The organism is Kineococcus anabasis (assembly GCF_054590795.1).
In genome coordinates this window covers 230686-287202 of record NZ_BAAIHU010000001.1, presented here as the reverse complement: position 1 = coordinate 287202, position 56517 = coordinate 230686, and the positions used below count along the sequence as shown (strand labels likewise).

Genomic DNA, 56517 nt, shown 5'->3' with positions numbered 1-56517 from the left:
CTCGGGAGGCGGGTCGTGACGCTGCTGCTGGACACCTCGGCCGTGCCGCCGCGCGAGCGCGCGCCGCTGTTCGAGGCGGCCCTGGACACCGCCACGCTGCCCGCCCGGGTCCGCGCGGAGCCCGGTGTGCAGGCCCGGGTGGAGTTCTGGCGGCTCGCCCCCGGCACGGACCTCAACCGGCACACCACCAGCGGCTACCGGCTCACCCGCACCGGCGGGCACCTGCGCGCCGCCGCGCCCGAGCGGGTCTCCGTGGCGGTGACGCTGGCCGGGGAGCACCGCCTCGCGCAGGGGGAGCTGCGCTGGCAGGGGCGCCCCGGGGCGCTGCGGCTGCTGGACCTGACCTGCCCGTACGACCTGGACGCGAGCGGGCCGTGCACGGCGCAGTCCTTCCAGGTCGACCACGCCCGCCTCGCGCTGCCCGTGGACGCCGTGCGCCGCGCCGTGCCGCACGTGGCGGCCAGCCCCCTGTACGACCTCCTCCGCCGGCACGTCCTGGACCTGCCGCGGGCCGTGGTCGCGCTGCCCTCCCCGGACGGGCGGGCGATGCTGGCGGCGGCGACGACCGAGCTGGTGCGCGCCCTGGTCACCTCCGTCGGCACGGACGAGCGGGCGCACCGGGAGGCGATGGGCGAGTCCCTGTTCGCCCGCGTCACCGCCTGGGCGCAGGAGCACCTGGCCGAGCCGGGGCTCGGCCCGGCGGACATGGCCGCCGCGCACGACGTCTCGGTGCGCCACCTGCACGCCGTCTTCGCCGCGCGGGGGCTGCGGCCGGCGGGGTGGGTGGTGCGCCAGCGCCTGGAGGGGGCGCGGGCCGAACTCGCCCACACCGCCGCGGCCCGCCCGCAGATCGCCGTCGTGGCGCGGCGGTGGGGTTTCCCCGACGCCGGGCACTTCGCCCGCCGCTTCCGCGGCGCCTACGGCCTGACGCCGCGGGACTGGGTGGCGCAGAACGCCCCCGCGGGCGCGGCACGGCGGGGCTAGCGGGGCGCCTGAGCGGCGGGGCGCTCCGCATCGGACCGCGGAACGCCCCGCCGGGAGGGGCGGGAACCGGTCAGAGGTACTGGCCGGTGTTGGCGACGGTGTGGATGGAGCGGCCCGCCTCGGTGCCCTTCTTGCCCTGGATGAGCGTGCGGATGAAGACGATCCGCTCGCCCTTCTTCCCGGAGATCCGGGCCCAGTCGTCGGGGTTGGTGGTGTTGGGCAGGTCCTCGTTCTCCTTGAACTCGTCGACGCACGCGGCGAGGAGGTGCTCCACCCGGATGCCCCGCTGCCCGGTGGTCAGCAGGTCCTTGATGGCCATCTTCTTGGCGCGGTCGACGATGTTCTGGATCATCGCGCCGGAGTTGAAGTCCTTGAAGTACAGGACCTCCTTGTCCCCGCCGGCGTAGGTGACCTCGAGGAACTCGTTCTCCGGGCTCTCGGTGTACATCCGCTCCACCGTCGCCTGGATCATCGCGGCCACGGCCGCGGCGGCGTCCCCGCCGTGCTCGGCGAGGTCGGCCGGGTGGATCGGCAGGTTCGGCGTGAGGTACTTGGCGAAGACGTCGCGGGCGCCCTCGGCGTCCGGGCGCTCGATCTTGATCTTCACGTCGAGGCGGCCGGGCCGCAGGATCGCCGGGTCGATCATGTCCTCGCGGTTGGAGGCGCCGATGACGATGACGTTCTCCAGCCGCTCCACGCCGTCGATCTCGCTGAGCAGCTGCGGCACGATCGTCGTCTCCACGTCGGAGGAGACCCCGGAGCCGCGGGTGCGGAACAGCGACTCCATCTCGTCGAAGAACACCACCACGGGGGTGCCCTGGGAGGCCTTCTCCCGGGCACGGGCGAAGATGAGGCGGATGTGCCGCTCGGTCTCCCCGACGTACTTGTTCAGCAGCTCCGGGCCCTTGATGTTCAGGAAGTAGCTCTTGGACTCGGTGTTGCCGCGCAGCGCCGCGACCTTCTTGGCCAGGGAGTTGGCCACGGCCTTGGCGATGAGCGTCTTGCCGCAGCCGGGCGGGCCGTACAGCAGGACGCCCTTGGGCGCCTTCAGGCCGTGCTCGTGGAAGAGGTCCTCGTGCAGGAAGGGCAGCTCGACCGCGTCGCGGATCTGCTCGATCTGCCCCGCCAGGCCCCCGATGTCGGAGTAGTCGATGTCGGGCACCTCCTCCAGCACGAGCTCCTCGACCTCGGCCTTGGGGATGCGCTCGAAGGCGAAGCCGGAGCGGGTGTCGACCGTGAGGGAGTCCCCCACGCGCAGCGGGCCGTCGAGCAGCGGCGCGGCCAGGCGCACCACCCGCTCTTCGTCGGCGCGCGCCAGCACCAGGGCGCGGTCGCCGTCGAGGAGCTCCTTGACGGCGACGAGCTCGCCGACCTGCTCGAAGCCGCACGCGGCGACCACGTTGAGGGCCTCGTTGAGCATGACCTCCTGGCCGGGGCGCAGCGCGGAGGCCTCCACGGCGGGGCTGAGGGCCACGCGCATCTTGCGCCCGGAGGTCATCACGTCGGCGGTGCCGTCGGCGTGGGTCTGCAGGAACGTGCCGTACCCGGCGGGGGGCTGGCCGAGGCGGTCCACCTCGGCGCGCAGGGAGACGATCTGGTCGCGCGCCTCGCGCAGGGTCGCGGCGAGGCGCTCGTTCTGGGTGCTGGTCTGCGCGAGACGCGCGCGGGTGGCCTCGAGCTGCTGCTCGAGGAGGAGGGGGCTGCGCTGGCCCCGCTCGTGGGCGGGTCCGTGCGGCTGGCCGTGCCCGAACTGCTGACCGTGGGGATCCGTCATGGCGCACCTCTCCCGTCGTCCAGCCCCGGGCCGCCAGGCCCGGGGACGGTGGTGCGCTCGACACTAACCCGGAGATCGGCGTCAGTGCCTGTCCGCGATCTCCTCGTGACCTGCGCCACCGCCGGCGGCTCCGGCCGGGCCGGCGTCGCGGGTGGCCTCCCGGGCGGCGCGGCGGACCTTCTTGGCCGAGACGGGGCGCTCGCCGAGGTCCTCGGCGCTCCAGTCCCCGCCCTCGCCGGGGGGCAGGTCGGGCGTGTCCTCCCCCGCGTCGACGGGGTAGGCGCCGGGGGCGGGGCGGCGCTTGCGCAGCGGCGGGCGGACGCCGTCGCCGAGGCGGCGGGTGGTGAGCAGGAACCCGGTGTGGCCGACCATCCGGTGCTGCGGGCGCACCGCCAGGCCCTCCAGGTGCCAGCCGCGCACCATCGACTCCCACGCCTCCGGCTCCGTCCAGCGGCCGCCGTCGCGCACCGCCTCGGCGAGGCGGGAGAGCTGGGTGGCGGTGGCGACGTAGCAGATGAGGACCCCACCGGGCACGAGCGCGTCGGCGACGGCGTCCAGGCACTCCCAGGGGGCCAGCATGTCCAGGACGGCGCGGTCCACGGCGCCGTCCTCGCCCGAGCGCAGCCCCGCGGCGGGCAGCGCCTCCACGAGGTCCCCGACCTGCAGGCGCCAGGCCGGGTGCTCACCGCCGAAGAACGTCTCCACGTTGCCGCGGGCGATGGCGGCGAAGTCCTCGCGCCGCTCGAAGGAGAAGACCCGCCCGTCATCGCCCACGGCGCGCAGCAGCGACATGGTCAGGGCGCCGGAGCCGACGCCGGCCTCCAGGACGCGGGCGCCGGGGAAGACGTCGGCCATCTGCACGATCTGCCCGGCGTCCTTGGGGTAGACGACGGCCGCCCCGCGCGGCATGGACAGCACGAAGTCGGCCAGCAGGGGCCGCAGCGCCAGGTACTCCACGCCCGCGGTGTTGCGCACCACGGCGCCGTCGGGGCGGCCGATGAGGTCGTCGTGGGCGAACCTGCCGCGGTGGGTGTGGAATTCCTTGCCGGCCGCCAGCGTGATCGTGTGCATGCGCCCGCGGGGGTCGGTGAGCTGGACGCGCTCCCCCTCGCGCAGGGGCCCGCGGCGCCCCGCCGCACCGGTGGGCCTCGCCTCGCCGCCGGTGGGGGCGTCCTCGTGGGGCTCGGGCGGGGTGCTCATGGGTCCTCCGGTCGGGTCCTGCGGTGGGGGGGTGCTGCGGTGGGGTGGTGGGTGCCGCGGGAGACCCGCGGGATCGCGTGCCAGGGGGTCAGCGGGCGCCCAGCGCGGTGAGGACGTCCTCCCCGCGCAGCAGCCCGATGACGGCGCCGGAGGCGTCGACGACGACGTGCTCGCCGAGGCCGAAGTGGGTGACGGCCTCCAGCAGCGCCTGCCCGGAGGTCTCCGCGCGCAGCACGGGCCGCGGCCCCAGGGCGCGGGCGGTGGCCCCCACGCGCAGCCCGCGGCGGCGTTCCACCGGTACCCGCTGCAGCGCCGCGCCGTCCACGACCGCCACGGGCACGCCGTCGTCGGTGACGAGCACGATCTCCGGTGGGCGGCCCGCGGCGGGGGCGCGGTCCACGACGTCGGCGACGGTGGCGCCCACGGGCACGGCGATCGCGGGGCGCAGCAGCTGCCCGGCGCTCACGGGCGGGCGGCGGCGGGCGCGGGCCGAGCGCAGCGCCTCCCCCGCCCAGTGCCACAGCAGCGCGGAGAAGATGCCCGCCCACACCACGCTGAACAGCTCCGGGCGCCCCCCGGCGGCCAGGGGCAGCGCGACGGCCGCCACGAGGATGCCCGCGGCGACCACCCGCCCGCCCCAGGCGGCCACCGTGGTGCCGGTGAGCCGGTCGCCGCTCACCCGCCACACGAGGGCCTCCAGCAGGTGCCCGCCGTCCAGGGGCAGGCCGGGCAGGAGGTTGAAGGCCGCTACGAGCACGTTCGCCACGAGCAGCGCCCGCACGAGCAGCGCCGTGACGGTGAAGGGCTCCAGGGTCCCGAGCAGCGCCCAGGCGGCCACGGCGAGCAGGGCGTTGGCCACCGGCCCGGCCACGGCGACGAGGAAGCTGCGCCCGGGCCCCGGGGTCTCGTCGGCGAAGGAGGTGTGCCCGCCCCACACGTTCAGGGTGATGCCGGTGACGCGCATGCCGGCGGCGCGCGCCACGACGGCGTGCCCCACCTCGTGGGCCAGCACGGACAGCAGCAGCAGCACGGCGTAGCCGAACGCGACGGCGTAGGTGGCGGCCGGGGACACCAGGGACCCGACGCGGGGCGCGAACGCCACGGTGATGACGAGGGCGAAGAGGAACCAGGAGCCCGACAGCTGCACCGGCACGCCGCGGACGCGTCCCAGCAGCAGACCGCCGTGCGGGGCGGGGCCTCCCTCGGCGCCGGCGCCGGCTGCTTCGGGGGAACGGGGTGGCACCGCACGATCCTAGGTCCCCGCCGGCGCGCCCCCGCCCCCCGGTCCCCGGGCGCCCCCGGGGAGCGGCCCGGTGGGCGTGTGCGCGAAGCGCCCCGGGGTGTCGCAGGCCCCGCCTATGGTGGAGCGCATGCGAACGGCCACCGAACCGGGTGCCGGCGCCCCCGGCGCCCCCTCCCCGTCCGGCTCCCCGTCCGGCTCCTCCCCCGGCTCCGCGGCGCCGCGCAAGCCGTCGCTCTCGCCCTCGCGCGCGGCGGACTTCATGCAGTGCCCGCTGCTGTACCGCTTCCGCGTGCTGGATCGGCTGCCCGAGGCGCCCAGCGCCGCCGCGGTGCGCGGCACCGTCGTGCACTCGGTGCTGGAGCGGCTGTTCGACCTGCCGGCGGCCGAGCGCACACCTGAGGCGGCCCGCTCGATGGTCGAGGGGCAGTGGCACGAGCTGCTGGAGCGCGAGCCGGAGGTGGCGGCGCTGTTCCCCGCCGAGGCCGCGGACACCGAGGCCGAGCTGCGCGCGTGGCTGCACAGCGCCGAGCTGCTGCTGCAGCGCTACTTCGAGATGGAGGACCCGCGCCGGCTGGAGCCCGCCGAGCGGGAGGTGCGGGTGGAGACGCTGCTCGACGGGGGCCTGGTGCTGCGCGGCATCGTCGACCGGCTGGACGTGGCCCCCTCGGGGGACCTGCGGGTCGTGGACTACAAGACGGGCAAGGCGCCCTCGGAGCTGTTCGAGGCCAAGGCGCTGTTCCAGATGCGCTTCTACGCGCTGGTGCTGTGGCGGCTGAAGGGGATCGTCCCGCGCCAGCTGCAGCTGATGTACCTCGGCTCCGGTGACGTGCTGCGCTACACCCCCGACGAGGCGGAGCTGCTGGCCACCGAGCGCAAGGTGAAGGCGCTGTGGGCGGCGATCGAGCGGGCCGGCTCCAGCGGTGACTGGCGCCCCTCGCCGGGGAAGCTGTGCAGGTGGTGCGACCACCAGGTGCGCTGCCCGGCGTTCGGGGGCACCCCGCCGCCCCTGCCGGCCGGTGCGGTGCCGCTGCCGCTGGCGGTCACCGCCCCCGCGGGGGCGACCGCCGCGGGCGCGTCCTCCACGGGTACGGCTCCCGCCGGGGGCTGAGCGGCCACCCACCGCCGCCGGCCCGGCACCGCCCCCCGGCTGCCTGCCGGCGTGCCGCGGGCTCAGCCCAGCAGGTCGAGGACCTCCCCGCCGCGCAGGCGCGCCAGCACCGCCAGGTCCACGACCTCCAGGGACGGCACCCGGCTGCGGCCGGGCGCGGCCTCGATGGGCACCATGTGCGGCACGGCGACCGTCGCGCACCCGGCCGCCTCCGCCGAGCGCACCCCGGTCGGGGAGTCCTCCAGCGCCACGCACGCCTCCGCGGGCACCCCGAGCAGCTCCGCGGCACGCAGGTAGGGGTCCGGGTGCGGCTTGCCGCGGGCGACCTCGTCCCCGGCGACGACGACGTCGAAACCGCCGGGCACGAGGGCGGCGACCACGTCGGCCAGGGAGCGGTACGACATGGTGACCAGCGCCAGGCGCACCCCCGCCCCGCGCGCCGCGGTGAGCAGCTCCAGCGCGCCGGGGCGCCAGGGCACGGCCACGCGCACCCTCGCCACGACCCCGGCGAGCAGGTCGGTGACGATCCGCTCCGGCTCCAGGCGGGGGCCGCCCTCGGCGAGGACGTGGTCGCGGATGACGGCGGCGGCGTCGGGCAGGGCGCTGCCGACGAGCTGCAGGGCGTGCTCGTGGCTCCAGCGCACGCCCAGGCCGGCGAGCAGCTCCTGCTCGCAGGCGATCCAGTACGGCTCGGTGTCCACGAGGGTGCCGTCCATGTCCCACAGCAGGGCCTCGGGCAGGGCCGGGTCGCGCGGCGGGGCGGGAACCGGGGCCGGGACGGCCGCGGGGGTGGGGACGGCTGCGGGGGTGGTCGCGGGGGCGGTGGGTGAGCTCATCGCCGCGAGAGTCTAGGCGCCCCCGGCCGCCCGGCGGCGGCTCCGCCGGTGCCGTGCCGGGCGCCCCCGCGCCGACGCCCTAGTCTTGGGGCACCGGCACGGGGCCGGTACGGAGGTGCGTGCGTGTCTGAGTTGCCCGGTCCCCCGCCGCCTGCGGGCAGGCCGCCGGTCCAGCTGCGGGACCCGGTGGTCCTCGCGGCCTTCGAGGGCTGGAACGACGCCGGTGAGTCGGCGAGCCAGGCCATCGCGCACCTGCACCGGGTGTGGGACGCGCAGGAGCTGGCGGAGTTCGACCCGGAGGAGTACCACGACTTCCAGGTCAACCGCCCCACCGTGCACCTCGACGAGGACGGCCGCCGCGAGCTGGTGTGGCCGACGACGAGGGTGTCCTGGGCGCGCCCGCCGGACTCCGCCCGCGACGTGCTGCTCGTGCAGGGCATCGAGCCGTCGATGCGGTGGAAGACGTACGCGCGGGAGTTCGTCTCCCACGTGCAGGCCCACGGGGCCTCCCTGGTCGTGACGCTGGGGGCGCTGCTGGCGGACGTGCCGCACACCCGGCCGCTGCCGGTGACCAGCACCAGCGAGGACGAGGACCTGCTTGAGCGCCTGGCCATCGAGCGCTCCCGCTACGAGGGGCCCACGGGCATCGTCGGGGTGGTGCAGGAGTTCGTCGCCGCGGCGGGCGTCCCGGCGCTGTCGCTGTGGGCGGCGATCCCCCACTACGTCGGGCAGCCGCCCTCCCCCAAGGGCACCCTGGCGCTGCTGCACCGGGTGGAGGAGCTGCTGGAGATCGCGATCCCGCTGGAGGACCTGCCCGAGGACGCCCGCGCCTGGGAGCACGGGGTGGACGAGCTGGCGGAGGAGGACTCCGAGATCGCCGAGTACGTCCAGCAGCTGGAGGAGGCCAAGGACACCGCCGAGCTGCCCGAGGCGAGCGGCGAGGCCATCGCCCGGGAGTTCGAGCGCTACCTGCGCCGCCGGGACGACCCGCCCCGGCGGGGCTGAGGTCCACGCCCGGCCCGGCCAGACCAGTTCCGGCCCACGGGCCGCTCAGGTGCCGGGCAGCACCACCTGGCGCACGGCGGAACCGGCGGCGAGGGCGTCCACCGCCGCCGCCACCCCGTCGAGGCCGAGCACGCCGCTGCGCAGCCGGTCCACCGGCAGCCGCCCGGCGCGGAAGAGCCCCACGTAGCGGGGCACGTCCCGCGCCGGGACCGCCGAGCCCATGTAGCTGCCCAGCACGCGGCGCTCCTCCGCGACCAGGGTCACGGCGGGCAGCCGCAGCGCCGCGTCGGCACCGGCCAGCCCCACCGCCACGGTCGCACCGCCCCGCCGGGTGGCCGCCCACGCCTGCTCGAACACCGCGGGCGCCCCGACGACCTCGAAGGCGTGGTCGGCGCCGCCGCCCGTGAGGTCGCGGATCTGCGCGACGACGTCCGCCGGGTCGCGCCCGGCGGCGTCCACGCCGTGGGTGGCACCCACCTCCAGCGCCAGGGCCACCTTCGCCGCGACCCGGTCGACGGCCACGACGGGGTGGCAGCCGGCCAGGTGCGCGCCCATCACCGCGGCCAGGCCCACCCCGCCGAGGCCGAACACGGCCACGGAGTCCCCCGGTGCGGCGGCGGCGGTGTGCAGCACCGCGCCGACGCCGGTGAGGGTGGCGCAGCCGAACAGGGTGGCGTCGCGCGGGTCGAGGTCGTCGGGGACGGGCACGAGGGAGGAGGCGTGCACGACGGTGTGCCCGGCGAACACCGACGCCCCGAGGTGGGAGTGCACCGGCCGCCCCGCGCGGGAGAACGGGCGCGTGCCGCCCAGCAGGGTCCCGGCGCGCGCGGCGGTGTCCGCGGCCTCGCACAGCGCCGGGCGCCCGGCGGTGCACGGCCGGCACGTCCCGCAGCTGGGCACGAAGGAGACCACCACCGACTGCCCGGGGCGCACGTTGCGCACCCCGGGGCCGGTCTCCTCCACGACCCCGCACCCCTCGTGCCCCAGCAGCAGCGGCAGCGGCCGGGGCCGCTCGCCGGTGACGACGGAGAGGTCGGAGTGGCAGACGCCGGCGGCGGTGACCCGCAGCAGCGCCTCCCCGGGCCCGGGCGCGGCGAGGTCCACCTCCACCACGCCGAGGGGCCGGCTGCCGGCGTAGGGGGCGGGGGCGCCGGCCCGCTCCAGCACGACGCCCCGGGTGGTGCGGGTGCCGCCGCTCACCGGGTGCCGCTGCTCACCGGGCGGCGCCCGCGGCGGCGGTCTCCTCGGCGTCGATCTGCTCGAACGGCACCCCCGTGCGGTCGCGCGCCGTCAGGGCCGCGACGACGGTGACGGCGCAGCTCGCGGCCATGTAGACGGAGATCGGCAGCGACGAGCCGGTCTCCCGCAGCAGCGCCACCGCGATGATCGGTGCGAGGGAACCGGCCACGATCGAGGTGAGCTGGTAGGCGATCGAGGAGCCGGTGTAGCGCAGCCGGGTGGGGAAGCACTCGGAGATGAACGCCGCCTGCGGGCCGTACATCGCCCCGTGCAGGACGAGGCCGACGACGACCGCCGCGATGACCGGCCCGGTGGCGCCGGTGTCCAGCAGGCGGAAGAACGCGAACGCCCACAGCACCATCCCGGCCGCGCCGACCGCGGTGACGATCCGGCGCCCGACCCGGTCGGCGAGCGCGCCGAACAGCGGGATGGCGCACACCTCCACGGCGGCGCCGACGAGCACGGCGTTGAGGGCCACGGTGCGCGAGACGGTCCCGACCTCCACGGCGTAGGTGAGGGAGAACGCGGTGATGATGTAGAAGGCGATGTTCTCCCCGAAGCGCAGCCCGGCGCCGGTGAGCAGCCCGCGCGGGTAGCCGCGCACGACCTCCACGGCCGGCAGCTTCGGCGGCGCGCCGCGCTCGGCGCTGCGCTGCTGCGCCTGGCGGAAGACGGGGCTGTCCTCCACGGACTGGCGCACCCAGTACCCGACGATGACGAGGACGGCGGAGAGCAGGAACGCCACCCGCCAGCCCCAGGCGAAGAACGCCTCGTCCGACAGGGTGGCCGACAGGATCGCCAGGACGGCGGCGGCCACGAGGTTGCCCGCGGGCACGCCCGCCTGTGGCCAGCTCGCCCAGAAGGCGCGCCGCTTCGGGGTGCCGTACTCGGCGACGAGCAGCACCGCCCCGCCCCACTCCCCGCCGACGGCGAAGCCCTGCACGAGGCGCAGGAACACCAGCAGGATCGGGGCGAGGACGCCGACCTGCCCGTAGGTGGGCAGCAGGCCGATGAGGAACGTCGCCACGCCCATGAGGACGAGGCTGAACATGAGCAGCTTCTTGCGCCCGAGGCGGTCCCCGTAGTGCCCGAACACCAGGCCGCCGACCGGCCGGGCGACGAACCCGAGGGCGTAGGTGCCGAAGGACAGCAGCGTCCCCACGAGCGGGTCGCTCTCGGGGAAGAACAACCGTGGGAAGACCAGCGCGGCGGCCGTGCCGTAGAGGAAGAAGTCGTACCACTCCACGACGGTGCCCACGACGCTGGCGCCCACGACGCGGGGCAGGCTGCTGCGGGCCGCGTCGGTCTCGGTGACGGAGCCGGGCTGGGAACTGGTGCCGGTCATGAGGAGGTGCCTTTCCGCCGCACGCCTGGGTGCCCGTGACCGGGACACTGTGCCCGCGCCCGGCGCGGCCCGGCAACCAGCGATCCGGCACGGCGTTGTGCGAGCATGCACAGCCGTGGAGCTGTCCGCGGACGACCTCCGCGTCTTCCTGGCCCTGGCCCGGCACGGGCGGCTCGTGCAGGCCGCGGCCTCCCTCGGCGTCGACCACACCACCGTCGGCCGGCGCGTCATGGCGATGGAGCGCTCCACCGGGCACCGGCTGTTCGACCGCGGCCCGGCGGGCTGGGTGCCCACCGCCGCCGGGCGCGGCCTGCTGGAGCCGGCCGCGACGGTGGAGGCCGCGCTGCAGGACGCCACCCGCAGGCTGGGCCGGCGCGGCCCGGAGCGCCCGGGCGGGGAGCTGTCCGGCACGGTGCGGGTCCTGGCGCCCGACGGTTTCGGCTCCTGCGTCCTGGCCCCCGGTCTCGGGCCGCTGGTGCGGGCGCACCCGGACCTGACGGTCGAGCTGGTCACGGCCACCGCGCACGTGCCCTCGACGAACCGCGGTTTCGACGTGCTGGTGACGCTGGAGGCGCCGTCCTCGGCGCGGCTGGCGCGCCGGCACCTCACCGACTACGTGCTGCGGCTCTACGCCAGCGCGGAGTACCTGGACCGGGCCCCGCCGCTGCGGCGGGTGGAGGACCTGGCCGGGCACACCGTGGTGCACTACGTCGACGCCCTGCTGGACGTGGCGCCGCTGCGGGTCCTGCAGGACGTGCTGCCGCGGCCGGCGGCGGTGCAGTCCACGAACTTCGTCGCCCAGTGGCAGGCCGCCGCGGCGGGGGTGGGCATCGCCCCGCTGCCGCAGTACGTGGGGCGCCACGACCCCCGCCTGGTGCCGGTGCTGCCGCACCTGGAGTTCCGGCGCCGCTACTGGGTGGCCGTGCCCCGCGAGCACGCCGGCCTGGCCCGGGTGGAGGCCGTCACGGACCTGCTCGACGACCTCGTGCGCGAGCGCGCCGACGACCTGCACGGGCCGCTGCCGGCCGCCGGGGGCTGAGGAGCGCCGGGGGCGGGGAACCGGGGGCGGGAGGCGCCCGTTCCCCGCTCCGGGAGCGGCTGGCATGATCGGAGCCGCCGCGGCCGGGGCCGACCCGACCGCGGGCTCTCGTCCGCGACGGGGAGGACGCGCGTGAACTGGCGCTTGCAGGGCTCGAAGGTCCTGGTGGTGGACCTGAACGGGGAGACGGTGCGGGCCGCGTCGGGCTCCATGGTCGCCTACGAGGGCGACGTGCAGTTCAAGGCCGCCGGCATGGGCGGCGGTGGCGGCCTGCGGGCGGCGCTGACGCAGCGCGTGACGGGTGAGTCCCTCAAGCTGATGGAGGTCCGCGGCAAGGGCACCGTCCACTTCGCGGTCTCCGCGATGGACGTGGTGCTCGTGGACCTCGCGGGTGACGAGCTGCGGGTGGAGTCCGAGCAGCTCCTGGCGCTGTCGGAGGGGCTGCGCACCGACGTGGTGTTCGCGGGCCTGCAGGGCGCCAGCAGCGGGCAGGGCCTCTTCACCACGAAGGTCACCGGCTCCGGGCCCGTGGCGCTGCTCTCCGCCGGCGGCCCGCCCATCCCGCTGCGCGTGAGCCCGCAGTTCCCCCTGGTGGTGGACCCGCAGGCGTTCATCGCCAGCCGCGGCCGCGTCAGCCAGTCGTTCGTCACGGACGTGTCGTGGCGCAACCTCACCGGGGAGAGCTCCGGGGAGGCGTTCAGCCTGAAGTTCGAGGGCGACGGGGTCGTCTACGTGCAGCCGGAGGAGCGGGGCTGATGGCGTTCGAGAAGGTCACCAGCAAGGTCGTGCGCGCCGACGTCCGGCCCGGCGCGGAGGTCCTCGCCCGCCGCGGCGCGATGATCGCCTACAGCGGGCAGGTGCGGTTCTCCCCCGTCTCCGCCGGCCCCGGCCAGGGCGGCTACGGCGGCGGGGGCATCGCCAGCGCCCTGGGCCGCGCGATGGCCGGTGAGGCGGTGGCGATGATGGTCGCCGAGGGCACCGGCTCGGTCCACTACGGCCACCACGGGCACCACGTCACGGTCGTGGAGCTCGACGGCTCCTCGACGATGTCGGTGGAGGCCGACCGGCTCCTCGCCCACGACGCGCACCTGTCCTCCTCCGTGGTGTTCCTCGGCCAGCAGGGCGGGCTGATGGGCGCGGTGCGCGGGGCGGTGAGCGGGCAGGGGATGTTCACCACCCAGCTCACCGGCCGCGGCTCGGTGGCGCTGCTCTCCCACGGCGGCACCTTCCCCCTGCAGGTCGGCGGGGGCCGGCAGATCGTGGTGGACCCCCAGGCGTTCGTCGCCTCCGTGGGGAACCTGCGCATCGACGTCGGCGCGAGCGTCAGCTGGCGCGACGCGGTCGGGCGCGGCTCCGGGGAAGCCGTGCAGCTGAAGGTCTCCGGTCAGGGGACGGTCTACGTGCAGGCATCGGAGGAGAAGCTGTGAGCATGCAGCCGCTGGACCCCACCACGCTGCCCGACCACGACAACGTCCCGGGCAACGCCTACGCCTACTGCGTGCGCCTCACCCAGCCGCTGTTCATGCAGACCGGCCGGATGATCGCCTACTACCCGGCGCCGGGCGGGCAGGGCATCCGCTTCGAGCCGCTGATGGCGACGTCCCTGACGGGGATGGTCGCCACGCGGTTCTCCTCCCCGCTGTACTCGCGGGACTGGGTGGTGGCCAACGGCTCGGGTCACGTCGTGCTCGGCGACCGGGGCTACGACATCAACTCCTACGACCTCGACGACGGCAACCTCACGGTGCGGGCGGCGAACCTGCTCGCGTTCGACGCGTCGCTGGAGCTGAAGGAGTCGATCATCCCGGGGTTCCTCACCCTGCTGGGCACGGGGAAGTTCCTGGCCTCCTCCTCCGGGCCGGTCATCTTCGTCGAGCCGCCGGTGCGGGTGGACCCCGAGGCCCTCGTCGGGTGGGCGGACTGCCCCGCGCCGTCCCTGCACTTCGACGCCGGCTGGATGGGCCACTTCCTGGGCGCGGCGCGCGGCGCGCTGTTCGGGGTGCGCAGCGGCGAGGAGCGCCAGTACGACTTCACCGGCGCCGGCACCGTCCTGCTGCAGTCCAGCGAGCGCATGATCGACGACCCGCACGCGCTGCGGCGGCTGGAGGGCGAGGTGCAGTCCCTGGCCCCCGCGCAGCTGCAGCACCTGGGCCAGGTCATCCAGCGCAGGCTCATGGAGCAGCAGCAGGGCTGAGGCCGGCGCGGCCGATGTGATGAGGGGACCGGCGCGCTGCGCCGGTCCCCTCCTCACGCGGTGCGGCAGGTCAGCCGCGTCGCCACAGCTGGGCGGCTGCGCTGCCGCACGTGTACAGCGAGAGGCGCGCCCCGTTGGCGGTGTCGAAGCCGTAGTTGTCCAGGCAGGTGCGCCCGGCCACGTTGTACAGCTGGAACCAGCCGTTGCCGCGGTCGCGCATCCCCCACTGCTGGGCGGTGGAGCCGTTGCACGGGTACAGGCCGACGTCGGCGTTGAGCGCGGTGCTGCCGTTGGCGTTGTCCAGGCAGGTGCCCGTGTTGCGGTTCAGGATGCGGTAGTAGCGGTTGCCCAGGTAGTCGAACTCGAACTGCTGGGCGGCGTTGCCGCTGCAGTCGTACAGCCGCACCAGCGCTCCGGGGGTCCTGTCGAACCCGTAGTTGTCCACGCACTTGTCGCTGTGCCGGCCGCGGATCCCCAGGGGGGTCCGGCCGGGCTGCGGCTGGCCGAAGACCGGGTAGCCGTTGTCACCCCAGAAGAACTGCTGCATCCGCGTGTGCCGGTTGGGGTCGCGCAGCGCGTCCGGGCTCGGCGGGTCGTAGTCACGGGCGTGGTACACGAGGATGTCGGTCCGGCCGTCCTCGGCGACGGTGAAACTGCCGTGGCCCGGGCCGTAGACGCCGTTGGCGGTGGAGAAGACGGGCGTGGCGGACTTGGTCCAGGACGCGGGGTCGGTGAGGTTCGAGGACGTCGAGGCGGACACCAGGCCCAGCTTGTAGCGGGCGTCGGTGGCGGCGGCGGAGTAGGCGATGAACACCCGCCCGTTCCTGATGACGGCCTGCGGGCCTTCGGCGACCGGGTAGCCCTCCCGCTCCCAGGCGAGGGTCGGCCGGGCGATCGTCGTCACCGTCTCGCGGCGGATGGTGGTGGGGGTCGCCATCTCGGCGACGAACACGTGGCTGTTGTCGCCGCTGGCCGGGTCCTTCTGCGCCCAGGAGAAGTAGCGCCGCCCGCCGGTCTCGAAGGTGTGCGGGTCGAGCTGGAAGGACTCGGTGTGGGTGTACATCCGCTGCGGAGCGGACCAGGTGCCCGTCATCGGGTTGGCCGAGGTGTTCCGCACGTAGTAGAGCCGGTGGTCGAACGTGGCGCTGGAGGGGGAGGCTGAGAAGTACATGTACCAGGCGCCGTCGTGGAAGCGGACGTCAGGCGCCCAGATCCAGCCGCTCAGCGGGCCGGTGGACGGGGCGGTGAACACCGTGCTGGTGGCGGCCGAGCCCAGGCCCTGCAGCGTGGTGGAGCGGCGCAGTTCCAGGCGCTTGTAGTCCGGCACCGAGGCCGTCATGTAGTAGTAGCCGTCGCTGTGCCGGATCACGGCCGGGTCGGCGCGCTGCTGGACCACCGAGTTGGAGATGTCGACGTACTGCGCGGACGCCGGGGCCGGCACGGCGGTGGTGAGCGCCGCGGCGGCCAGGGCCGCGGGCAGGGTCCTGCGCAGGAACCTCGACCAGCGGGACGCGGCTGCCCGCTGGGGGGTGCGGCGGTGGTGCACGACCATGTGCTTCCTCCCGTGCGCGACGGCCCGCGGCCGTGCGCCGATCCGTTCCGGAGGGCTGCGCCGTGCGCGGCGGTGCGCGGGGCACCGGCGGACCGGCGCTGGCCCGCGGTTGTGAACGTTAACAACCGATGACGGAAGGTACCCGGCAGGTGTGACCACGGCAAGACGATCCGAACTGACTACGCCGATCGGAGGAGGCGGGCGTGCGGGGACGCCTCTGCGACAGGGTCTCCGGCCGCCAGACGAACCTCCGGGCCGGTAACCGCGGCCGCCGGCGCGGCGGGTCGCCGCGTGCGGCGCCGCGCCGGCCGAGGACTTGACGGAACGCCGCCCCGGCGTGGATGTTAGCGCTCACACCTTCCGCCCGGGTCCGCCCGGTCCGCCCCTCGTCACCCCCTGACGATGCGATCGCGTCGACGACGACGCGAGAACGGACACCTCATGCCCTCGCCCCGTCTCCGGGCGGCGTTCTCGGCCGCCCTGCTGTCCCTGGGACTCCTCGCCGCCGTGCCCGCGGTGCCCGCCACCGCCGCACCCGGGCAGACGTTCACCAACGCGATCAAGCCCCAGAAGGGCGCCGACCCGCACATCACCTACGCGGACGGCAACTACTACATGATCGCGACGAGCTGGGCCTCGACGCTGACGATGCGGACCTCGCGCACCCTCGCCGGTCTCTCCAGCGCCCCCGACGTCGCCGTCTACACCGACACCAACACCTCCCGCGGCTGCAACATGTGGGCGCCGGAGCTGCACCGCCTCGCCGGGCCCAACGGCACCCGCTGGTACCTGTACTACACCGCCGGGCAGTGCGTGCAGGACTACAACAACACCCAGCGCATGCACGTGCTCGAGAGCGTCGGCACCGACCCGATGGGCCCCTACGTCTACAAGAACCGCCTGTTCGACCCCAGCCGCGACGACTGGTTCATCGACGGCAGCGTGGCCAACCTCGGCGGGCGGCTCCACCTCTTCGGCAGCATCCAGGCCGGCGGCACGCAGAACCTCGCCGTGATGCCCATGTCCAACCCCTGGACGCCGTCCGGCCCGCGCACGCAGATCTCCACCCCCACCCTGGCGTGGGAGCGGCAGGGCCACCCGGTGCAGGAGGGCCCCGCCCTGCTGCAGCGCGGCGGGAGGACCTTCCTGGTGTACTCCGCCAGCGGCTGCTGGACGCCGGACTACAAGCTCGGGATGCTCACGTGGAACGGCGGCGACCCGGCGCTGGCGTCCTCCTGGCCCAAGGCGCCCAACCCGGTGTTCCAGCGCAGCGACGCCAACAGCGTCTACGGCCCCGGCCACAACCAGTTCTTCACCTCCCCGGACGGCACGGAGACCTGGAACGTCTACCACGCCAACGACGCGGCCACCGACGGCTGCGACAACGGCCGCTCCCTGCGGGCGCAGAAGGTGACGTGGAACGCCGACGGCACCCCGAACCTGGGCGTCCCGGTGCGCCTCGGCGCCTCGCTTCCCGGCCCCGCCGGCGAGACCACGACCACGTCGGGCACCTTCACCATCGTCAACCGCAACAGCGGCAAGTGCCTCGACGTGGTCAACGCCTCCACCGCGGACGGCGCCAACGTCCGGCAGTGGACCTGCAACGGCAACAACGCCCAGCGCTGGCGCTTCGAGGACCGCTACAACGAGCACAGCCGCATCGTGAACGTCGCCAGCGGCAAGAGCCTGGACATCGCCAACTGCGCCGCCGCGGACGGGGGCAACGTGCAGCAGTGGACCTGGCTGGCCAACGCCTGCCAGGAGTTCCAGCCGGCCACCAGCGCCGTCGGCGGGTGGGTCCGCATCGTCAACCGCAGCAGCGGCAAGGCCCTCGACGTGGAGAACTGCGCCACCACCGACGGGGCGAACGTGCGCCAGTGGACCTCGCTGAACAACGCCTGCCAGCAGTGGCAGCTCCGCCCGGCCTGATCCGGCCGTCGGGTGGGTGGGGTGCGGCCGACCGCACCCCACCCGCCCTGCCCCGTCCTGCGGCGTCGATCCCGCGGCGACGACCGCCCGGCACCACCCGCGGCGCCCCGCGGCGCCCGGACCGAGACCACCCCAGGAGATCCATGCACGCCGTGAGCCGACGCAGCGTCGTCACCGGAGCCCTCGGCGCCCTCGCCGCCACCGCCCTCACCACGGCCACCGCCCGCTCCGCCACCGCCCTGACGCCCGCCGCGTACGTCATGGGCTACTTCGCGGAGTCGCCGAACTGGGAGGTCGCCTCCTACGGCCTGCACCTGGCGGTCAGCAGGGACGGGCTGCACTGGACGCCGCTGAACCAGAACAACCCCGTCGTGGTGCCGACCTCCGGCACGGGCGGGCTGCGCGACCCCTACATCCACCGCAAGCAGGACGGGACGTTCGTCGTGCTGGCCACGGACCTGAAGGGGACGAACTGGGCGGAGCAGAACCAGTACATCCACGTCTGGGACTCCGCCGACCTGCGCAGCTTCACCGGCTACCGCCGCATCAGGCTGCACTCCCTCCCGACGCACTCCTGGGCGCCGGAGGTCATCTGGGACGCGGGCCGCAGGCAGTACGGCATCGTCTACTCCGCCAACGACGGCACCCGCAACGTCCTGATGGTGAACTACACGTCGGACTTCCGCAGCGTCGGCGTCCACCAGGTCTACTTCGACCCCGGCTTCAACGTCATCGACGGCAGCTTCGCCACCCACAACGGGGTGCAGTACCTGTACTTCAAGCGCGAGTCGGACTTCACGCTGATGGGCGCGCGGTCCTCCTCCCTCGCGCCGCGCAGCTTCGACCGGGGTGTCTTCACCGCCGCCTACCGCGGGCCCGTGGGCACCGAGGCGCCCACGGTCGTGAAGGCGATCGGGCAGAACGTCTGGTACCTGTGGGGGGACAACTGGGCCCCGCGCAACGGCTACGCCACCGTGTGGCGCTCCACCGACCTCGCGACGGGCGTGTGGTCCCCGCTGGGCAACGCGCAGTTCACCCAGCCCCTGCACTCCAAGCACCAGACGATCACCGAGATCAGCCAGGCCGAGCACGACGCGCTCCTCGCCCGCTGGGGGGCGCCGGCGTGGAACCGCCTGAAGTCCTACAACTTCCCCGACCACTTCGTGCGGCACGCCAACTACGCCGCGCGCATCGACCAATACCCCTTCGACCCGCACCGGGACTCGATGTGGCGCCTGGTGCCCGGCCTGGCCGACTCCGCGGGGGTCTCCTTCGAGTCCGTCAACGTGCCCGGCCACTTCCTGCGGCACGCCGGGTTCGTGGTCGGCCTGGCCGCGAACGACGGGACGGCGGGCTTCCGGGCCGATGCGACCTTCCACCGCACCGCCGGGCTGGCGAACTCCGGGTGGACCTCCTTCCGCTCGCACAACGTCCCCACCCGCTACCTGCGCCACTCCGGCTTCGCCCTGAGGATCGACGAGCTCTCCGCCTCCTCCCCCGCCGGGGAACGTGCCGACGCCACGTTCCGCATCGGCTCCTGAGCCGGGCGGCCCGGCGCACCGCCCCCGTGCGCCGGGCCGCCCTCCCCCCGGCCCGCGCCACCCCGCCCGCCCCGCGCCGCGGCCGGTGCGGGGTGGTGCGGCCCCCACGACGGCGCCCACCGGTGCACACTGCTGGCATGGGCGTGGAGTGGTGGTGGCTGGTCGTGGCGGCCGTGCCGCTGCTGTGGTACCTGCTGGCCCTCGTCGCCTCGTGGTTCGACGCCGCGGAGGAGCGCGCGGCCCTGCGCGAGCGCCGCCGGCTGCCGGCGCCGCCCCTGCCGCCGCCTGCCGAGCACCGCACGCTGGCGCAGGTGACGGTCCTCGCCGAGGGGCTGCCGGAGTCCTACACCCACGCCGCCCGCGACCTCGCCGACCTCCTGGACACCCTGGAGACCGAGTCCGCGCAACCGTGGCTGGCCGAGCACGAGCACGAGCTGCACGTGCTGCGCACGACCCTGCTGGAGGTCACCCGCGGCCTGCGCTCCGTCCCCGCGGACCTGCGGGAGGTGCCCGGCGGGGCCGACGGCAGCACCCCCCTCTCGGAAGCCCTCAGCGTGCTGGAGCGGCTGCGCCAGGGCAGCGTGCGGCTGCGCACCGACGTCTACGCCGAGGTCGCCGACCGGCTGCGCGTCCTGCGCCGCTACACCGACGGGCGCTACGAGCGCAGCGCCCTGGACCCCACCCCCGGGACCCCGCCCGGTCTGCCGCCGGCGACCCCGCCCGGTCTGCCGCCGGCGACGCCGCCCGGTCTGCCACCCGGCCCGGCACCCGGCACCCGGTCCCGGGACGGCGACCCCGCCTGAGCGCTCCCGCCGCGCGCGCCGGGCCGCACCGTGTGAGGCTGCTGGCGCAGCGTTGGGACGGGAGTCGGCGAGGTGGCGGCATGAGGGCGATGGTCTACCGAGGTCCGTACCGGATCCGGGTGGAGGAGAAGGACCTCCCGCGCATCGAGCACCCGGGCGACGCGATCGTGCGGGTGACGATGGCGGCCATCTGCGGCTCGGACCTGCACCTGTACCACGGGCTGATGCCGGACACCCGGATCGGGACGACGTTCGGCCACGAGTTCATCGGTGTGGTCCACGAGGTCGGCCCCGCGGTGCGCGACCTCGCCGTCGGCGACCGCGTCATGGTGCCCTTCAACATCTTCTGCGGGTCCTGCTTCTTCTGCGCCCGCGGCCTGCACTCCAACTGCCACAACGTCAACGCCAACGCCACCGCGGTCGGCGGGATCTACGGCTACTCCCACACCGCCGGCGGCTACGACGGCGGGCAGTCGGAGTTCGTGCGGGTGCCCTTCGCCGACGTCGGTCCCACCCGGATCCCGGACTGGATGGACGACGAGGACGCGGTGCTGTGCACCGACGCCCTGGCCACGGGCTACTTCGGCGCGCAGCTCGCCGACATCGAGGAGGGCGACGTCGTCGCGGTGTTCGGCGCGGGGCCGGTGGGCCTCTTCGCGGCGAGGTCGGCGTGGCTGATGGGGGCAGGGCGCGTGATCGTCGTGGACCACCTCGAGCACCGGCTGGAGAAGGCCCGCACGTTCGCCCACGCGGAGACGTACAACTTCGCCGAGCACGACGACATCGTCGTGGAGATGAAGCGGACCACCGGCCACCTCGGGGCCGACCGCGTCATCGACGCCGTGGGCGCCGAGGCCGACGGCAACCTCCTGCAGCACCTCACCGGCGCGAAGCTGAAGCTGCAGGGCGGCTCGCCGGTGGCGCTGAACTGGGCGATCGACTCGGTCCGCAAGGGCGGCACCATCTCGGTGATGGGCGCCTACGGCCCCGTGCCCAGCGCCGTGAAGTTCGGCGACGCCGTGAACAAGGGCCTGACGCTGCGGATGAACCAGGCGCCGGTGAAGCGGCAGTGGCCGCGGCTGTTCGAGCACATCCGCAACGGCCACCTCAAGCCCAGCGACATCGTGACCCACCGGTTCCCGCTGGAGCACATCGCCGAGGCGTACCACGTCTTCTCCGCCAAGCTCGACGGCTGCATCAAGCCGCTCGTCGTCCCGAACGCCGGCTGAGGGAGGCCGCACCGTGCCGTACACCGCGAGGAAACCCCCGCTGCCGGAGTCGCCCGAGCAGCTGCGCGCCCGCATCCCCGGCTGGGGCGCCGACCTGGACCCCCGCGACCGGCCCTCGGTCCCGCGCGAGCTGCCCGTCGCCGACCCCGAGCCGGTGGAGCCGGTGCAGCAGGTCGAGCACGAGCCGCGCGAGCGCTCGCTGGAGCACGCCCGCCTCACCCCGGTGTTCGGCACCGCCGTCCCGACGAAGGGCCTGTCCGGGGTGCTGCGCAGGCTCGCCTACCGCCGCTGGAGCGAGGCCCGCAACGCGCACTGGCTGGTCCTCATCGCCGCCGACCGGGTCGACGCGCTGGAGAGCCAGGTGGCGTCCCTGGCCACGCGCCGCCCGGACCAGCCCCTCACCCAGAGCGGGGTGCTCGGTGAGATCGGGGCGCACCCGCTGGCCTCCCGCCTCGGGCGCGGCCGGGTGGACGTGCACCACCAGGCCCTGGACCCCGTGCTGGTCCTGGGGCCGTGGATCGCCGCGGGCGGGCTCGGGGTCGCGGTGGTGCGGGCCGTGCGGCGCCGCCGGCGCGGCTGAGGCGGCGGCGGGTCCCCTCAGAGCAGCGCCTCCAGCTCGGCGGCCCACTCCTGCGCCCCGGCGGCGGGAACGGCCGGAGCCGCCTGCGGCTCGAACCACACCGTCTTGCCCGCGTGCGGGCCGCCGGGCAGCGGGTCGATCCCCCAGTCGGCGGAGGAGGCGGCCACGAGCTGCAGGCCGCGCCCCGTCGTGGCCGAGGTCCCGAACGCGCGCACCTCCACGGGGACGGGGGAGGTGTCGCTGACCTCGACGCGGACGCGGCCGCCGGGGGTGGTGCGCACCGCGACGGTGAAGGCGGTGTGCGCGTGCAGCACCGCGTTGGTCACCAGCTCCGACACCGCCAGCTCGGCAGGCTCCTCCAGGTCGGCGGCGTCGAGCTCGCGCAGGGCCCGGCGCACGTAGCGGCGGGCCGCGGCGGCCGCGCTGGCCGCGGACTCCAGCACGAGGGGCTCGGCCAGGAGCCGGCCGGCCGCGGCACCCCCGGGCGCGGCAGCGGACACGGGGACGGGACCCACCGGCGTGGGGACCGGCATGGGGAGGGCCGGCGCGGGGACGTGACCGGGAGGCCGGGCCGCGGGGCGCTCCCCCGGCGCCGCGCCGGGCCAGGGGCGGGGTTCCTCCCCGGCGAGCTGCCGCACGATCTCCCCGAAGATCCAGCGGCGGAAGGCCACGAGCTCCGCGCCGGCCGGCAGCGTCAGCAGGTGCTGCTCGGCGCGGCAGAACTCGTCGGCCTCCTCCAGCACGTCGCCCAGGTGCCGGATGTAGGCCCCCGAGCGCGCGGTGGCGGCGTACTCGACGTCGAGGAACTCCGCCCCGGCCGCCAGCGCGTCCGCCATGTCCTGCGCGGGCTGGGCCCGGTAGGGGGCGTAGGTGGTCTCCAGCTCGACGGCCAGCTCCAGCAGCCGCCGGGGCAGCGAGGTCCCCGCGCCCCGCTCGCCGCCGATCTGCACGAGGGCGAGCTCCCGCTGCAGGCCCTCCAGGTGGCGCACGAGGCGGGCGCGGATCCGCAGGGGCACACCCAGCAGCCGCACCTGCACCGTCGTGGCGTCGGTGGTGGGGTCCCGGGGCACCTTTCCACCTTGACACGAGCGGGCCCGTCGGTCGCGCCCGGCAGGTGGCGTCCCGCGGCGGCCCGGAGGGGACCGTGCCCCGCGTCCGGACGGGAACCGGTGGCTCAGCCGGTGCCGGGCGGACCGGAGGGGGTCGCGGCCTCCGGCCAGGGGCGGGGCGCCTCCCCCGCGGACTGCCGGTGGAACTCCTCCATCAGCCACGTCCGGAACGCCAGGACGTCCTCGGGGGCGGCGAGGGTGAGCAGGTACCGGCCCTCCCGGCAGAACTCCTCCGCCTGTTCCTGCACCTGCGCCATGTGCACCAGGACCGGGGTGATCGAGCGCGGCACGGCATAGGTGACGTCCGCGAACTCCTCCCCCCGGGCCAGGGCCTCGTCCAGCTCGCCGGTGGCCTGCGTGAGGAAAGGCCCCAGGGTCGTCTGCACCTCGTGGGCGAGGTCGAGCAGCCGGCGCGGCGGGGAGGGCGCGGACCCCTCCGCCGCGCCGATGGCGATCAGGGCCAGCTCGCGCATCAGCTCCGCGCCGTGCTGGGTGGAGCGCTCGCGCAGCAGCAGCGGCACCCGCAGCAGCGTGACCTCCACCATCCCGGCGTCCTCGCCCATCCGAGGAGTGTGGCAGGAGCGGCACCGGTGCGCCCACGCCGGCGCCGGGTGACATGCTTCCGGGGTGCGCAGGTGGGACCCGGTGCAGGACCAGCGGACGCGGCAGCAGCGGCGGATCGCGGCGGCGGGTGCGCCCGAGCCCCCCACCGCGCGGGTCGAGGGTTTCCAGGAGTACCCGCGCTTCTACGCCAAGCGGCGCAACGGGCAGGTGGTGGACGTGGCGTCCTCCTTCGAGGTGCTCGTGCGCTCGGCCCGCGGCGGGTGGGCCGCCGGGACGACGGTGACCGCCGCGCACCGGGCGCCCGACGGGCACCCGGTGGTGCAGGACGCGGCGGCCGCCGGCGGCGCGTGCGCCTCCAGCCGGTGGGTGGCGCAGCTCCCCGGGGGCCCGGTGGCGGAGCTCGTCGCGGCCCTGCGGACGCTGCGGGCGTTCGGTGCACCCCCGGGGCCGGGTCTCCAGCAGGACCTGCCCGCCGGCTCGGCGGTGGAGCGCTCGCAGGAGGCGTGGCTGGACGGGGACGCCGCACCGGGCGTCGACGGTTTCCGGGTGCGCTGCCCGCTGCCGGCCGGGCACGGGGGGCTCTGCGAGGCGCGGGCGCTGCTCGGGGAGCTGGTGTGGCGCTGGGACCCCCGCGAGCAGGTCGTGCACGACTGATCCCCGCGGGTGCGCCGCGGCCGGTCCCCCGGGCCGGCCCGTCCAGCGGCCGGGGACCGCTCAGCGGCCGGGAGGTCGCTCGCGCTCGACGACGATCCGGTGCATCCAGCGCGGCACCCCGTCGCGGTCGCCGTCGAGCAGCAGCACCGCGTAGGTGGCGCCGGGGTTCTCCCGGGGCGGTCGCTCGGGCCACGGGGTGTCCCCGTCGGTGGCGGTGATGACCAGGTCCACCCTCGGGCGCAGCGCGGCGGCCGCGGCGATGCCCACGCGCATGTCGGTGCCGCCGCCGCCGGTCATCACCACGTCCCGCACCCGCCGCACCAGCCGCGCACGGGTGGCCGCGGCGTCGCAGGCGAGGACCTGCACGCCGGTGCCGTGGCAGCGCCGGATGACGGCCTCCGTCTCCGCGTGCACCCGCGCGAGCATGTCCTCGCCCACGGAGGCGGAGGTGTCGACGACCACCGCGGCGCGGGGAGGGCGCGGTTGACGCATCGCGGGCAGGACCACGCCGGGGGTGGTGGCGCTGCGCCGGGAGGGGCGCGCGTAGGAGTAGTCGCGCATCCCGGCGACGTGCGCGCCGACGCGCCGGGTCAGGCTCGCCAGCTCCCGCCTCCAGTCCACGACCGGAACGAGGGTGGTGCTCGCCCACCGCTGCCACCCGGCGGGGACGGAGCCGCGGCTGCGGGCGTGCTCGAGGACGTCGTGCGCGGTCCGGCGCCGGATCAGCTCCGCCCGCCCGGCGTCCACGCCGCCGGCTCCTCCGTCGGCGCCACCGCCGTCGTCGTGGAGCTCCCACGGCCGGCGCGGCCCGCCCGCGCCGGATCCGCAGTCGTCGGCGCCGGCCGGTGCCGGGGTGTTCCCCGCCCCGGCCGCGGCGGCGGGGCCCGAGGTGCCGACGGTCAGGGTCGCCACCGCCCGCTCCCCCGCCGTGGTCACCGCGAGGAGGTAGCGCCCCTCGCGCAGGGGCCGGGTCAGCTGCACGTTCCCGGCTCCGGGCGCGACGGGGACGAGCGGGCCCGTGGCGCCGTCCACCGGGACCAGGCCCGCCGCCGGGTCGAGGACCTCGACGGCGCTCGTGGCGTCGAGGAGGACGTCCTCCGCCGTCAGGGCCAGGGTGGTGGGGGGCTCGAAGCCGCCGGGCAGCCGGGCCGGGTCGACGTCCAGGTGCGGCAGGCCCACGGGCAGCGCCGCCTGCACGGCCTGCCCGCCACCGGTCACCCGCACCAGGTGGGTGCCGTCGGGAACCGGCCCGAGCCGGAACGTCAGGTACGTCGCACCGACGTGGACGACGTCGTGGACGGCCCCGTGCAGCGGCGCGCCGTCGGCGGCGAGGAACTCCACGCGGGAGCCGGCGCCGAAGGAGGTGCCGCGGCCGGCGACCACGACCTTCTCGCTCGGGCCCCGGTCGCGGCGCAGGTGGTCCGGGCGCAGGGTGATCGTGGGTCGCGTCACCGTCAGCACGGCGCTCGCGCCACCGCCGGCGCAGGTGATCTCGACGGTGTGCTCCCCCGGGGGCAGCCGGGCGGGCAGGTCGAGGGAGGCGGTGCGGGGGTCGTGCACGGTGACGGGCACCGGCGCGGCCTCGCCGCCGGGTGCGTGCAGGACGGCGGTGGCCGGTGCGGTGAGGAACGGCTCGCGGGTGTGCGCGAGGACCCTGGCCGCGACGTCCCGCCCGGCGGGCAGCTCCGGCGGCAGCAGCAGCACCGCGGGCAGGTCGGGCAGCCGCCGGCCGGCCGGGGAGTCGAGGAGCAGGCGGTAGATCTGCTCGGCGCTCATCCCGGAGGCGGCACCGGGAACCCGTTCGGGGAACCACGCCCTGACCGCGGGCAGGCGGATCCCGGCCCCGCGCAGGTCGTCGTTGAGGGCGCAGTCGGCGGCCCGGTTGAACAGCGGGTGCCTCTCGCGGGGTTCGGCGAGGGCCTCGAAGCGCTCGGCGTGCGCGCGCAGCGGGTGGCCCACCTCGTGCAGCCAGAGCCCGACGACCTCGGCGACGTCGAGGGTGAGGAGGAACTCGGGGTTGTAGTACATCCGCCAGCGGGTGTCGATCCCGGCGGTGGGCACGGCGGGCGTGGCGACGGCCTGGACGGCGTACAGGGCCTCGCCGAGGTAGGGCATCAGCTCGCAGGCGCGGGCACGGCCGGCCGCCAGCCGCAACGCCGCCTGCTCCTGCACCCCCCGCGCCGTGCCGGAGGTGCCCGCGGGGTTCCGCGCCCGGACCCCGCCGGGCTCCGGTGCGGGGTTCCGCCGGGGGTTCCGTGCGGGGTTCCGCGAGGGGTCGGGCCGGGGTCCCGCCGGGTTCCCCGCGGCACCCGGCCCCGGGGTGCGCGGGGGCCCGGGTGGGGGTCTGCGCCGGCTCATGCGTCGCGGGTCAGCAGGCCGAGCTCCTGCAGGATCGGCCCGAGGGAGGCGACCACCTCCGGCTCCGGCATCGCCCCCGGCGGGCGGCCCTGCGCCCACCGGCGCCCGTACGTGAAGGCGATGTCGGCGCTGCCCGCCGCGGCGATCGCGGCGAGCACCCGGCCGCAGGCCGCCCACCGCGCGGCGGTGGTGTCCCCCGCCGTCGCGGCCCACACCGAGGCCGCCACGGCGTAGGTGCGGTCGGTGCGCCGCGGGTCCACCGTCCAGGCCCCCGGGTCGCGCAGCAGTTCCTCCGGGTCGGGCAGGTCCAGGTCGCGCACGTACGTGAGGAACTCCCCCGCCGCGGCGACCCCGACGGTGCCCGAGACCAGCAGGGTCACCACGGTGCTGTTCGCGCCGGCCGCTCGGGCGGTGGCGTACAGCCGCGCCGCCATCTCCCACGTCCGCGGCGTCGGGAACGCCCGGCCCGCCTCCTCCGAGGACGACGGCATCCGCGTGACGAGCTCGGGCCGCGCCCCCAGGAACACCCCGACGAGGGTCGAGGTCTCCGCCAGCAGGGCCGCGGTGCGGTCCTCGTCCACGAGGGGTACCCGCACCGGCGGCCAGCCTCCGGTGAAACCCTCGCGCACGGTCTCGGCGTCCAGGCTCCACGACAGGTGCAGGAAGCGGTTCGCGACGGGCGGGGCGAGGTCCCAGCCGTCGGCCGCGACGTCCGGCGGGTTCGCCGCGGCGACGGTGCGCACCTGCGGCGGCAGCCGCAGGTCGCCGACGACGCCCTCGAGGATCGGGCGCAGCAGAGCGGCCTGCGTCGCCGGGGGCGCGGTGGAGACCTCGTCGTAGAACTGCACGCCCGCCCGGCCCTCCCGCTCGACCGCGTCGCGCAACCGCACCGCCCACGACGGCGGCGCCAGCGAGGCCGTCCCCGTGGTGGTGTCCACGACCGGCAGGCCCGCGAAGTCGCTGGGCTCGCGGATGGAGGCGATGACCGTCTCCAGGTGCGCGCCCATGCCGTCGGCCAGCTCCCGGACCACCGAGGACTTCCCCTGCCCGGGCGGCCCCCACAGCACCACGGGGACGTTGGCGAGCAGCGCGATGCCGAGGGCGTCGCAGGTGTCGGTGTGCCGTCGGCTCATGCGGGGCGCCTCCAGGGTGCGTCGGGTCCCGTCGCGCCCGCCAGGGCGGCGAGGAACGCGATGCGCTCGGCGGTCAGGGTTCCCGCCGCGTGCGCCGCGACGACGTCGGCCGCGTCCAGCCCGGCGCCGGCCGCCGCCAGCACCAGGCGCAGGTCGAGGCCGCTGCCCGGGGGGTGCGCGGCGAGGAAGGGACGCAGCGGCGCGTGCTGCAGCGCGAGGCACAGGACCTCGCGCGGGTCGAGCACGGCGCGGTGCCCGCCGAGCACGTGCAGGGCGCGCAGCCGGGCCGCCGGGTCCGCCAGGTCGAGCGGGGCGCCGTCCAGGTGCGTCAGGCGCACCGTCGCGCCGACCGCCGCGATGCGCGCCGGGCACCCCAGCGCGGGCAGCACCAGGTACCGGTACAGGGTGAGGAGCACGTCGGGCCAGCGGAACGGCAGCTGCGGCGCGGGCCGCCCGAGCCCCGGCGCGGCCTCCCGCGGGAGCGGGCCGGCGGGGCGGTGCGCGCGCCAGGCGCTCCACACCTCGTGGGGCACGCCGCCGTGGGGCAGCGCCCGGGTGGGCGGGTCGGCCACGAGGTCGGCGGCGTCGAGCACCACGCGCGCCGGCGGCGGCCCCGGGCGGGGGCTGCGGTGGCGGCGGCGGGCGGGCACGGGCCCAGCGTAGGCACGGACCGCCCGCCCCCACCGCCCCGGCACCCGGCGCAGGCACCGGCGGGGTCACCCGCGCAGGCACCGGCGGGGTCCTCCCGTGGCGGGACCGGCGGGCCTTCCCGGTGGGCACGCCCGCCGCCGCCGCGCCATGATGGCCCCGTGGCCGAGCGCAACGTCCTGGGCGGGTCCCTGGACCCCTGTGGCACCGACCCGGTGACGGGGTTCTTCCGCGACGGCTGCTGCAGCACCGGCCCGCAGGACCTCGGCAGCCACACGGTCTGCGCGGTCGTCACCGCGGAGTTCCTCCAGCACCAGCGCGGCATCGGCAACGACCTGGCCACGCCGAGACCGGAGTTCCGCTTCCCCGGCCTGGTGCCGGGCGACCGCTGGTGCGTCACCGCCGCGAACTGGGCGCGCGCCGCCCGCGACGGCGCCGCGGCACCCGTGGTCCTCGCCGCCACCCACGAGGCGGTCCTGCGGATCGTGCCGCTGGAGGTGCTGACCGCCCACGCCGTGGACGTCCCGGACGACCTGAGCTCGCTGTAGCACGGTTCCCCGCTCCCCCGGGTGGGGGAGGCGGGGAAGGTTCCGCGGCACCGCGGGGTTGTGCCGGCGGCACAACCGTCCAGCGAGAGGCACGAAACCCGTGGACCTGTTCTCCCCCGTCACCCTCGGCGACCTGCACCTGCCGAACCGGGTCGTCATGGCCCCCCTGACCCGCCTGCGTTCCGGCGCCGGCGGGGTGCCCGGGGAACTCGTGGCCGAGCACTACGCGCAGCGCGCGAGCACCGGCCTCATCGTCAGCGAGGGCACCTACCCCACCGCGGAGTCGCGCGGGTACTGGGGGCAGCCCGGTATCGCCACCGACGAGCAGGTCGAGGGCTGGCGCGCCGTCGCCGGGGCCGTCCACGCCCGCGGCGGGCGCATCGTGATGCAGCTCATGCACGCCGGGCGGGTCTCCCACACCGACATCACGGGCACCGAGCGGATCGTCGCGCCCAGCGCCGTCGCCATCGCGGGCGAGGTGCACACCCCCACCGGCAAGGCCGCCTACCCCGTTCCGCACGCCCTCACCACCGAGGAGGTCCGCGCCGTCGTCGCGGACTTCGTCACCGCCGCGCGCCGCGCCGTCGAGGCCGGGCTGGACGGCGTGGAGATCCACAGCGCCAACGGCTACCTGCTGCACCAGTTCCTCGCGCCGGGTTCCAACTCCCGCGACGACGCCTACGGCGGGTCCCCGGAGAACCGGGCCCGGCTGACCACCGAGGTCACCACCGCTGTGGCCCAGGCGATCGGGGCGGGGCGGGTGGGGATCCGCATCTCCCCCGCGCACAACATCCAGGACGCGCTCGAGACCGACCCGGACGACGTCGAGGCCACCTACCAGGTCCTCGTGGAGTCGCTGCGCCCGCTCGGCCTGGCCTACCTCAGCGTCCTGCACGCCGAGCCGGAGGGGGACCTCGTGCAGGGCCTGCGCAAGAGGTTCGAGGGCCCGCTCATGGCCAACAGCGGTTTCGGTGTCGTCACCTCCCGCCAGGACGCCGTCGACCTCGTCGCCGACGGGACCGCCGACGTCGTCGCGGTGGGCCGCAAGCTCATGGCCAACCCCGACCTGGTGGAGCGCTGGCAGGGCGGGCACCCGGAGAACGAGCTGGACCAGGCCACCGTCTACAGCCCCGGCGCCGCCGGGTACACCGACTACCCGTTCCTGACCCCGCGCGCCTGACGTCCCTCCCCGCGCGCCCGGTCCACCCACGGCCACCCCGGGCGGACCGGCGCCCTCGGTGAGACCGGAAGTGCGGGGCTGCGCGGCCCGGCGGCAGCGGCGGGCCCCAGGAGGAGCAGCGGCTGCGGGAGGTTCACACGGCCCGCCGGCGTCCTCGTCACCGAGGAGGGCGCCGCCGACGCCCTCCTCTCCTTCGTGCAGCACCTCCGGTGGGTCGAGCACCACGGGGATGGCTGCGCCGACCCGTCACACCGTCGTGCACGGGAACCGGCGGTGCGACGTCCGGAGCGCTCACGTACCTCGACTGCGGGTCGATCCAGGCCATCCCTCCTGCCGCCACGAACCGCGCCTGGGGAGGGTGGGGCGCCGGACGCGGCTGTGGGTGGGTTCCGGGGAGGATCCCACCCACAGCCGTTCGTGCTGGACTACCTCGCGTAGGTCTCGAACTCCGCGATGCGCGGGGTGCCCGAGGCGGAGGTGATCTGAAACGTGATCTTGCTGAGCGACGTCGAGGAGAACGAGACGGTGCCGGGAGCACCGGTGCCCGAGGCCAGGACCGCGCCGCTGTCCCCGTTCAGGACGCGCCACCCGGTGATGGTGCCGCCGCCCGAGGCGGTGCGGATGTTGATCTTCGAGACCGTCTTGGCGGTACCCCACTTGACCGAGACCGAGCCGGTCGTGCCGCTCGGGGACCAGTAGGTGCTCAGGCTGCCGTCGATCACGTTGCCGTAGCTCGTGCCGTCGGCCTTGCTCGAGCCGTCGGCGCCCGCGCCGATGCTCAGGTTCGTGCCGGTCGGCGTGGTCGGGGTCGCGCTCGAGGTCGGCGTCGGCGTGCTCGTGGCCGTCGGCGTGGGCGTCGCGGTCGCCGTGGGGCTCGGCGCCGGGGTCTGCGGGGTGCAGGAGCCGTCCGAGACCTTCAGGCCCTTGTCGGCGCCCGCCGTGGCGGCGACGACCGCCGGGACGCAGCCCGCGCCGTCGAGCCTGTAGGAGTAGGGGACGCTCGCGGTGCCCGTGGACGCCATGCTCGGGCCGGCCGGGTTGTACTCGCTGCTCTTGGGAGACCACGTGACGTTGTCGAGGATGTTGCCCGCGGTCTGCCAGGTGCCGGCCGCGCTCGTGTAGAACGTGCCGAGCACGTCCTTGGAGTCCTCGAAGTAGTTGTTCTCGACCCTGGCCCTCGCGCCGGCGCGCGAGTTGATGCCCGACTCGTTGAGGTTCACGTAGTGGTTGTTGTAGATGTGCGCCAGGCCGCCACGCAGCAGCGGGGTGCGCGAGTCGATGTTCTGGTACAGGTTGTGGTGGAACGTGATGTTCGTGTTGCCCGTGTCGGTCTCGCTCGAGCCGATGAGGCCGCCGCGGCCCGAGTTGCGCAGGATCGCGTACGAGAGGGTCACGTTCTCGACGTCACCCTTCATGTCGAACAGGCCGTCGTAGCCCTCCGCCTCGCCACCCGACGCCTCGAGGGTCACGTGGTCGACCCACACGTTGCGGACGGTCGACTCCATGCCGATCGCGTCGCCGCCGTTGGACGTGGGCGAGCCCGACTTCTTGACGTTCTTCACCGTGACGTTCTGGATGATGATGTTGCTCGAGTCACGGATGTGGATGCCGATCTGGTCGAACGTGGCACCGCTGCCGACGCCGACGATCGAGATGTTGCTGATGTTCTTGAGCTCGACCACGCCGGCCGCGGTGGAGCAGCTGCCGGACACCGCGGCGGTGTTCCCGACGGTGATCGTGCCCTGCACCTCGATGGTGAGGGGGGTGCTGGTGCTCGCGCGGCCGCAGATCGCGGCATGGATCTGGGTGCCGGTCGAGGCGGTGACCGTCCGCCCGCCGGCACCGCCGGTGGCGCCGGCCGCGAAGCCGTTCGCGGTGCCCGTCACGCCGGCCTGCGCGCCCACGGCCATGGCCGTCACGCCCACCGTGGCCGCCAGGGCCACGGCGGCACCGGTCACGAGGGGACGTCGTGCGACTGCTCTCATCAAGGCTCTCCTTCGTCATCGAACTCGAGGCGTCCTGCACCCACACCTGACAGCCGTCCGTGCCGGGTCGTCCCGGCTCTCACCGCGGGCTCCCTGGAGCGCCGCGGTCCACCGCCCGAGGGACCGTCCCCGGTGGGTTCCGGCCCGCGGTGTTCGCCGGCACGTCACGTTGCAGCGGAGATCACTTCCTTGATCTCCTGAGGGGATCCACGTCGTCCGGACAGCTGCCGCGGGTGGTTGACGGACAGTAGCGCTGCACCGGAAGTCCCAGCAAGCGGTTTCTCATGATCATTGCGCGCTGGCCGTGGTGGCGTGAGCAGTCGCCGCGGAGGCGGTGTCGACGATGTCGAGTTCCCACCCTTCGGGCGCAAGGTGCCCCCAGGAGGGCCTACCGGTCACGATGCCGGCGACCCAGCTCGACCGCCGCAGCCGTCGGGACCTCACCGGGGATGACTCCCGCGCGGAGCGTGGGGAACTTCGCTCAGGCGATCCTGGTGCCGCGGTTCGTGCGCCGGCGCGTCGCAGTCGCCGACCTCGGAACCCGCGGGCGAGCCCACGCCCGCGTCGCCCTCTGCCCGTGGCGCATCCCCCCGCGAGCGGGCGGCACCCCCACCGCGATCGCGGCCACGGCCCTCGTCCCCAGCGGCCTGGAGAACCGTGACCGACGAGGGCTCACGGACAGTCGTCCTGGGAGGGCGCGCCGGCGAACCGGTCGAGCGTCCACTGCTCGAGATCGGCGTTCAGCGGTGAGCCGGCCTCGAGCACGCCCATGTGCGACCGGTCCGGGTAGCGGGTGTAGCGCAGGGGGTGCCCGGCCGCGCACAGCCGCGCGACGTAGTCGTCCTGCAGCCGGGCGGGGATGACCTCGTCGGTGCTTCCCTGGGCGAGGAACAGCGGAGTCGCCCAGGGCCCGGTGGCGACGTTCTGCCGCAGCCGGCGCCCCATCGCTCCTGTCGAGGGGTCCTGGGCGAGGATCGGGGTGTCGCGGGAGACGGCGACCCCGGTGAGGACGGTGACCACCGTTCCCGGTTCGCTGGTGCAGCGGGCGGCGGCTTCGCGCACCAGGGTGCGGGCGGCGGGGGTGGCGTCGGCGAGGGAGACGTCGGGGTAGGTCCGGCTGTAGGCGGCCAGCACGAAGGAGACGCCCAGGCTGGCACCGAGAGCTCCGGGGTGGGCGGTGACGACCTGGGCCAGGGCCAGCGGGTCGCTGGCTGCCGACAGCGCGGCGGTGCCGACGACGTCGAGGTCGGGAGCGTAGGTCGGGGCGAGCTGGCCGGCCCACAGCGCGGCGTGCCCGCCCTGGGAGTGGCCCCAGATCACCGCCTGCGGGGCCAGCCCCACGCCGAGGTCGGTTTCGCCGACCTGGTGCGCGGCGCGTACGGCGTCCAGGACGGAGCGTCCCTCGCTCTGGCCGATGAGGTAGGGGAAGTCACCTTCGGTGCCCTGCCCGGTGTAGTCGGTGGCGACCATGCCCCAGCCGTGGCGCACCAGCGAGTCCATCGCGGGCATGCCTTCGGTGGAGATGGCGTCGCGCCCGAGGCTGGGTGCGCAGGCGCGGGCGACACCGACCGTTCCGTGGGCCCAGGCGATCAGCGGGACCGGGCGACCGGTCGCCGTACCGGGCCCGGTGGACGGCACCGCGAGGACCGCGCTGGCCAGGGCGGGTACGCCGTCGTCGGCGGTCGTGGTATAGAGGATCCGCCGGGCGCTCAGCCCCGGGGGGAGATCCCCGTCGTAGGGCTCCACCCGCAGCAGCTGCCCAGGTTCGCCGGGCACGTCCTCCGGGGCGTCGTAGAAGCCGTCGAGCACCGGGATCCCCTGCCGCAACTGCGTGCTCACGGCGAGGGTCGTAGCCGCCAGCACCAGCACGACGGCGGTCGACGCCCACCGCGGTCCAGGACGACGAAGGCGGTGTGGGGACGGATCCTCGACGAGGGGGCGGTGCCGTCCGGGAACGGCGGACCGCCGGAGGAGCGAGAGGCCGGAGGCGGCGGTGCGCACGCCGAACACGAACGCCACGACCAGCAGGGTCGCGTCCAGCCACAGCAGGGCGACCAGGCCGAGGACCACCTGGGAGAGCCCGGTCGCGCCTGCCAGCACCCGCTCGGGCGCCGGACCACGTCGCACGCCGAGGAGATCGGCGGCTCCGGCCCCGACCAGGAGCAGAGCCACGCAGGGCCCGAGCAGTTCCAGGCTGCGACCGAGCCAGATGAGCACCGCCGCACCTGCGAGGACCCAGGTGATCCCGGTGACCAGGTTTCGCGTCCCAGCACCCTCCCGGCAGGAGAGGAGGTCACCGACACCGCAGGCGAGGCAGCCGACGCCGATGCAGATCCCGAGCAGCGTCAGCGAGCTCAGGGGGCGCACCACCAGGAACACGCCGAGCACCGTGGTCACGACGCCGACGAGGAGGAGGACCCAGCGGGGTGCACCCGACATCAGCAGAGGCAGCGCCCGGATCCGCCTGCTCACGAGGCGGTACCTCCTCGGGGTCGGCACCTGCTCAACGTAGGGGCTGCCCCGGCCCGTGCACAGTCGCTGGCGCGTTCCTCCCCGCCTGCTGACGCGACCCTGCGGCCCACCGCGGGCGTGGTTCCGCGGCCTCGCCGCCCCGCCCTGCCCAGTTCTCGACCGGGACACCCGAGCGGGTCACGATCGGCGGCCACCACGCGCAGGACCGGCACGCTGCCTGCGGGTCGGCCGGGGTGGATCACGACGACGAGAGCGGGCCCACGACCCGCACGGTCGAGCCGCACCACCTCGTCGTGTGGGCCGCTCGCTGGTACCTCGTCGCCTTCGACCGCCTCGCACCCTGGCCGTGCACCGGCTCCGCCGTGCTGGAACTGCCGGCCGCGCTCGTCGCCCGGTTCGCCCCCGGCGCAGCCGCTCGCGGCCGACCGTGAGGGCCGGCGCGCACCGGCCTCAGGCGAGGTCCACGCCCAGCAGCTGCTCCACGGTGCGCCGCACCAGCTCCGGGGCGCGGGTGTCCACGCCCAGCGGCTCGGGGGCGCCCTCGACCTGGGCGTCCGCCGGGTCCGTGCCGGGCACGTCCCCGCCCGCCAGCGCCGCGTCGGCCCAGGCGTCCACGACGGCCAGCGCGCCGGGGGCGTCGAGGTCGTCGGCGAGGCGCTCGCGCACCGCCGCCAGCACGGCCGCGCCGTCGGGCCCGGCCGGCAGGCGCACCGCGCGGCGCCAGCGCTCCAGCCGCGCGGCGGCCGCGCGCATCCCCTCCGGTGTCCACGACCAGTCCCGGCGCCAGGAGTTCGCCAGGATCGCCAGCCGGATCGCCGCCGGTTCCTCCCCCGCCGCCCGCAGCCGCGAGACCAGCACCAGGTTGCCCAGGGACTTGCTCATCTTCTCGCCGTCCAGGGCCACCATCCCGGTGTGCGCGTAGACGCGGGCGAAGTCGGTGCCGCCGGTGACGGCGCGGGCGTGCGCGGCGCCCATCTCGTGGTGGGGGAAGGCCAGGTCGCTGCCGCCGCCCTGCACGTCGAGCGGGGTGCCGAGGCGGTCCAGGACGATGCTCGCGCACTCGACGTGCCAGCCGGGCCGGCCGCGCCCCAGGGTGCCGCCGTCCCACGCCGGCTCGCCCTCGCGCTCCACCCGCCACAGCAGCGGGTCCAGCGCGTCGGCCTTGCCGGGGCGGGCGGGGTCGCCGCCGCGCTGCGCGGACAGCTCCAGCATCGCGGTGCGGTCCAGGTTCGAGACGGACCCGAACGCGGCGTCCCCGGCGAGGCGGAAGTACACGTCGCCGTCGGGCGCGCCGCCCTCGCCGGGAACCCGGTAGGCGCGGCCCTCGGCGAGCATCCGCTCCACCAGCGCCACCACCCCGGAGATCGTCTCCACCACCCCGAGGTACTCCTGCGGCGGCAGCACCGACAGCGCGCGCATGTCCTCGCGGAACAGGTCGGTCTGCGAGACCGCCAGCTCCCGCCAGTCCACGCCGGTGGCCGCCGCGCGCTCCAGCAGCGGGTCGTCGACGTCGGTGACGTTCTGCACGTAGCGGACCTCGTGCCCCGCGTCCCGCCACGCCCGCCCGAGCAGGTCGAAGGCCACGTACGTGCTGGCGTGCCCCAGGTGGGTCGCGTCGTACGGGGTGATGCCGCAGACGTACAGGGTCGCGGTGCCGTCCCCGTCGGGGCCGGTGGGCACCAGCCGGTCCGTGGCGGTGTCGTGCAGGTGCACCCGCCCGCCGCGGCCGGGCAGGGCACCGCGGCCCGGGATCAGCTCGTCACGGGGCGCGGGCCAGGCATGCACGGGGGAAACCTACCTCCCCCGCCGCGCCGGTCCGCTCCGCGACGACCCCACCGGAGCAGCCCCGCGGACGCGGCCCGCGGCAGCGGGGGAGGTCAGAACGCCGGCCACGGGATGGCCGGCCAGCCCTGGCCCGGGCGCGGCAGCCGGCCCCGGCGCAGCAGCCGGCGCACGCGCTCCAGCGTGCCCTCGACCTCCGCCGGCGCCAGCAGCCCGGCCAGCACCTCCCCCAGCCGGTCCTGCAGGTCCTGCTCCAGGCGCTCCAGGACCTCCCGCTCGGGGTCGAGCAGGCGCGCCCCGGCCCACCCCCACAGCACGGTGCGCAGCTTGTCGTCCTCGTGGAACGTCAGGCCGTGGTCGACGCCGTGCACGGCGCCGCCGGGGCCGGGCAGGACGTGCCCGGCCTTGCGGTCGGCGTTGTTGAGGACCACGTCGAGCACCGCGACGCGGCGCAGCCGCTCGTCGTCGGCGTGCACCAGCGCCACCGGGCGCCCGGTCTCGTCGGAGGCGCGCAGGACGGGCAGCCAGCCCTCCGGGAGCCGCCCGGCCGCGACCAGGTCCACCAGCCCGGCGCCCGGCTCGGCCAGCCGGACCTCGTGCTCCGCGTCGTCGTCCGCGCCGTCGGGGTCCACCCACAGCTGCACGCTGCCCACGCCCGCGGGCCCCTCCCGCAGCACCGTGGGCGGCACCACGTCCCAGCCGGTGGCCGCCGAGACGGCGTAGGCGGCGACCTCGCGCAGCGCCAGGGTGCGGTCGGGGAAGTCCCACAGGGGCCGCTCCCCGGCCACCGGCTTGTACACGCAGCGCAGCGCGCGCCCGCCGCCGCGGGCGACGGCGAACAGGGTGGCGTTGGAGGCGGAGGTGATGCGGCCCAGCACCTCCAGCTCCGCCGTGGCCAGGTGCTCCACGGCCTCCGGCACCCCGGCGGACGGCGCGTCGGCGCCCTCGTGCCGGTCCCCGGCCGGGCGGTTCAGCGCCGGTAGCCGTTGGCTCGGGGGCAGACGTGCCCGGTGGGGTCCAGCGGGCCCGCGCAGAACGGGCACGGGGGGCGCCCCGCCGCGACCAGCGCGAGGGAGCGGTCGACGAAGGCGCGCGCGCTCGCGCCGGTGAGGGTGACGCGCAGCACCCCGCGGGCGGGGTCGGGCTCGGCGACGTCGAGGGCCTCCTCGTCCGTCTCCAGGGCCTCGAAGCACTCGATGACGACGCGCTGGCGCTCGGAGTCCCACGCCAGGCTCATGGTGCCGACCCGGAACTCCTCCTCGATGGGCGTCTCCAGCGGGGCGTCGTCCGCGGTGCCGGCCGGCGCGACGGCCGGCACGGGTGCCTGCCCGCCGGAGCGGCGCACGACCTCGTCGAGCAGCTCCCCGACGCGCTCGGCCAGCGCCGCGACCTGCGCCTTCTCCAGCGCCACGGACGTCAGCGAGGTGCGGGCGCGGGCCTGCAGGAAGAACGTCCGCGAGCCCGGCGGGCCGACCGTTCCCGCCACGAAGCGCTCGGGCGGGTCGTAGTCGAAGACTGGCATGGTGCCGACCCTACGCCGCGGCCCGCGCGGTGGGCCGGGGCGGCGCCGCACCCGCCGCGGTGGCCCGCCGGCGCCGGCTCACGCGCCCGTGCCGCCACCGACGACGGCGTCGGTGCGGGGGACCCGGCGACGCCGGCGCGGCGGGGGCAGCAGCCCGGCCAGGTCCCCGCCGGTGTCGTTGGTGCGCAGCACGAAGGGCCGCACCGCGGTGTAGCGCACCGCGGAGACCGAGCAGGGGTCCACGCCGATGCGCTGGAAGAGGTCCAGGTGGAGCCCGAGGGCGTCGGCGAGGACCGCCTTGATGACGTCACCGTGCGAGACGGCCACCCAGACGGCGTCCTCGCCGTGCTCGGCGCCGACGCGGGCGTCGTGCTCGCGGACGGCGTCCAGGGCGCGCTGCTGCATGCCGCGCATCGACTCCCCCTCCGGGCCGGGGAAGACCACCGCCGAGGGGTGGGCCTGCACCGTCGCCCACAGCGGGTCCTTGACCAGGCTGCGCAGCTCCCGGCCCGTCCAGTCCCCGTAGCGGGCCTCCCCGAGGCGCTCGTCGGTGCCGACGGGCGGGCGCGCGGCACCCTTCGGGCCGGGCACGGCCGCCAGGGCGCCGGCGGTCTGCAGGCAGCGCTCCAGGGGCGAGGAGACGATCGCGGCGAGCGGCAGCGCGGCGAGCCTGCCGGCCAGGGCCCCGGCCTGGGCGCGGCCGTGGTCGTCGAGGTCGACGCCGGGCGTCCAGCCCGCCAGCACCCCGGCGGTGTTGGCGGTGCTGCGGCCGTGGCGCACCAGCAGGAGGGTCGGCACCCGCTCACCCTAGGCGCACGCACCGCGCCCGCCGGTGCCGCCACCCTCCCCCGCCCGGTGCGGGCGCGATCACCGGCGCGGTCGGGCGAGGATGTGCAGATGATCGTGGACGTCGCCTCCTACGTCGCGGGCCAGCGGCAGGACTGCTCGGACTTCCGCGGCCTGCCGCACACGCTGCGCCGGTGCCTCTCACAACCCGGCAGCTTCGTGTGGATCGGGCTGGAGGACCCCGGCGCCGAGGAGCTCGCGCTCCTCGGCGAGGAGCTGGGACTGCACCCGCTGGCGGTGGAGGACGCCGCCCGCGGCCGGCAGCGGCCGAAGATCGAGCGCTACGGGGACACCCTGTTCGTGGTGCTCAAGGCGCTGTCGTACTCCGAGCCGGAGTCTGCGGTGGAGACCGGGGAGGTGATGGTCTTCCTCGGCGAGCGCTTCGTGGTGACCGTCCGCCGGGGCGGGGCCGCACCGCTCACCCCGGTGCGCAGGGCGCTGGAGGCGCACCCGGAACTGCTGGAGCGGGGCCCCGCGCACGTCCTGCACGCCGTCCTGGACGCGGTCGTGGACGGCTACGTGGCCATCGACCGCGAGCTGGAGCAGGACGTGGAGGAGATGGAGGAACGCGTCTTCTCCCCCGGCCGCACCCAGGACCCGGTGCGCATCTACAACCTCAAGCGGGAGGTGCTGGAGGTGCGCCGCGCGGCCTCCCCGCTGCTGGCGGAGCTGCGCCAGCACCTCGCCCGCGGTGCGCACCACGGGCACGGCGGGCGGGAGGGCGCGGTGCGCGCGGTGCGGCCGGGCAGCGAGGACGACCTGCTCGCGCTGCGCGACGTCGCGGACCACCTCGAGCGGACCGTGGAGCACGTGGAGAGCTACGACCGGCTCCTCACCGGCATCCTCGACGCGCACCTGGCGCAGGTGTCGGTGCAGCAGAACGAGGACATGCGCCGCATCTCCGCGTGGGCCGCGATCTTCGCGGTGGACACGCTCATCGCGGGCGTCTACGGCATGAACTTCGAGCACGTGCCGGAGCTGTCCTGGCGGTTCGGCTACCCGGCGTGCCTGCTGCTCATGGCGGCCGTGGCGGTCGGGCTGTACCGGCGGTTCCGCCGCGCCGGGTGGCTCTGAGGCACCCGGCGCGGCGACCGGCTCAGCCGCCGGTGAGCTCCCGGAAGGGCGGCAGGAACCCCACGGCGACGAGGGTGTAGACCACGGCCGCCAGGACGATGCGGTACACCACGAACGGCGTGTAGCTGTGGGTGGAGATGTAGCGCATGAGCCAGGCGATGACGGCGTAGCCGACGCCGAAGGAGACGACCGTGGCCACGGCGGTGGCGCTCCAGGAGACCGCGGCGCCGCCGGTGAGCTCGTCGTACACCTGGAACAGCCCCGACATCACCACCGCGGGCACCGCCAGCAGGAAGGAGTAGCGCGCCGCGGCCTCGCGGGTGTACCCCAGCAGCAGCCCGGCGGTGATGGTGCCGCCGGAGCGGGAGACCCCCGGGATGAGCGCCAGGGACTGGGCCAGGCCGAAGAGGATGCCGTCGCGCCAGGTGAGGCGGTCCAGGGTCCGCTCCTTGGCGCCGCGCCGGTCCGCCCACAGCAGGATCAGCGCGAACACCCACAGGGTCGTGGCGGTCAGGACGTACCCGCGCAGCACGGACTCGATCTGGTCCTTGAAGAACAACCCCAGCACGCCGATCGGGATGCTGCCGATGATGACCAGCCAGCCCATGCGGGCGTCGGGGTCGTCGCGCGGCACGCGCCGGGCCAGGGACAGCGCCCAGCGGCTGACGATGCGGGCGATGTCCTTGCGGAAGTAGAGCAGCACGGCGGCCTCGGTGCCGAGCTGGATGATCGCGGTGAACGCCGCGCCGGGGTCGCCGGCGCCGATGAGCCTGCCCACGATCGACAGGTGGGCGCTGGAGGAGACGGGCAGGAACTCCGTCAGGCCCTGCACCAGGCCCAGGACGAGGGAGTCGCCGAGGCCGACGCTGGGGGCGCTCACGGGCGCCACCGGGCAGCGGGGGCGGGCGGGAGGTGCGGGGGCGGGGCGGTGGGCACGGGCGCAGACCCTAGCGAGCCGGCCGCCGCCCGCCGGTGTCGCGCCACCCGGGGGCACCAACAGTCCGGCAGGCCCTCACCGGATGTGCACGCCTGCGGGGGGCGGCCGGCCCGGGCGGGGCTCAGGTACGGCTCAGGCGGGGCTCACGTCCTCAGGGGGCGCTGTGCTGCACGTCGCCGCGCACGTCCACGACGGCGCGGGGGGCGCCGGGTGCGTCGTCGTCGAGGTCGTCGGCGAGCTCGTCGTCCTCGTCCTCCTCGAGGTCGTCGACGAGGTCCTCGTCGTCGTCCTCGTCCGCCGCGGCCACCGCCCCGCCGAGGTCCCCGTCGTCGTCCTCGTCCTCGTCCTCGTCCTCGTCGTCGCCGTCCTCGCGCTCGTCCTCCACGTCGTCGTAGAGGACGAGGGGGGTGACCTCGTCGTAGGCGGCGTACAGGGCGCTGTCGTACGCCTCGAAGGCGTCGGCCACCCGCTGGTAGGCGGTCTCCACGGCCGGGTCCGCCTCACCGCGGCGGTTGGCGGCGGCGTCGAGGTGCCCCTCCAGCGCGGCGACCAGCCGGGCGAGGGCGGCACGCGGGTCCGTCGTCATGTTCCGACCGTAGCGCTCGGCGGGCCACAATGGCACCGATGGCACCTCAGACCCGCAGCGGACCCGCGCCGGTCGACCCGGCGGACTACGAGTACCGCACCCTGACCTTCCCCCGCTCCACCTCGCGCGCGGAGGCGCGGCGACTGCTCACCGAGCAGGCCGACTACGGGCGCTGGGAGCTGGACCGCGTCCGCGTCTCCCTCGGCGGGGTGCGGCGGGTGCGTCTGCGCAGGAAGATCATCCGCGTGGTGCGCACGGCCTGAGCCGGGACCCGGCCGCCGGCACCGCACGAGCAGCCCGCGGCGCGGTCGCCGGGCCCGAGGAGCGGAGGTACGCGGTGAGCATGTGGCGGACCAAGAGCGTCGAGGACGCGATACGCACCACCGACGAGCCGGGGCACCGGCTGCGCAAGTCCCTCGGCGGGCTGGACCTGGCCGTGTTCGGGGTCGGCGTCATCATCGGCACGGGCATCTTCGTGCTCACCGGCCGCGCGGCCGGGACCCTCGCCGGACCTGCGGTGTCCCTCTCGTTCGTCGTGGCGGGGATCGTGTGCGCGCTCGCCGCGCTGTGCTACGCCGAGTTCGCCTCCACCGTCCCCGTGGCGGGCTCGGCGTACACGTTCTCCTACGCCAGCCTCGGGGAGGTGGTGGCGTGGATCATCGGCTGGGACCTCATCCTGGAGATGGCGCTCGGCGCGGCGACCGTCGCCGTGGGCTGGTCCGGCTACCTCGCGGACCTGCTGGAGCAGACCTTCGGGCTGACCCTGCCGGCGTGGACGTACAACGCCACCCCCACGCCCACCTCGCCCAACCTCATGGCGGCCGCCGTGATCCTGCTGCTCACCGCGGTGCTGTGCGCCGGCAGCAAGACCTCCGCCCGCGTCAACGCCGTCGTCGTGGCCCTGAAGCTGACGGTCGTGGGCGTCGTCATCGTGGCCGGGGCCTTCTTCGTGGACCGGGCGAACTGGTCGCCGTTCGTGCCGCCGGCCGGCTCCCCCGGCGCGCCGTCCGCCGAGCCGCCGTCGACGTCGCTGTGGCAGGACCTCGGCTTCGAGCCGGGCGCGTTCGGGGTCATGGGCGTCTTCACCGCCGCGGCACTGGTGTTCTTCGCCTTCATCGGCTTCGACATCGTCGCCACCGCCGCGGAGGAGACGAGGAACCCGCAGCGGGACATGCCGCGCGGCATCTTCGGCTCCCTGGCGATCTGCACCGCCCTCTACGTCGCGGTCTGCCTCGTCATCACCGGCATGGTGAGCTACGAGCGGATCAGCACCGAGGCGCCGCTGGCGGACGCGTTCCGGCAGGTCGGCGCCCCGGTCGTGGCGACCCTCATCAGCGTCGGCTCCGTCGTCGGGCTGCTCACGGTCATGATGATCCTGATGCTGGGGCAGAACCGGGTGCTGTTCGCGATGAGCCGCGACGGGCTCATCCCCGGCTGGTTCTCCCAGGTCTCCGAGCGCACCGGGGTGCCGGTGCGCACCACGGTCGTGACGGGCGTGGTCGTGGCCGCGGTCGCCGCGCTCGTGCCGCTGGGGGACCTGGCGGAGATGGTGAACATCGGCACGCTGTTCGCCTTCGTCCTCGTCTCCGTCGGCGTCGTCGTGCTGCGCCGCACCCGCCCGGACCTGCCGCGGGCCTTCCGCATGCCGGGCGTGCCGGTGCTGCCCGTGCTCTCGGCCCTGGCGGCCGTCGCGCTCATGGGTTTCCTGCCCGCGCACACGTGGGTGCGCCTGGGGATCTGGATGGCGCTAGGGTTGCTGGTCTACGCCCTCTACGGCTACCGCCGCTCCCGCCTGGCCACGGGCCCGCGGGCCGCGCAGGGCGCCGGGCGCGGCTGAGCGTCCCCGCCCCGCCCGCCGCGGCGCACCGGGCCGGCGCCGCCTGGTGCGCCGCGGGGAGGCCGGGCACGGCAGGATTCCCGGGTGCCCGTCGACGCCGAGATGGTCGAGTCCGCCGCCCGCCGGTTGCGGGGGGTGGTGACCACCACGCCCCTGGAGCCCAGCGCCCGGCTCTCCGCCCGCACCGGTGCGCAGGTGTGGCTCAAGCGGGAGGACCTGCAGGTGGTCCGCTCGTACAAGGTGCGCGGCGCGTACAACCTCATCTCCCGGCTCGGTCCCGCCGAGCGCGCCGCCGGGGTGGTGTGCGCCAGCGCCGGCAACCACGGGCAGGGCGTCGCGCACGCCTGCGCGCTGCTCGGCGTGCCCGGCCGCGTGCACGTGCCGCGCACGACACCGCGGCAGAAGCGCGACCGCATCGCGGCCCTGGGCGGGGCGGCGGTGCGGACGATCGTGGCCGGGGACACCTACGACGACGCGGCGGCGCGCGCGCTGGCGGACGCCGCGGACAGCGGCGCGGTGCTCGTGCCCGCGTTCGACGACCCGCGCACCGCCGCCGGGCAGGGCACGGTCGCCGCGGAGCTGGTGGAGCAGGTGCTCGCCGCCACGGGCGCGCCGCCGGACGTGGTGGTGCTGCCGGTGGGCGGGGGCGGCCTGCTCGCCGGGTGCGTGGCGTGGCTGGGCGAGCGCCACCCCTCGGTGCGGGTGGTGGGGGTGGAGCCGGCGGGCGCCGCCTGCATGGCCGCGGCGGTGGCGGCGGGTGGGCCGGTGCGGCTGGAGGCCTTCGACGGTTTCGTGGACGGCGCGGCGGTGCGCCGGGCCGGGGACGTGACGTACCCGCTCGTGGCGGCCTCGGCGGCGGAGCTGGTGAGCGTCCCGGAGGGCCGGGTCTGCTCGGAGATGCTGGAGATGTACCAGAGCGACGGGATCATCGCCGAGCCCGCGGGTGCGCTGGCCGCGGCCGCGCTCGGCGACGCCATCGCGGTGGCACCGGGGGCGACGGTGGTGTGCGTCGTCTCCGGGGGCAACAACGACGTCAGCCGCTACGCGGAGGTGGTGGAGCGGGCGCTCGTGCACGAGGGCCGCAAGCACTACTTCCTGGTGGAGTTCCCGCAGGAGCCGGGGGCGCTGCGCCGGTTCCTGGACGAGGTCCTCGGGCCCGAGGACGACATCACGCTGTTCGAGTACGTCAAGCGCTCCAACCGCGAGACCGGCCCGGCGCTGGTGGGCGTGGAGCTGGCCCGCCCCGAGGACCTGGCCCCGCTGCTGGAGCGGATGGCGGCGGCGCCCCCGACGGTGGAGCGGGTGGACCCGGCGAGCCCGCTGTTCCGCTACCTGCTGTAGGGGTGGCGGTTCCCGCTGTGGACGCGCCCCCGGGTCTCAGGCGCGCACGGGCGCCGGCAGCGTGAGGACCTCGGCCCCGGCGTCGGTGACGGCGATGGTGTGCTCGCTGTGCGCGGTCCGGCAGCCCGTGGCGCTGCGCAGCGTCCAGCCGTCGGCGTCCGTCACGAGCTCGTCGGTGTCCGCCATCACCCACGGCTCCAGGGCCAGCAGCAGCCCGGGGCGAAGCCGGTAGCCACGCCCGGGGCGCCCGGAGTTCGGCACGTGCGGGTCCTGGTGCATCGTCGAGCCCACGCCGTGACCGCCGAACTGCGTGTTGATGCGGTACCCCGCCCCGCCGAGGACGGCGCCGATGGCGGCGGAGACGTCCCCGACGCGGGCTCCGGGACCGGCCGCGGCGATCCCCGCCGCCAGGGCGCGCTCGGTCACCTCGATCAGCGCGACGCTCTGCGCGGGCCGCGCGTCGCCCACGAGGAAGCTGACGGCGGAGTCGGCGACGACACCGCCCACGGAGACGGCGAGGTCCAGCGTCAGCAGGTCGCCGTCGGCGAGCGCGCGGTCGTGGGGCAGGCCGTGCAGGACGGCGTCGTTGAGGGAGGTGCAGATGTGGTGACCGAAGGGCCCGCGCCCGAAGGACGGCGCGTAGTCGACGTAGCAGGACCTCGCCCCGGCCTCGTCGATCATCTCCCGGGTCCACCGGTCGACGTCCAGCAGGTTCGTGCCCACCTCGCAGCGCTCGCGCACGGTCCGCAGGATGCCTGCGACCAGGGCTCCGGCCTGCCTGGCCCGGGACAGCTCCGCCGGGCCCAGGATCTCGATCATCAGGAACCCCGTCCTCCGAATCCGATAACTATCCCGGTAAGAGTATCCCAGGGCTAGAGTCGGCGTCATGGTCAGGTTGCCGCTGAGCCCCGCGGAGATCGAGCGCGGGCAGCGCCTCGGCGCCCTGCTGCGGCGCGCCCGGGGTGAGCGGTCGGCGCTCGAGACCGCGCTGCGGGCGGGGGTCTCACCGGAGACCTTGCGGAAGATCGAGTCCGGTCGCGTGGCCACCCCCGCCTTCCCCACCGTCGCCGCGATCGCCGGCGCCCTCGGGCTGTCCCTCGACGCGCTGTGGGCGGAGGTCGACCGGCCGGACGCCGGGGCCGGGTCCACCGGCCGGGGCGACGGCCGCGAGCGGGTCGTCTCCTGGGCGAGCCCGTCGCGGCGACCACGGGCAGCCCGGACCGGGTGACGGAGCGCGGGTCCGACAGAAGGGGGATGCCGGGCTCCAGTAAGTGACTGTTTACTCAGTCACAGATGCCCGCCCGACCCCGGAGGTTTCCGTGTCCCCTACCGCCACCACCGCGCAGACCCGCAGCAGCTCCTCCTCGACCACGCCCGCGCCCCCCGCCCCCGCTCACACCCCGGCCCACACCCCGGCTCACACCCCGGCGCAGCCCCCCGTGCAGGACAACACCCCCACCTACCTCGCCTGGGGCGCCGCCTGGCTCCTCGGTTACGGCGCCCACGCCCTCGGTGGGGGGCCCGACCCCCTGCTGTCACTGCCACCGTGGCTGCCCGCCGCACTGCTCGTCACCGGGATCGTGGCCGCCCTGGGCGTCACCGTGGCGGTCACCGCCAGGGCCGCGCGCGGGCAGAGCGGACCCGCCGCCCTGTCCGGCGCCCTGCTCGGCGCCGCCTGGGTCGTGGGTTTCGGCGCGCTCTTCCTGCTCATCACCGCCGTCAGCGCCGTGAGCGGCGAGGCACACCTGCAAGCCCTGCTGTGGCCGTCCGGATCGGCCCTCGTCGTCGGGCTGCTCTACCTCGCCGGCGGCGCGCTGCACCGCGACCTCCTCCAGTACGGCCTGGGCACCTGGCTCGCGCTGACCGGCACGGCGGCGCTCCTCCTCGGCGAGACGGGGCAGAACCTCGTCCTGGCACTGGCCGGCGGCGGGGCCTACCTGACGGCCGCCGCCCTGGAGCTGCGACGGGTCGCGGCCCTGCGCTGAGCTCCCCGGCCCCGGCGGCCTCCCGCACGACGGCCCGTCCCCCCACGACCCGTGGGCGGACGGGCCGTCGTGCGTCCCGCCCCCGCAGTGCCCCCGAACCGCGCACCTGCGAACCGCGGCGCCCCGATCCCGTCGCGGAACCCCGGAACCCCGCAACTCCGGCACCCCGCACCCCCGCACCCCCGCACCCCCGCACCCCCGGAACCCGGCACCCGGCACCCGGCACCGCGCCGGCGAGCCCGGCACGGTCCCCTCGCCACCCCGGGGAAACCGGGTGACGAAACCCTCACCCGGTGCGACCGGCACGAACCGCCGCACACTCTGCGCGACCGAGCAGCCACCCGAAGTCCGCTCCGCGCAACGCATCCGGGCTCCGGAGGCCGTGGCGCGCGGCTTCCGGATTGCACGACACGCGGAGGCGTGCTGACCGCCGGAACCGGCTGCTAGTGTCCGCCCGGCCCCGGGAAACCGATCACGGGGGCGCTCGCCGGAGAGGGACCGATGACGACCAGCAGCAGGCCCCAGCAGGCCGGCGCCGTGCCGTCGTCCCTCGCGTCGCCGCGCCACCGCGCCGGCCGCCCGGGCCGGGCCGCGCCCCGGGGGCGTGCCCCGGCCCGCTGACCGATCGCACACCCCGGCTCCCCACGACCACGAGGCCCGCGGGGGGAGAAACCCGCCGCTCGCGGCGCCAGCGCCTCGTGCCCTCCCGCGCCCGCGGCACCGCCGCCGTGCCCACCCCTGCGAGGTTCTCAGCTCATGGCAAGGCTCTCCCACATCCTCATCGGCGCCACCGGTGCAGCCGTTACCGCCGGGTGCCTCACCGCCCCCAGCGCGTTCGCCGCCGACCCCGCCACCGTCCGGGTGAGCACCGACCGGGTCGCGCTCACCGACTCCACCGGGGGGACCTGGGAGGCGGCCCGCGGTTTCACCGGGGGCGTGCACAAGCCCCGGAGTTCCACCGCACCCGTCGCCGGGACGAGCGACGACCTGCTCTACCAGTCCGAGCACTACGGGATGAGCGCCTGGCGCACGGCGCTGCCGGCGGGAACCTACGAGGTGACCCTCAAACTCGCCGAGACGTACTTCGGCGCCGCCCGCCAGCGGGTGTTCTCCGTCAGCGCCGAGGGCTCGCCGAAGCTCACGGGCCTCGACATCTACGCCGCGGTCGGGAAGAACACCGCCTACGACCGCTCCTTCCAGGTCAGCGTGAGCGACGGGACCCTCGACCTGGGTTTCACCGCGACCGCCAACCACGCCAAGGTCGCCGGCATCCAGGTGCGACCCGTCGGCGGCACGGCAGCACCGGCACCGGCACCCGCGCCCTCCCCGGCGCCTACCGCCTCTCCCGCGCCCACCGCCTCCCCCGCGCCCACCGCCTCCCCCGCGCCCACCGCCTCCCCCGCGCCCACCGCCTCCCCCGCGCCGTCGCAGGCCCCCCCGGCGCGGGCCGGGTCCTGGCTCTCGGGCGCCTCGGGCGTCGGTGCGGCGGACGGGTCCCTGGCGGCCTGGCGCGGCCAGGGCGTCGGCATCGCCGCCACCTGGGCCGACAGCCAGACCGGCGCCGCGAACGTGTGGCAGCTGGACGCGGGCCGGGAGTACGGCTCCTGGCGCGGCTCCCTCGACGTCGCCGTCGGCGCCTTCGACCGGGGCGGGTCCTGGGCGGCCGCGGCACGCGGTGAGTACGACGCCCGCTGGCGCGCCTCGCTGGCCACCCTGCGGCGCAAGTGGGACGACCAGGCGCACGAGCCCGGCGCCCGGCTCTACATCCGCTTCGCGCACGAGATGAACGGCAACTGGTACCCCTGGACCGTCAAGGCCGCCGACGCGGAGAACTTCAGGACGGCGTGGCGGCGCTACCGGGCGCTGCAGCGCGAGGTCTTCCCCGAGTCGCGCCTGGTCATGAACCTCAACCGGGAGAGCGTGCAGACCGGCATCGACTGGCGCAGGACGTTCCCCGGCGCCGAGCACGTCGACGTCATGGGCGTCGACTACTACAACCAGTTCCCCTACGCGGGCACGGTCGAGGCGTTCCGCTCCCACCTCGGCCAGACCGACGGGTACGGCGCCCCCAAGGGTCTCGCGGCGCACCTGGCGTTCGCGGCCGGTGTCGGCCTGCCCCTCAGCATCTCGGAGTGGTCCGGCAACGCCGACCTCGGCGACTCCCCCGGTTTCGTGCAGGGCATGCAGGAGTTCTTCGCCGCCCACGGCGGCACGGGCGCGGGCCGGCTGCTCTACGAGATCCAGTTCAACGTGCAGCGCGACAACAACCGGTTCATGTTCTACGCCGGCAACCGGATGCCGCAGTCGGCGGCGCGCTACCGCGACCTGTTCTGAGCCCGGCGCCGGGGCGGGCGGTCCGAGCCCGCCCCGGCGTCAGCAGGTGGCGAGGAGACGCTGCAGGACCCGCACCCCGAAACGCAGGGCGTCGGTGGGGACCCGCTCGTCCACGCCGTGGAACATGCCCGCGAAGTCCAGCCCGGCAGGCAGCCGCAGCGGCGCGAACCCGTAGCCGCGGATGCCCAGGCGGGCGAAGGACTTGTTGTCGGTGCCGCCCGAGAGGCAGTACGGCAGCACCGCGGCCCCGGGGTCCTCGGCGTGCAGGGCGGCGACCATCCGGTCGACCAGCGCCCCGGCGAACGGGGTCTCCACCGCGTCGTCGACGTGGACACCCTCGACGTCGACGCGCTCGCCGGCCAGCTCCCGGATCGTCTGCACCAGTTCCTCCTGCCGGCCGGGCAGGAACCGGCAGTCCACCAGCGCGGTGGCGGTGCCGGGGATGACGTTGTGCTTGTAGCCGGCCTCCAGCACCGTGGGGTTGGAGGTGTTCTGCAGGGTGGCCCCCACCCAGCGGGCGGTGGTCCCCAGGTGCGACAGCAGGGCGCGCGGGTCGTCCTCGTCGAAGCGCTCACCGGTGATCTCCGCGACGCCGGTGAGGAACTGGCGCACCGTGGGGGTGATCTCCAGGGGCCAGTCGTGCTCCCCGATGCGGGTGACCGCCGCGCACAGCCGGGTCACCGCGTTGTCGGTGCCGACCTGCGAGCCGTGCCCGGCGCGGCCGTGGGCCACCAGGCGCAGCCACGCCAGGCCCTTCTCCGCGGTCTGCAGCAGGTAGGTGCGTCGACCGGCGATCTCGACGGAGAAACCCCCGACCTCGCTGATCGCCTCGGTGACGCCCTCGAACAGCTCCGGGCGGTTCTCCACCAGCCAGCGGGCGCCCTGCACGCCCCCGGCCTCCTCGTCGGCGAGGAACGCGAACACCAGGTCGCGCGGGGGCCGGGCGCCGGTGCGGGCCAGGTCGCGCGCCACCGCCAGCAGCATCGCGTCCATGTCCTTCATGTCCACCGCGCCGCGGCCCCACAGGCAGCCGTCGCGCTCCTCGCCGGCGAAGGGGTCCACGCTCCAGTCCGCGGCCCGCGCGGGCACGACGTCGAGGTGGCCGTGCAGCAGCAGCGCGCCGCGGACAGCCGTCCCCGCCGGGTCACCGGGGATGCGCACGACGACGTTGCCGCGGCCGGGGAAACCCTCGACGTACTGCGCGCCGAGCCCCACCTCGCCCAGCAGCGCGGCGACGTGCTCGGCGGCGGCGCGCTCGCCGGGTCCGCTGCCGTCGCCGTAGTTGGAGGTGTCGATGCGCAGCAGGTCCCGGCAGAGGCCGACGACCTCGTCCTCCGCCGCCCGTCCGCCGCCCTGGACCCCGCTGCCCGCCGCCTGCGCCACGGTCGCCACCGTAGCGGCGCGGCGGGTGCCGGTGCGGGGTGGGCGTGTGCGGGCCCCCTCGGGCGGCACCGGGGCGGGCGCGCGGCGCGGCGTGGTGGCGCCCGGTGCTGCCTGTAGCGTGCCGGGACCATGAGCGCGACCGCCGGGCCCGCCTCCGGCCCGACACCCCCTCCCACCGCCCCGCCGGCGCAGGCCGGCGCCTCGTCGGGACCTCCCGCCACGCCCGCGGCGCAGCCGCTGCTGGCCGAGCACCGCGGCCTGACGGACGGGGTGCAGGAGGCGCTGCTGGGTCTGCTAATGGACCGCGAGGTCGCGCCGGGCGCGCCGCTGCGCACGGAGGCGCTGGCGGCGCGCCTGGGGGTCTCGGCGACCCCGGTGCGCGAGGCGCTGGCACGGCTGGAGTCCACCGGCCTGGTGGAGCGCACGGTGCGCCGGGGGTACCGGGCCGCGCCGCTGCTGGGGGCGCAGGAGCTGGAGCAGCTCCTGGACGTGCGCCTGGTGGTGGAGCCGGGGATCGCCGCGCGGGCGTGCCGGCGGGCCGGTCCCGAGCAGGTGGCGGCGCTGCGGGCGTCGGTGGCGGCGCAGCGCAGCTCCCCCACCGGCCCGGGCTACCGGCACTTCAAGGCGTACCTGGCGGCGGACTGGGCCTTCCACCAGCTGCTGGCCGAGGCCACGGGCAACCCGTTCCTGGTGCGGACGCTGGACTCCTTCCGCGGCTTCGTGCACCGCCTGCACCAGGACGAGGAGCGGATCGAGGACTCCGCGGAGAGCGTCGCCGAGCACGAGTCGGTGATCGCGGCGCTCGTCGCCGGGGACGAGCGGGCGGCCTCGGAGGCCATGCGGGAGCACCTGGAGGGGGTCCGCGAGCGCGCCTCCGGCTGAGGCCGGTGGCCTGGGCGGGTGAGCGATCCGCGCCGGGGCGTTGACAGGCGGGGCACAGGGGCTACAGTCGTGAGCGCGACGACGCGATTTTCTATAGAATCGTGTCCCGCCCTTCCACCCCCGGACGCGATGGAGCCCCTCCGTGAGCACCCCCGACTCCCCGGCCGCCGACCCCGGCGCCGCTCCCACCACCAAGGTCTGGACCGGCTACCCCGAGACCCTCACCCGGGAGAACTGGCCGATCACCGTGCCGATGATGGTCCACGGCAACACCGTGGCCGACGGCACGCCCGTGCAGGAGGCCTCCGCGGAGCAGTGGGCGGAGGTGCTCGACGTCATGGTCGACGCCGGGTACGAGAACATCGACCCCACCGACACCTGGATCCAGATCGCGGACCTGTCCCCCGCCCGGCTGGAGGAGTTCGCCCGCACCGTCACCGCGGCCGGCCTGGGCATCCCCGCCTTCTCCACCTCCCGCCGCAGCGTCCTGGACCCGGTGCACGCCGCGGAGAACCTCGCGTACTCCCACCGCGCCATCGACGCCTGCGCCGCCCTCGGCATCCCGCTGATCTCCTTCGGCTTCTTCGAGTCCCTCACCGAGGAGCAGAAGAAGGCGCTGTGGTTCTGGCACGAGCCGAACGCGCCCCTGGACCTGGGCCGGGAGAACCGCGCCCGCGCGGTGTCGCTCATCCAGGAGCTCGCCCGCCACGCCGCCGAGGTGGGCGTGCAGGTGTCGCTGGAGATGTACGAGGACACCTTCCTGTACGAGGCCGACTCCACGGTGCGCTTCGTGGAGGAGGTCGGCCTGGACAACGTCGGCCTCAACCCCGACTTCGGCAACTTCGTGCGCCTGCACCGTCCCATCGAGGACTGGAACGTCGTCGCGGAGAAGACCCTGCCGCTGGCCAACTACTGGCACATCAAGAACTACGTGCGCGACTTCGACCCGGCCACGGGGGCGTACTTCACCCACCCCGCCCCGCTGGAGAGCGGCACGGTCAACTACCGCAGGATCATCAGGTACGCGGTGGACCACGGCTTCCGTGGCGCCTTCTGCGTCGAGCACTACGGCGGTGACAGCATCAGCGTCGGCGCCACGAACCGCGAGTACATCCGGCGCGTCCTGCCGCGCACCATCCCCGCCCTCTGAGCGCCGCGAAGCCCACGGATCGAAGGAGACCGCCCCGATGACCCGAATCTTCGGTGACCCGTCCTCGTTCGTCGAGGAGGCCCTCACCGGCTTCACCGACCTGTACGCCCACCACGTCCAGCGCGTCCCCGGCGGCGTGCTGCGCTCCACCGCCACCCCCGAGGGCAAGGTCGCCGTCGTCATCGGCGGCGGCTCCGGGCACTACCCCGCCTTCGCCGGCTACGTCGGCCCCGGCGGCGCCGACGCCGCCGTGTGCGGCGACGTGTTCGCCTCCCCCTCCACCCGGCTCGTGTACGACGTCGCCAAGGCCGCCAACCGCGGCGGCGGCGTCCTCCTCGGCTTCGGCAACTACGCCGGCGACATCCTCAACTTCGGCCTGGCCGCCGAGCGCCTGCGCGCCGAGGGGATCCGCGCCGAGCTGCTCGTCGTCACCGACGACGTCGCCAGCGAGGGCAAGGGCGCCAACAGCCAGCGCCGCGGCATCGCCGGTGACGTGGTGGCCTTCAAGATCGCCGGCGCCGCCGCCGAGGCCGGCTACGACTTCGACGGCGTCGTGCGCGTCTCGAACCACGCCAACGACGTCACGCGCTCCATGGGCATCGCCTTCGCGGGCTGCACCCTGCCCGGCGAGAGCGAGCCGCTGTTCACCGTGACCAAGGGCCACATGGGCATCGGCCTCGGCATCCACGGCGAGCCCGGCATCTCCGAGGAGCCCATCGGCACCCCCGAGGAGATCGCCGACCTGCTCGTCGAACCGGTGCTGAAGGCCCGCCCCGAGGGCACCGGCCAGCGCGTCGCCGTGCTCGTCAACGGCCTCGGCGGCACCAAGTACGAGGAGCTGTTCCTCCTCTACGGCCACATCGCCGCCAAGCTGCGCGCCCAGGGCTACGAGATCGTCGCCCCCGAGGTCGGCGAGCTCGTCACCAGCCTCGACATGGCCGGTGCGTCCCTGACGGTCACGTGGCTGGACGAGGAGCTGGAGACCCTCTGGACCGCCCCCATCCAGTGCCCGGCCCTCTCGCGCGGCACCGTCATCGAGACCACCCCCGCGCCGGCGTTCGTGCCCCCGGCGGAGGAGGTCCTCGACTACTCCGGCACCCCCGCCGAGGCCCAGGAGGCCGGTAAGCGGGTCGCGCAGGTCGTGCGGTCCGTCGCCGAGGCGCTGGCCGGCGCGGAGGAGGAGCTCGGGCGCATCGACGCCGTCGCCGGGGACGGCGACCACGGTGTCGGGATGACCCGCGGCTCCCGCGCCGCCGCCGAGGCCGCCGCGAAGGCCGCCGCCGCCGGCGCCGGCGCCGCGGGTGTCCTCGCCGCGGCCGGCGGGGGCTGGGCCGACCGCGCCGGTGGCACCTCCGGCGTCATCTGGGGCGTGCTGCTGCACTCCTTCGCCGAGCAGCTCGGCGACACCGGCCGCCCCGACGCCGCCGCGGTCGCCGCCGGCGCCACCGCCGCCCTGGAGGGCGTCACGCGCCTCGGCGGCGCCAAGCCCGGCGACAAGACCCTCGTCGACGCCCTCGCGCCGTTCGCCACGACCCTCGCCGAGCGGGTCGGGGCCGGCGACGACCTGCGCACCGCGTGGGACGCCGCCGCGCAGGCCGCCACCGCCGCCGCCGAGGCGACGAGGGAGCTGCGCCCGCAGCTCGGCCGCGCCCGCCCGCTCGCCGAGCGCAGCCTCGGCCACCCGGACGCCGGCGCGGTGTCCCTCGCGCTCGTGGCCCGCACCGCCGGTGCGGTCCTGGCCTCCTGAGCGCACCGTAGGAACCGGGCCGCCGGGCGCGAGCACCGCGCCCGGCGGCCCGGAGCAGGCGAGATCCGCACCACCGACCCGAAGGCGGAGAGCATGAGCGAGAACACCCAGCCGAAGTGGCGCATCGTCGTCGGCGCCGACGACGCAGGCGTGCAGTACAAGGACCGCATCAAGGCCGACCTGCTGGCCGACCCGCGCGTGGAGTCGGTCGTCGACGTCGGCGTCAACGCCGACGAGGACACCCACTACCCGCACGTCGCCGTCGCCGCCGCCCGCAAGGTCGCCGCCGGCGAGGCCGACCGCGCGCTGCTGATCTGCGGCACCGGGCTCGGCGTGGCCATCGCCGCGAACAAGGTCCCCGGCATCCGCGCCGTCACCGCCCACGACGGCTTCTCCGTGGAGCGCTCGGTGCTCTCCAACGACGCGCAGGTGCTGTGCATGGGCCAGCGGGTCGTCGGCATCGAGCTCGCGCGCCGCCTGGCCAAGGAGTGGCTCGGCTACGTCTTCGACACCACCTCCGCCTCCGCCGCCAAGGTCGAGGCCATCAAGACCTACGAGCAGACCGGCTCCGACGCCGCGGCGCAGTCCGAGGCCGAGTCCGTCGCCGCCTGCTGACGGTGGCCACCCCGGTGACCCCGGCACGCCCCCGGCGCCTGGTGGGGGTCAGCCTGAAGATGTACTTCACGCTGGCCCGCACCCGGGAGTACCTCGAGGGCGTCGCGCAGCTCGGGGCGCACGCCGCCGCGTGCGACGTGGACGCGTTCGTCATCCCCGACTTCGTCTCCCTCGCCGCGGGCGCGGAGCTGCTGCGCGGCAGCGGCATCGCCCTGGGCGCGCAGGACGCGTCCTGGGAGGACGCCGGCGCCTACACCGGTGAGGTCTCCCCCGCGGTGCTCGCCGAGGTGGGCTGCCGCTACGTCGAGCTCGGCCACGCCGAGCGCCGCCGCCTCTTCGGGGAGGACGACGAGGTGACGGCCCGCAAGGCCACCGCCGCCGCCCGCAACGGTCTCGTGCCGCTGGTGTGCATCGGCGAGACCACCCGCTCCGGTGAGGGCGCCGAGGCCGTCGAGGCCGCCGTCGCCGAGTGCCGCCCGCAGGTCGAGTCGGTCCTGGCCGCCGTCCCCGACGGCTCCGAGGTCGTCCTGGCCTACGAGCCGGTGTGGGCGATCGGGCAGCCGCGGCCCGCCTCGGCCGACCACGTCGTCGCCGTGACCCGGCGGCTGCGCGAGCTGGCCGCCGGCCGCGCCGGCACCACCCGCGTCCTCTACGGCGGCAGCGCCGGGCCGGGCCTGTTCGCCTCCCTCGCCGAGGGCGTCGACGGGCTCTTCCTCGGCCGCTTCGCGCACGACGTCGCGGCGTTCCGCGCCGTCATCTCCGAGCTGGCGGCCTGAGCCCTCCCGGCCCCGGGCCCCACCGGCCCGATCAGTCCGTCCGTCCCACCACTCCCGATCCACCACTCCCGAAGGGCAGGACCCGCGTGTCCACCGCACCCCGCACCGACAAGATCACCCGCGTCGCGCAGATCGGCACCGGCTACATGGGCGGCGGCATCGCCCAGTCCCTCGCCCTGGCCGGCGCCGACGTGTGGCTCGCCGACGCCGACAAGGAGTCCACCCAGCGCAACTACGAGCGCCTCCTGAAGGAGTCCGAGCTCTTCGAGGCGCAGGGCCTCTTCGACGCCGGCAGCACCGAGATCCTCAGGAAGCGCCTGCACCCCGCGGACTCCATCGAGGAGGCCGTGGCCGACGTCGACTTCGTCGAGGAGGCCGTCTTCGAGGACCCGCAGGTCAAGAAGGACGTGCTGTCCCGGGTGGAGAAGGCCGCCGCCCCCGGCACCATCATCGGCACCAACACCTCCACCATCCCGGTGAAGGTGCTCGCCGAGGCCTTCGAGGACGCGTCGCTGTTCCTGACGGTCCACTTCTCCAACCCCGCGCCGTTCATCCCCGGCGTCGAGCTCGTCACCGGCGAGGCCACCAACCCCGCCGTGCTGCCCATCATCGACGACCTGCTCACCCGCGCCGGGCGCAAGGGCGCCCAGGTGGCCGACGTGCCGGGCTTCGTGCTCAACCGCCTGCAGTACGTGCTGCTCAAGGAGGCCATGACGATCGTGGAGGAGGGCGTGGCGACCCCCAAGGACGTCGACACCATCGTCTCCACCACCTTCGGCTTCCGCCTGCCCTTCTTCGGGCCGTTCGCGATCGCCGACATGGCCGGTCTCGACGTCTACGCCAAGGGCTTCGCGGTCCTGGAGGGCCACTTCGGCGAGCGCCTCTCGGCCCCGGCGAACCTCACCGAGCTCGTGGCGCAGGGCAAGTACGGCACCAAGACCGGTGAGGGTTTCCTGAAGCTGGACCCGGAGAAGCTCGCCGCGCTCATCGACTACCGCAACAAGGCCTACCGGAAGATGGCGCAGCTCCTGGAGGAGCTCGGGCCCTCCCCCATCGCCGACTGACCCCCTCGGCCCGGATCACCACCCCTGCACCCACTCAGCGCACCCACCCGGCGACGGTGCGCTGATCGATCGGGTGACCACCGCCGCGGTGGTCACCCGATCGGGCGGGAGGGGCACCGGGCGCCGCGCACCGGGCACCATCATGGTCCCGTGCCAACCCCCCGGCGTGCCTTCGCCGTCCTCACCGTGGGGGTCCTCCTCTACGGCGCCGCCCTGCTCGGCCTGCACGACGGCGCGGTGCGCCAGCTGCTCGACGCCACCCTGGGCAACGCCCTCACCGCCGGGATCGTCGCTCTCATGTGGTGGCGGGTCCACCGCAGCGACGTCGACCGCGCCGTGATCGTGCCCATCGCCCTGGGGATCACCCTCGGGGTGCTCAACGAGGTCGCGCTGGACGTCGCCGC

At 75.4% G+C, this 56517-nt stretch carries 51 protein-coding genes and 1 pseudogene (1 of these 52 only partly in view); 30 read left to right on the top strand and 22 right to left on the bottom strand.

Annotation, left to right across the window (positions count from 1 at the left end; all coding sequences use genetic code 11):
* Positions 1-15 precede the first annotated feature (15 nt).
* A complete protein-coding gene (locus ACYQBY_RS01245; protein ID WP_459641990.1) occupies positions 16-984 on the top strand; it encodes a helix-turn-helix domain-containing protein in 969 nt (322 codons plus the stop codon).
* Between the two features lie 70 nt (positions 985-1054).
* On the opposite strand, the gene arc is transcribed toward ACYQBY_RS01245, so the two are convergent.
* From arc to ACYQBY_RS01230, 3 genes are all read right to left on the bottom strand, one after another.
* Positions 1055-2758: a proteasome ATPase gene (arc, locus tag ACYQBY_RS01240; RefSeq protein WP_459641989.1), complete on the bottom strand. Its 1704-nt coding sequence runs from the start codon at positions 2756-2758 to the stop codon at positions 1055-1057.
* Between the two features lie 81 nt (positions 2759-2839).
* On the bottom strand, positions 2840-3958 hold the full coding sequence (locus ACYQBY_RS01235) for a tRNA (adenine-N1)-methyltransferase (RefSeq protein WP_459641988.1): 1119 nt from the start codon (positions 3956-3958) through the stop codon (positions 2840-2842).
* A gap of 88 nt (positions 3959-4046) precedes the next feature.
* A complete protein-coding gene (locus tag ACYQBY_RS01230) occupies positions 4047-5201 on the bottom strand; it encodes a M50 family metallopeptidase (RefSeq protein ID WP_459641987.1) in 1155 nt (384 codons plus the stop codon).
* 127 nt (positions 5202-5328) lie between these two features.
* On the opposite strand from ACYQBY_RS01230, the gene ACYQBY_RS01225 reads away from it, so the two are divergent.
* Positions 5329-6309 (top strand): RecB family exonuclease, encoded by a 981-nt coding sequence (locus ACYQBY_RS01225; protein WP_459641986.1) that lies wholly within the window; start codon positions 5329-5331, stop codon positions 6307-6309.
* Positions 6310-6371: 62 nt separating this feature from the next.
* Here the strand turns inward: ACYQBY_RS01225 and ACYQBY_RS01220 are convergent, their stop codons facing one another.
* The gene (locus tag ACYQBY_RS01220) at positions 6372-7145 is read right to left on the bottom strand and encodes an HAD family hydrolase (protein WP_459641985.1); all 774 of its coding nucleotides are present in this window, start codon (positions 7143-7145) and stop codon (positions 6372-6374) included.
* 123 nt (positions 7146-7268) lie between these two features.
* Here ACYQBY_RS01220 and ACYQBY_RS01215 point away from each other — a divergent pair, with 123 nt between their 5' ends.
* Entirely contained in the window at positions 7269-8150 is an 882-nt protein-coding gene (locus ACYQBY_RS01215; RefSeq protein WP_459641984.1) for a PAC2 family protein, read from the top strand.
* 45 nt (positions 8151-8195) lie between these two features.
* On the opposite strand, the gene ACYQBY_RS01210 is transcribed toward ACYQBY_RS01215, so the two are convergent.
* Both ACYQBY_RS01210 and ACYQBY_RS01205 read right to left on the bottom strand, forming a co-directional pair.
* Positions 8196-9350 (bottom strand): zinc-binding dehydrogenase, encoded by a 1155-nt coding sequence (locus ACYQBY_RS01210; protein ID WP_459641983.1) that lies wholly within the window; start codon positions 9348-9350, stop codon positions 8196-8198.
* A 13-nt stretch (positions 9351-9363) separates the two neighbouring features.
* The gene (locus ACYQBY_RS01205) at positions 9364-10734 is read right to left on the bottom strand and encodes an MFS transporter (protein ID WP_459641982.1); all 1371 of its coding nucleotides are present in this window, start codon (positions 10732-10734) and stop codon (positions 9364-9366) included.
* Positions 10735-10849: 115 nt separating this feature from the next.
* Between ACYQBY_RS01205 and ACYQBY_RS01200 the strand changes: the two genes are divergently transcribed.
* The 4 genes from ACYQBY_RS01200 to ACYQBY_RS01185 all read left to right on the top strand — a co-directional run bounded on the left by ACYQBY_RS01200 (position 10850) and on the right by ACYQBY_RS01185 (position 13967).
* A complete protein-coding gene (locus ACYQBY_RS01200) occupies positions 10850-11773 on the top strand; it encodes a LysR family transcriptional regulator (protein WP_459641981.1) in 924 nt (307 codons plus the stop codon).
* Positions 11774-11905: 132 nt separating this feature from the next.
* Positions 11906-12529 carry an AIM24 family protein gene (locus ACYQBY_RS01195; protein ID WP_459641980.1) on the top strand — a complete coding sequence of 208 codons (624 nt, stop codon included), beginning with the start codon at positions 11906-11908 and terminating at the stop codon, positions 12527-12529.
* Positions 12529-13200 carry an AIM24 family protein gene (locus ACYQBY_RS01190; protein WP_459641979.1) on the top strand — a complete coding sequence of 224 codons (672 nt, stop codon included), beginning with the start codon at positions 12529-12531 and terminating at the stop codon, positions 13198-13200. Before ACYQBY_RS01195 ends, ACYQBY_RS01190 begins: the two co-directional genes overlap by 1 nt.
* A gap of 2 nt (positions 13201-13202) precedes the next feature.
* A complete protein-coding gene (locus tag ACYQBY_RS01185; protein ID WP_459642433.1) occupies positions 13203-13967 on the top strand; it encodes an AIM24 family protein in 765 nt (254 codons plus the stop codon).
* Positions 13968-14037: 70 nt separating this feature from the next.
* On the opposite strand, the gene ACYQBY_RS01180 is transcribed toward ACYQBY_RS01185, so the two are convergent.
* Positions 14038-15519, bottom strand: coding sequence for a family 43 glycosylhydrolase (locus tag ACYQBY_RS01180; RefSeq protein WP_459641978.1), 1482 nt, complete (start codon positions 15517-15519; stop codon positions 14038-14040).
* Between the two features lie 441 nt (positions 15520-15960).
* On the opposite strand from ACYQBY_RS01180, the gene ACYQBY_RS01175 reads away from it, so the two are divergent.
* The 5 genes from ACYQBY_RS01175 (at position 15961) to ACYQBY_RS01155 (ending at position 21601) form a co-directional block, all read left to right on the top strand.
* Positions 15961-17448 (top strand): family 43 glycosylhydrolase, encoded by a 1488-nt coding sequence (locus ACYQBY_RS01175; RefSeq protein WP_459641977.1) that lies wholly within the window; start codon positions 15961-15963, stop codon positions 17446-17448.
* A gap of 143 nt (positions 17449-17591) precedes the next feature.
* Positions 17592-18989, top strand: a complete 1398-nt coding sequence (locus ACYQBY_RS01170) for a glycoside hydrolase family 43 protein (RefSeq protein ID WP_459641976.1) — start codon at positions 17592-17594, stop codon at positions 18987-18989.
* A gap of 137 nt (positions 18990-19126) precedes the next feature.
* Complete coding sequence (locus tag ACYQBY_RS01165) at positions 19127-19792, top strand: hypothetical protein (protein WP_459641975.1); 666 nt, start codon at positions 19127-19129, stop codon at positions 19790-19792.
* 80 nt (positions 19793-19872) lie between these two features.
* Positions 19873-21021 (top strand): zinc-dependent alcohol dehydrogenase, encoded by a 1149-nt coding sequence (locus ACYQBY_RS01160; RefSeq protein WP_459641974.1) that lies wholly within the window; start codon positions 19873-19875, stop codon positions 21019-21021.
* A gap of 13 nt (positions 21022-21034) precedes the next feature.
* A complete protein-coding gene (locus ACYQBY_RS01155; RefSeq protein ID WP_459641973.1) occupies positions 21035-21601 on the top strand; it encodes a hypothetical protein in 567 nt (188 codons plus the stop codon).
* Positions 21602-21618: 17 nt separating this feature from the next.
* Here ACYQBY_RS01155 and ACYQBY_RS01150 read toward each other — a convergent pair whose 3' ends face one another.
* Both ACYQBY_RS01150 and ACYQBY_RS01145 read right to left on the bottom strand, forming a co-directional pair.
* Positions 21619-22671: an ATP-binding protein gene (locus tag ACYQBY_RS01150; RefSeq protein WP_459641972.1), complete on the bottom strand. Its 1053-nt coding sequence runs from the start codon at positions 22669-22671 to the stop codon at positions 21619-21621.
* 104 nt (positions 22672-22775) lie between these two features.
* Positions 22776-23273, bottom strand: a complete 498-nt coding sequence (locus ACYQBY_RS01145) for a hypothetical protein (RefSeq protein WP_459641971.1) — start codon at positions 23271-23273, stop codon at positions 22776-22778.
* Between the two features lie 64 nt (positions 23274-23337).
* Here ACYQBY_RS01145 and ACYQBY_RS01140 point away from each other — a divergent pair, with 64 nt between their 5' ends.
* Positions 23338-23928, top strand: a complete 591-nt coding sequence (locus ACYQBY_RS01140; RefSeq protein WP_459641970.1) for a hypothetical protein — start codon at positions 23338-23340, stop codon at positions 23926-23928.
* A gap of 60 nt (positions 23929-23988) precedes the next feature.
* On the opposite strand, the gene ACYQBY_RS01135 is transcribed toward ACYQBY_RS01140, so the two are convergent.
* The 3 genes from ACYQBY_RS01135 to ACYQBY_RS01125 all read right to left on the bottom strand — a co-directional run bounded on the left by ACYQBY_RS01135 (position 23989) and on the right by ACYQBY_RS01125 (position 28069).
* Positions 23989-26100 carry a DUF2201 family putative metallopeptidase gene (locus tag ACYQBY_RS01135; RefSeq protein WP_459641969.1) on the bottom strand — a complete coding sequence of 704 codons (2112 nt, stop codon included), beginning with the start codon at positions 26098-26100 and terminating at the stop codon, positions 23989-23991.
* A gap of 182 nt (positions 26101-26282) precedes the next feature.
* Complete coding sequence (locus ACYQBY_RS01130) at positions 26283-27419, bottom strand: AAA family ATPase (protein ID WP_459641968.1); 1137 nt, start codon at positions 27417-27419, stop codon at positions 26283-26285.
* Positions 27416-28069 carry a hypothetical protein gene (locus tag ACYQBY_RS01125; RefSeq protein ID WP_459641967.1) on the bottom strand — a complete coding sequence of 218 codons (654 nt, stop codon included), beginning with the start codon at positions 28067-28069 and terminating at the stop codon, positions 27416-27418. Before ACYQBY_RS01125 ends, ACYQBY_RS01130 begins: the two co-directional genes overlap by 4 nt.
* Before the next feature lie 159 nt (positions 28070-28228).
* On the opposite strand from ACYQBY_RS01125, the gene ACYQBY_RS01120 reads away from it, so the two are divergent.
* Together ACYQBY_RS01120 and ACYQBY_RS01115 are read left to right on the top strand one after the other, a co-directional pair.
* The gene (locus ACYQBY_RS01120; RefSeq protein WP_459641966.1) at positions 28229-28615 is read left to right on the top strand and encodes a DUF2237 family protein; all 387 of its coding nucleotides are present in this window, start codon (positions 28229-28231) and stop codon (positions 28613-28615) included.
* A gap of 100 nt (positions 28616-28715) precedes the next feature.
* Positions 28716-29795 (top strand): alkene reductase, encoded by a 1080-nt coding sequence (locus tag ACYQBY_RS01115; protein ID WP_459641965.1) that lies wholly within the window; start codon positions 28716-28718, stop codon positions 29793-29795.
* Between the two features lie 425 nt (positions 29796-30220).
* On the opposite strand, the gene ACYQBY_RS01110 is transcribed toward ACYQBY_RS01115, so the two are convergent.
* Both ACYQBY_RS01110 and ACYQBY_RS01105 read right to left on the bottom strand, forming a co-directional pair.
* Positions 30221-31783, bottom strand: coding sequence for a pectate lyase family protein (locus ACYQBY_RS01110; RefSeq protein WP_459641964.1), 1563 nt, complete (start codon positions 31781-31783; stop codon positions 30221-30223).
* 669 nt (positions 31784-32452) lie between these two features.
* Positions 32453-34252 carry a lipase family protein gene (locus ACYQBY_RS01105; protein WP_459641963.1) on the bottom strand — a complete coding sequence of 600 codons (1800 nt, stop codon included), beginning with the start codon at positions 34250-34252 and terminating at the stop codon, positions 32453-32455.
* 233 nt (positions 34253-34485) lie between these two features.
* On the opposite strand from ACYQBY_RS01105, the gene ACYQBY_RS01100 reads away from it, so the two are divergent.
* Positions 34486-34683: a WYL domain-containing protein gene (locus ACYQBY_RS01100; RefSeq protein WP_459641962.1), complete on the top strand. Its 198-nt coding sequence runs from the start codon at positions 34486-34488 to the stop codon at positions 34681-34683.
* Positions 34684-34702: 19 nt separating this feature from the next.
* Here the strand turns inward: ACYQBY_RS01100 and mshC are convergent, their stop codons facing one another.
* From mshC to ACYQBY_RS01080, 4 genes are all read right to left on the bottom strand, one after another.
* The gene (mshC, locus tag ACYQBY_RS01095) at positions 34703-36037 is read right to left on the bottom strand and encodes a cysteine--1-D-myo-inosityl 2-amino-2-deoxy-alpha-D-glucopyranoside ligase (RefSeq protein WP_459641961.1); all 1335 of its coding nucleotides are present in this window, start codon (positions 36035-36037) and stop codon (positions 34703-34705) included.
* A gap of 92 nt (positions 36038-36129) precedes the next feature.
* Positions 36130-36954 (bottom strand): SCO1664 family protein, encoded by an 825-nt coding sequence (locus ACYQBY_RS01090; protein WP_459641960.1) that lies wholly within the window; start codon positions 36952-36954, stop codon positions 36130-36132.
* A gap of 50 nt (positions 36955-37004) precedes the next feature.
* On the bottom strand, positions 37005-37556 hold the full coding sequence (locus ACYQBY_RS01085; protein WP_459641959.1) for a DUF3090 domain-containing protein: 552 nt from the start codon (positions 37554-37556) through the stop codon (positions 37005-37007).
* Between the two features lie 78 nt (positions 37557-37634).
* Positions 37635-38354, bottom strand: a complete 720-nt coding sequence (locus ACYQBY_RS01080; RefSeq protein ID WP_459641958.1) for a histidine phosphatase family protein — start codon at positions 38352-38354, stop codon at positions 37635-37637.
* 99 nt (positions 38355-38453) lie between these two features.
* Here ACYQBY_RS01080 and corA point away from each other — a divergent pair, with 99 nt between their 5' ends.
* Positions 38454-39476 carry a magnesium/cobalt transporter CorA gene (corA, locus tag ACYQBY_RS01075; protein ID WP_459641957.1) on the top strand — a complete coding sequence of 341 codons (1023 nt, stop codon included), beginning with the start codon at positions 38454-38456 and terminating at the stop codon, positions 39474-39476.
* Between the two features lie 22 nt (positions 39477-39498).
* On the opposite strand, the gene ACYQBY_RS01070 is transcribed toward corA, so the two are convergent.
* Positions 39499-40356 (bottom strand): undecaprenyl-diphosphate phosphatase, encoded by an 858-nt coding sequence (locus tag ACYQBY_RS01070; protein ID WP_459641956.1) that lies wholly within the window; start codon positions 40354-40356, stop codon positions 39499-39501.
* A 208-nt stretch (positions 40357-40564) separates the two neighbouring features.
* Positions 40565-40999, bottom strand: a complete 435-nt coding sequence (locus ACYQBY_RS01065; RefSeq protein WP_459641955.1) for a primosomal protein — start codon at positions 40997-40999, stop codon at positions 40565-40567.
* 38 nt (positions 41000-41037) lie between these two features.
* Between ACYQBY_RS01065 and ACYQBY_RS01060 the strand changes: the two genes are divergently transcribed.
* The 3 genes from ACYQBY_RS01060 to ilvA all read left to right on the top strand — a co-directional run bounded on the left by ACYQBY_RS01060 (position 41038) and on the right by ilvA (position 44177).
* Positions 41038-41262 carry a DUF5703 family protein gene (locus ACYQBY_RS01060; protein ID WP_459641954.1) on the top strand — a complete coding sequence of 75 codons (225 nt, stop codon included), beginning with the start codon at positions 41038-41040 and terminating at the stop codon, positions 41260-41262.
* An 80-nt stretch (positions 41263-41342) separates the two neighbouring features.
* Positions 41343-42836, top strand: coding sequence for an amino acid permease (locus ACYQBY_RS01055; RefSeq protein WP_459642432.1), 1494 nt, complete (start codon positions 41343-41345; stop codon positions 42834-42836).
* 84 nt (positions 42837-42920) lie between these two features.
* Positions 42921-44177 carry a threonine ammonia-lyase IlvA gene (gene ilvA, locus ACYQBY_RS01050; protein WP_459641953.1) on the top strand — a complete coding sequence of 419 codons (1257 nt, stop codon included), beginning with the start codon at positions 42921-42923 and terminating at the stop codon, positions 44175-44177.
* A gap of 36 nt (positions 44178-44213) precedes the next feature.
* Here the strand turns inward: ilvA and map are convergent, their stop codons facing one another.
* Entirely contained in the window at positions 44214-44996 is a 783-nt protein-coding gene (gene map, locus ACYQBY_RS01045) for a type I methionyl aminopeptidase (RefSeq protein WP_459641952.1), read from the bottom strand.
* Between the two features lie 67 nt (positions 44997-45063).
* Here map and ACYQBY_RS01040 point away from each other — a divergent pair, with 67 nt between their 5' ends.
* The 3 genes from ACYQBY_RS01040 to ACYQBY_RS01030 all read left to right on the top strand — a co-directional run bounded on the left by ACYQBY_RS01040 (position 45064) and on the right by ACYQBY_RS01030 (position 48496).
* The gene (locus ACYQBY_RS01040) at positions 45064-45405 is read left to right on the top strand and encodes a helix-turn-helix domain-containing protein (protein WP_459641951.1); all 342 of its coding nucleotides are present in this window, start codon (positions 45064-45066) and stop codon (positions 45403-45405) included.
* Between the two features lie 91 nt (positions 45406-45496).
* Positions 45497-46162: an ABC transporter permease gene (locus ACYQBY_RS01035; RefSeq protein ID WP_459641950.1), complete on the top strand. Its 666-nt coding sequence runs from the start codon at positions 45497-45499 to the stop codon at positions 46160-46162.
* Between the two features lie 756 nt (positions 46163-46918).
* Entirely contained in the window at positions 46919-48496 is a 1578-nt protein-coding gene (locus tag ACYQBY_RS01030) for a malectin domain-containing carbohydrate-binding protein (RefSeq protein WP_459641949.1), read from the top strand.
* A 39-nt stretch (positions 48497-48535) separates the two neighbouring features.
* Here ACYQBY_RS01030 and ACYQBY_RS01025 read toward each other — a convergent pair whose 3' ends face one another.
* Positions 48536-49879 (bottom strand): M20/M25/M40 family metallo-hydrolase, encoded by a 1344-nt coding sequence (locus tag ACYQBY_RS01025; RefSeq protein ID WP_459641948.1) that lies wholly within the window; start codon positions 49877-49879, stop codon positions 48536-48538.
* Positions 49880-50008: 129 nt separating this feature from the next.
* Between ACYQBY_RS01025 and ACYQBY_RS01020 the strand changes: the two genes are divergently transcribed.
* The 7 genes and pseudogenes from ACYQBY_RS01020 to ACYQBY_RS00990 form a co-directional block, all read left to right on the top strand.
* Positions 50009-50761, top strand: coding sequence for a GntR family transcriptional regulator (locus ACYQBY_RS01020; protein WP_459641947.1), 753 nt, complete (start codon positions 50009-50011; stop codon positions 50759-50761).
* A gap of 253 nt (positions 50762-51014) precedes the next feature.
* Complete coding sequence (locus ACYQBY_RS01015) at positions 51015-51911, top strand: sugar phosphate isomerase/epimerase family protein (protein WP_459642431.1); 897 nt, start codon at positions 51015-51017, stop codon at positions 51909-51911.
* A gap of 37 nt (positions 51912-51948) precedes the next feature.
* A complete protein-coding gene (locus tag ACYQBY_RS01010; RefSeq protein WP_459641946.1) occupies positions 51949-53658 on the top strand; it encodes a dihydroxyacetone kinase family protein in 1710 nt (569 codons plus the stop codon).
* Positions 53659-53751: 93 nt separating this feature from the next.
* Positions 53752-54273 carry a ribose-5-phosphate isomerase gene (locus ACYQBY_RS01005; RefSeq protein WP_459641945.1) on the top strand — a complete coding sequence of 174 codons (522 nt, stop codon included), beginning with the start codon at positions 53752-53754 and terminating at the stop codon, positions 54271-54273.
* A gap of 14 nt (positions 54274-54287) precedes the next feature.
* Entirely contained in the window at positions 54288-55049 is a 762-nt protein-coding gene (locus ACYQBY_RS01000; protein WP_459641944.1) for a triose-phosphate isomerase, read from the top strand.
* Between the two features lie 86 nt (positions 55050-55135).
* Positions 55136-56113, top strand: a complete 978-nt coding sequence (locus tag ACYQBY_RS00995) for a 3-hydroxyacyl-CoA dehydrogenase family protein (RefSeq protein WP_459641943.1) — start codon at positions 55136-55138, stop codon at positions 56111-56113.
* A gap of 297 nt (positions 56114-56410) precedes the next feature.
* Positions 56411-56517, top strand: a pseudogene (locus tag ACYQBY_RS00990) (putative bifunctional diguanylate cyclase/phosphodiesterase); its annotated part runs 1903 nt beyond the window's last position; the annotation flags it as partial.

Excerpts from the sequence above, each read along its gene's own strand:
- arc (WP_459641989.1), bottom strand. The coding sequence starts at position 2,758 with ATGACGGATCCCCACGGTCAGCAGTTCGGGCACGGCCAGCCGCACGGA.
- ACYQBY_RS01235 (WP_459641988.1), bottom strand. The coding sequence starts at position 3,958 with ATGAGCACCCCGCCCGAGCCCCACGAGGACGCCCCCACCGGCGGCGAG.
- ACYQBY_RS01225 (WP_459641986.1), top strand. The coding sequence starts at position 5,329 with ATGCGAACGGCCACCGAACCGGGTGCCGGCGCCCCCGGCGCCCCCTCC.
- ACYQBY_RS01220 (WP_459641985.1), bottom strand. The coding sequence starts at position 7,145 with ATGAGCTCACCCACCGCCCCCGCGACCACCCCCGCAGCCGTCCCCACC.
- ACYQBY_RS01205 (WP_459641982.1), bottom strand. The coding sequence starts at position 10,734 with ATGACCGGCACCAGTTCCCAGCCCGGCTCCGTCACCGAGACCGACGCG.
- ACYQBY_RS01190 (WP_459641979.1), top strand. The coding sequence starts at position 12,529 with ATGGCGTTCGAGAAGGTCACCAGCAAGGTCGTGCGCGCCGACGTCCGG.
- ACYQBY_RS01185 (WP_459642433.1), top strand. The coding sequence starts at position 13,203 with ATGCAGCCGCTGGACCCCACCACGCTGCCCGACCACGACAACGTCCCG.
- ACYQBY_RS01180 (WP_459641978.1), bottom strand. The coding sequence starts at position 15,519 with ATGGTCGTGCACCACCGCCGCACCCCCCAGCGGGCAGCCGCGTCCCGC.
- ACYQBY_RS01175 (WP_459641977.1), top strand. The coding sequence starts at position 15,961 with ATGCCCTCGCCCCGTCTCCGGGCGGCGTTCTCGGCCGCCCTGCTGTCC.
- ACYQBY_RS01170 (WP_459641976.1), top strand. The coding sequence starts at position 17,592 with ATGCACGCCGTGAGCCGACGCAGCGTCGTCACCGGAGCCCTCGGCGCC.
- ACYQBY_RS01165 (WP_459641975.1), top strand. The coding sequence starts at position 19,127 with ATGGGCGTGGAGTGGTGGTGGCTGGTCGTGGCGGCCGTGCCGCTGCTG.
- ACYQBY_RS01160 (WP_459641974.1), top strand. The coding sequence starts at position 19,873 with ATGAGGGCGATGGTCTACCGAGGTCCGTACCGGATCCGGGTGGAGGAG.
- ACYQBY_RS01145 (WP_459641971.1), bottom strand. The coding sequence starts at position 23,273 with ATGGGCGAGGACGCCGGGATGGTGGAGGTCACGCTGCTGCGGGTGCCG.
- ACYQBY_RS01130 (WP_459641968.1), bottom strand. The coding sequence starts at position 27,419 with ATGAGCCGACGGCACACCGACACCTGCGACGCCCTCGGCATCGCGCTG.
- ACYQBY_RS01085 (WP_459641959.1), bottom strand. The coding sequence starts at position 37,556 with ATGCCAGTCTTCGACTACGACCCGCCCGAGCGCTTCGTGGCGGGAACG.
- corA (WP_459641957.1), top strand. The coding sequence starts at position 38,454 with ATGATCGTGGACGTCGCCTCCTACGTCGCGGGCCAGCGGCAGGACTGC.
- ACYQBY_RS01065 (WP_459641955.1), bottom strand. The coding sequence starts at position 40,999 with ATGACGACGGACCCGCGTGCCGCCCTCGCCCGGCTGGTCGCCGCGCTG.
- ACYQBY_RS01060 (WP_459641954.1), top strand. The coding sequence starts at position 41,038 with ATGGCACCTCAGACCCGCAGCGGACCCGCGCCGGTCGACCCGGCGGAC.
- ACYQBY_RS01055 (WP_459642432.1), top strand. The coding sequence starts at position 41,343 with ATGTGGCGGACCAAGAGCGTCGAGGACGCGATACGCACCACCGACGAG.
- map (WP_459641952.1), bottom strand. The coding sequence starts at position 44,996 with ATGATCGAGATCCTGGGCCCGGCGGAGCTGTCCCGGGCCAGGCAGGCC.
- ACYQBY_RS01040 (WP_459641951.1), top strand. The coding sequence starts at position 45,064 with ATGGTCAGGTTGCCGCTGAGCCCCGCGGAGATCGAGCGCGGGCAGCGC.
- ACYQBY_RS01030 (WP_459641949.1), top strand. The coding sequence starts at position 46,919 with ATGGCAAGGCTCTCCCACATCCTCATCGGCGCCACCGGTGCAGCCGTT.
- ACYQBY_RS01020 (WP_459641947.1), top strand. The coding sequence starts at position 50,009 with ATGAGCGCGACCGCCGGGCCCGCCTCCGGCCCGACACCCCCTCCCACC.
- ACYQBY_RS01015 (WP_459642431.1), top strand. The coding sequence starts at position 51,015 with ATGATGGTCCACGGCAACACCGTGGCCGACGGCACGCCCGTGCAGGAG.
- ACYQBY_RS01010 (WP_459641946.1), top strand. The coding sequence starts at position 51,949 with ATGACCCGAATCTTCGGTGACCCGTCCTCGTTCGTCGAGGAGGCCCTC.
- ACYQBY_RS01005 (WP_459641945.1), top strand. The coding sequence starts at position 53,752 with ATGAGCGAGAACACCCAGCCGAAGTGGCGCATCGTCGTCGGCGCCGAC.